The organism is Chryseobacterium sp. c4a (genome assembly GCF_009900745.1).
Classification (GTDB): domain Bacteria; phylum Bacteroidota; class Bacteroidia; order Flavobacteriales; family Weeksellaceae; genus Chryseobacterium.
On sequence record NZ_WXVU01000005.1, the window covers coordinates 115,344 to 173,014 of the forward strand.

Genomic DNA, 57,671 nt, shown 5'->3' on the forward strand with positions numbered 1-57,671 from the left:
CTCTGATGAGGTGAAGCTTTCAAAAATCAACTGGACAAAATAAAAAAATAAAAAAGTTATTCACGTTGATGTGTTTTATGTTTTTTTGGCATGGTTTTTATTAATACCTACCACAGTTATCATAATAATACAAAAAACATGAAAAAAACAATTTTATTGAGCGCAATGTTCCTTGGTACTTTAGTATTCGCACAAAAAACACCGGTATTAGGTGGCGATAAAGATGCTCATGGATGTATCGGTTCAGCAGGATATACATATTCACAAATCAAAAAAGATTGTGTAAGAACTTTTGAAGAAAAGATCAAATTAAAAGAAGTCGCTTCAAAAGGGGATTATATCGCTGCGGTTATTTTCAGCAAAGACAACAAGAAAGCTGAAGTTTTTGTTAAAGACGTTGAAGGTGGAAGTATAATTCTTACCAGAGCAGGGAAAGCAAAAGCTTGGAAAAAAGATGGTTATGTATTGACTCCTTTCAAAAAAAGCGGATATCAGCTTAAAAAGGATAATGTTGTAATTTATCAATAAAATCAGATTTTAAAAAAAAGAAGTCACTCGAAAGGGTGACTTTTTTTGTGGTATACACGCAATGGTTTTGAAACTAAGGATGAAATTAATATCTTTATTACCGAAAACACTTTTACCAAACTGAAAACATTAATAATTTAAATATGAAAAAACCAATTTTATTTAGCATGATGTTCCTAGGATCTTTATTTTTTGCTCAACAAAAAACTCCGGCTTTGGGGGGAGATAGGGATGTTCACGGGTGTATAGGCTCAGCAGGTTATACTTATTCTCAACTCAGAAATAACTGTGTAAGAGTTTTCGAACAGAAAATTAAATTAAAGGAAGTAAGTGCAGATAAAAGCTCTTCTACAATGACGGCAGTTATTTTTAGTAAAGACATGAAACGCGCCGAAATTTTCATTCCGGATGGAATGGCAAAAAGCATTATCCTTGAGAAAGAAGGAAAAGATAAAATTTGGAAGAGCGGTAGCCATATTAAAGAAAGTTATGTATTAGTTCCTTACAAGAAAACCGGTTATCAAATTAAAAAAGATGATGTAGTCATTTATCAATAAGATCAGATTTTTAAATAACATAAAGCCACTCGAAAAGGGTGGTTTTTTTATGAACTTACATTCCGGATTGTGACCATCTTCTTTTTTCGGGAGCTATATCCCGCTATCCACTCATACTCCTCGCGCCAAAACACTCTCCTGAGCGAAGCCAAAGAGCCAACCGCTTGCTGTGGGGTAACCGTTACTATCGGGGCTAGGAGATAAATGATAATATTGTTGTTAAGGTTCAATATTACTCATACTTGTGGGAGGATAGGGATGCTTTTTATATCTATTGAAGATCGTTTTTAGTATCAATTATCCATTGTCAATTGTCAATTATCAATTATCAATTATCAATTATCAATTATGTTGTTGCTAAGTTTCAACCTCTGCTTAGCCCTATCAATAGGGCTGGGCTTTAGCCCGGCCAAATCAAATAAAAATTCATCTGGCTTTAGCCAAAACCTATTTCTTAATTACATAAAAATAACACGACAGGTTCTGTCGCAACGCTATTGTAGATTTGTATAATCAATGAAGGATTACGAAAATGTAATGAAATATCCTCATTATTAGAAATATTTTATATTAAATCACATAAATATGACTTGTGTGACTTAAAAAAATAAAAAAAATCCTTCTGAAAAAAAATAAATGAAGGATAACACTTTAATCAAAGAAATATGAAAAATCAATTTTTAACTAAGAACACAATGGATGCTATGTATAACATGTGTTCTTGTGAACTAGATGATTTACAGGCTGGAGTTTATGCAGGTGTAAAGTTATTAGGCTATTATCAAAAAGGAGATACGCCAGCTCCAATTATTTATTATCCGTCTCCAATGGAAGTTAGACCTGATGATAGAGGAAGTGTAGTTGCTATTGGTACAATAAAGCTGGTGCACAATTTTATTAACATAGTAGATGTAAAATATTATGGTGTATTTCCTAATTTGGATGCTGATGATACAACCATTAGAATTAATAGAGTAATTAAAGGCTCTTGTCCTCAAATTTTTATTGGTGATGGGGAATATAAAATTGCTGGGGATGACCGTGAAACTAAAGTGACCGATTTTTTGCGTGATGCCGGAGGAATTGAAATGCTGGATAATAAAAGGCTGATAATGTCTGACAATTGCTATTTAATTCAAAGACCAACAAATAAGGAGCAGTATAATGTGATTCGTGTATACAATAAAAAGAATGTTTTTATAACAGGAGGTAATATCTTAGGCGACAGATATACTCATACAGGAACTGAAGGAGAATGGGGATATGGAATAGCAGTATCTGGAGGAAGTGATATCACTTTAAAGAATATTAAAATTAAGGATTGCTGGGGAGATGGATTAAATATTCAACATTATTATGATAAAAATAATATATTACATTTATTAAATGGGCTGACAGCTGATAAGATTATTTCATCCAATAACAGAAGGCAGGGAATGTCTATTGAAGGTGGAGAAAACCTTTATTTCACAAATTGTGCGTTTAATAATAGCAATGGAACCTCTCCTGAATGCGGTGTGGATATAGAACCTTGGGATACAGGTTCTATTGTAAGGAACGTTGTATTCGATAATTGTGAGTTTTTAAATAATAATCATGCTGGATTGCTGGCAGGGGGTCATGCAAAGGTCTCGCATATAACAATTCAGAATTCTAAAGCATCTGGTAATAAAATTCCTTCTACCAGTGGGGGACAGATTAGTTCGTATAGAAATAATAACAATATCACTATTAAGAACTCAGTACTGGAGGGCAATGCAAATAGTTTATATGGCGTATCTCTTTTTAATTCTGAGGATTCGCAAATAATAGGTAATACTTTCAAAAATTGTATGTTCAATAATCAAGGCTTAAAAGGAATGAAAAATTTAGTCATTCGTGATAATAATGTCAGGTTTTTTGATGATTTTGGAGGGGTTGCTGATATTTACTATTCTAATTCAGACAGGCTATCTGACGAGAATGTAAACCATGAAATAACCAATAATACCATACTTAATGATAATGTCGGAATCCGTTTATTCCTGTACTTTTACGTAACCAAGAGTATCATTCAAAATAATCTGATTTCTAATTATGCGCTTGTTGAATTGAAAGGAAAACATAATGTTTTTGAATCCAATCAATTGCATGATGCAAAATATTTATCTCTCAATATTAAAGAGAGTTCTGACTATTTGGTAATCCGTGGAAATATAGTGAGCGGATGTGCTGCAGGAGATCAGGGAAATTCTTTTATTAATGTTGAAAAATCTGATAATTTGTTGATTTTAGATAATATTATCTCCAAAAAATCTTATTACACAGGAGCTGTAAGCCCATATACTAACGCTTTCTATATCAATCCATCTATTCAGAATATGGTTTTTAAAGGAAATACTCCATTAGAGTTGTCAAATTTTAATACTACTGGCATGCCATCAGACAGTCAGAACACTATTGTGTTAAATAAAGCAACTAACGAATATAGTGGAGCACTCAAAAGCTCAGCAGCATCAGGAGACACTGCAGGAGATGCAGGTAGTAGTTATTCTCAAACTGAGGTACAGGCAATTTTAGCTGAACTCAGAGATCTGAAATCTAAACTTAGAGTAGCAAAAATATTAGCAACTTAAAAAATCTTATATAAATTTTATTATCGAGCTTCTGGCTTGTGTTTCTGAATATTAAAACCTTGCAATAGCAAGGTTTTTTTGTGTTTTGTATGCTCCAAGAACCAAGAAATGTTTTCATTAAATATATATCGGAGTTAGTTTTTTTAGCATCAATTGACAATTATATTGTTGCTAAGTTTCAACCTCTGCTTAGCCCTATCAATAGGGCTGGGCTTTAGCCCGGCCAAATCAAATAAAAATTCATCTGGCTTTAGCCAAAAACTATTTCTTATTACATACGGGTAACACGACAGCTTCTGTCGCCATGCTGTAGTAGATTTGTAGAATCAATGAAGGATCATGGGATCTTAATGAGATTTCCTACTATTTGGAAATATTTTATATTAAATCACATTAAAATGATTTGTGTGAATGAAAAAAAGTTAAATTTGCGCAAATTTGAAAAGCTAATCATTAAACTCAAACAAACACGAGAATGAAAAAGATTTATCTCAGTGCATTGACAATATGCACGGCTCTGGGGGTGTCTGCCCAGCATGTTCTCTGGCAAAAAGATATCCAATCCTCCACTCAGGATTTTCTAAGTCAGGTGACAACAACAATCGATCAGCAGTATCTTATTACAGGAAGCTCAATACAGTCAGAAAGCGGGAAGCTGGAGGCTGGCAGTAAGCAAAACAACGGTTACGATTTCCATTTGGTTAAATTAAACCAACAAGGAGAAGAAGCCTGGGAAAAACATTTCTCAGGAAATAATCATGATTACTTGTCAGCGACAGTCAGTACTCAGGATGGAGGGTTTCTTCTGGCTGGAACATCGTATTCCGGCAAAGGACTAGATAAGAAAGATGATTCTAAAGGCGGATCAGATATCTGGTTAATCCGAATCAATGAATTTGGCGATGAAATCTGGCAGAAAACATTAGGAAGCGCTTCGGATGAAGAAGCCAAAGCAGTAATTCAGAGCACAGATTTAGGTTTTTTCGTTGCCGGAAACATACAAAACTCTTCCAAAGGCTATGGTTCAAAAGATGTCTGGATCATCAGGCTGGACAAAGATGGAAAAGAACTGTCTCAGCTTGTATTAGGCGGAAAAGGCTTAGACGAAGTAGAGAAAATAATTCCGACGAAAGATGGCGGAGCATTATTGGGAATTTATTCAAGGAGTTCCGGGGTGCGAGATTCGGGTTCCGTATCAACCGTTCAAAACTTGAATCCTGAACCTCGTACCATAACCCCCGTATCCCGCATCTCGAAACAAAGCGAAAACTTCGGTGAAGGCGACTATTGGATCGTTAAATTGGATAAAAACGGAAAAGTAGAATGGGAAAAGAACTATGGTGGTAAAGCAGACGATCATATCAGAACGTTGGCCTTAACTTCAAATGGTTACATCATCGGCGGTGAATCCCGTTCCGAAAGATCAGGAAACAAAACTGTCGGGATTGAAGAAGGAACAGACCTTTGGCTCATTGCTCTTAATGAAAGAGGAGATGAACAGTGGCAAAAATCCTACAATTTCAAGAACCGTGATATCCTGATGGGAATGAGTGTGATTCATTCAGCGGATGACAAATCTTCAAAGGGAATTTTGTTGGGCGGCTATACCCAAGCAGAAGGAAGAATACAAGAAAATGACGAAACTTTCTGGATGCTTTATTTGGATGGAAATGGAAGCGAGCAATGGCGAAAGCATGTGAGCGGCGAATCCAGACAAAAAGAAGAAAGACTTTCGGACTTGAAACTCAATAGGGACGGTTCTATCGTTTTAGCCGGAACAAGTGCCAAGGAATTGGGTAAAGAAAATTGGAAAATTGTAAAGCTGGGTGATAAGCAAGTGAATGATCTAATTGAAAAATACGATATCAAAATCTATCCGAATCCGGTATCCGATTATGCGTATGTAGAAATCGGCTTTGACTTCAAGGATGCTGATATTATGTTATATGATATGAGCGGAAGACAACTTCAGAACTTTAAAACGAAAAACAGAGTGACCAAGATGAATACCCAGGCTTTGGTACAGGGAGCATATTTGGTGACAATAAAAACGGATAATAACAAAACAGCGAATGCAAAGCTGATCAAGAAATAAAAACATTAATCATGAAGAAAGCTATTATTTGTGTAGCCATTTTGTCTGCTCATTTTTATTCTGCTCAGGAAACCTCTAAGGGAGCTCCAAATTCTGGATCTGGAATAGAGCTTCCCAATATAGATCCTCCTTCACCCGAATCCTCCTTCAGAACACAATTTGGTAATTTGGAAGCCAATGAATTTAAAGGAAATCCTAATGTCAATATTCCGATTCATACAATCTCGGATCATGGATTAAAACATACCATATCTTTAAAATACGGTAAAGCTGGGGTAAAAGTAAATGATACTCCCAATACCTTAGGAATGAATTGGATATTGGAGGCAGGTGGAGTCATCAATAGAACTATTTATGATAAAGCAGATGAATTTGGATATGAAAGGCTTTTATTAAGTCTTAATGATCTCTCCCATTTGTACAGCCAACAGGGTGAAAGCGATCTTGTAAAACTCACCAAATATGGTTCTGAACAGTATGATCATCAACCTGATGTTTTCAGTTTCTCTTTCCCAGGCTATAGCGGAAGCTTTTATCTTGATGCTAATTTCGAGCCTGTTCTTCTAACTCAGGACTACAATCTCAAAATTGAAACAGTAGGGGCGTTCAAGGATAATCATACTTTTATCATTACCACTTATGATGGTACAAAATATACTTTCGGAGGAACTGGTGCTACCGAAAAGACTCATGTGAGGCTTAATGGGGGCTTAAGTGGTGAGACCAGCTTTTTTCTTACCAAAATAGAGAATGTGATCGGAAATAAAATTGAATTTTCATATTCTGAAATGAGATCTAATGCTACTATACTTGGTATAAGTGAACAACAGTCTTTGGATACGCGACTGATGGATGAAGGTCCTGCAGGTGATGGGAGTACATCATCTCCTTTATTGACTCCCTACAGCCAATCAATTAGAACGCTCAATATAACAGATCCTAAAATACTATCCCAGATTAGTACAGGAAGCGAAAAAATTACCATCAATTATTCAACGGATCCTTCAGAAATTTTTCAAAAAATAGGAAATATTGTGGTGTCAACGGTAGCTAGTTCCAATATTATCACCAACCGTACTATAAATACAACAAATGTCAAAAAAATTGTATTTGATTATATTAATAATACTGAAAGTGATCGCCAAAAGAAGCGTTTTTTTCTTGAGAAAGCAAAAGAGTATGCCATCAAAGGCAATCAGGAAACTTTTGTACAAGAACATAAATTTGAATATGATGATCCTCTTGGTCTGCCTTCAAGATTATCTAAGACAACTGATTATTTAGGGTATTATAATGGAACCAATAATGGAAATACTTCACTACCCAATTTGAATTTGTTTGGAAATACATATAACCTGTTTAATAATAGTGGTTCTTATTACGCAGACAAGTTACCCCGTTTTTCCTATGCTAAGCTAGGAACATTGACTTCTATCACTTATCCAACGAAAGGAAGAACCGTTTTTGAATATGAACCAGAACAAGCAAGAGAATCGGTAAATGTAAAAGCAGAACACTATGTAGCTATAGGGAATGCACAACCTATTTTTAATGATGAAACATTGATTGATTATGATCTGGTAGAAGCAAGACTTCCTTTGTCCTATGAAGCGATAAGTACATTTGATGCTTCACAAGTTACAGGAAATCAAATACAGATAGAACTAAAGCTGCATTCAAATGATTCTGTAAATTGGGGAACAAAAGGAAAGGCTCTGTTTACTCTTGTGGAAGCTTCTACAGGACAAACGGTATATACAAAACAAATATTTTTATCCAAGAATTATAAATACATAGGGCTTACTGACAATTTAGTTATAAGTGGTACCACATATATGATGAAATTCAAAATATTGGATGATTTATGTAAAGAATGCTCAGCCACGGCACTCATCAGGTATAATGCAAAGGATAAATGGAATATTATTGATAATGGAAATGTCAGATTGAAGAAACAATATGATATATCTGAAACTGGATCTACAAACATTAAAAGACTTTACTATAGCTCTTATAAAGATATCAATAATATAACTAAGATTCCATCTCAGTATAAACCGGAATTCAGATCCTACAGGTTTGATCAAAAAGTATATGCTCCTTGGACTGACCCCAATTCTGCTCCTCCTGCTGGTGATACTAGAGTGGGTAGTTTATTTGAAACTATTTTTCATTCGGAACCTCAAGTTTCAATGATGAATTTTGATTCTTTAGAGAATACTGGAGCTTTATATAGTATCTATGATCCAATATATCCTAATGTAACAATCAGCTATGGTGGGGATCAATTTGAAAAAGGTGGTGAAGAAAAAACATTTTCAATACAACCTTATGAATATAACAGCTATACTTTCAGAACTCCTACGGTGGATGGGATGTATACCAACTCTTTAAGTGATCTTAGTATGATCTCTTTATCTGCAGAGAATTCTCTATTTTGGAATGTCCCATTAGGTAATCTTAGCGGGAAACTCTTATCTCACAGAATATTTAATAATAAGAATGGGCAGCTTTATTTGAGGAATACCGTAAAAAACGAGTACGGGCAGGATCTGAGAGGGGTTATATCGAGTGTTACAGGAGTTACGCTTTTTCCACTTGTTTTCATACAACCAGGAACCAATGTAGGAACTTATCTTGGTAATATGTACATTACAGCATACAGACTTCCTTCGTATTCATTTACCCTTGACAAAAGCATCTCTAAAGAATATCTGGAAGATGTTCCTTTGAGTACTGCAGATGATACTCCTTATAAAAAAATAACGACAAGTACAGATTACCTGTATAATAATCCTGATCACCAACTGTCAAAGAGTATCACTTCATTCTCTGGTGCTGGAATCCAGGAAACATCTTATTTGTACGCCAGAGAAAAAGGCAATCAGAAGTTGATTAGTGCTAATATGTTGGGAATTCCTTTGGAGACAACCGTGTCCAATAAGCAGAATCTGACTGATTCTGGAAGTGTCATTTCTAGAAATGAAACCAAATATGATAATCTTGCTAATCTATTACCAAGTTCATTAGTGTCTTACGGAATGCAGAATCAGGTTCCATCCACAGAAATAACGTATGATAAATTTGATTCCAAAGGCAATCTTCTTCAGTATACAACAAAAGATGGTATTTCCACAGTAATTATCTGGGGATATAATCAAACTAAGCCTATTGCTAAAATAGAAAATATAACACTGGAAAATATCTCCCAATCATTGATCGACAGTATTGTGAATGCCTCAGATTTGGATGCAGCAGCCGGAGTGAATAATGATGAAACGAATATACTCAATGCTTTTAAAACTTTCAGAGCAAATTTACTAGGACATCAGGTGACTACCTACAGCTATGATCCATTAGTAGGAGTAAGAAGTATCACCCCGCCATCCGGGATAAGAGAAAACTATGTTTATGATACAGCCAACAGGCTTGAAAAAGTAGTTGATGCCAACGGAAAGCTTTTGAAAGAATTGAAATACAATTATAAAAACTAAAACCGATGAAAAAAATAATAATCCCCATAAGTGCCCTCCTTTTGATGGGTACTATAAAAGCCCAGGTTCAGCTGCCTAGCGGTTTAGCCGGATCTTCCACTGAAAATTATGTTTATACCAGAACCTATCTGGAAGAGAAAACCCAGAGTGATCCTGCTGCTAAACAAGCTCAGACTGTTCAGTATTTTGATGGTCTGGGAAGACCCAAGCAGGTAGTGAATGTAAAAGCATCTCCCCAAGGAAAAGACGTGGTTATTCCTATTGAATACGATCCGTTTGGCAGACAGGTCAAAGACTATTTACCCATACCTCAGTCAGGAACGCTGAATGGAGCAATCATTCCTGATCCGTTATCCAGTGCTACAAACTCTTATGGCTCCGAAAAGATCTATTCTGAGAAAGTATTGGAAAAATCTCCCTTGGACAGAATCTTACAACAGGTTCAGCCAGGTAACGACTGGGCTAATAAACCTGTAGGATTTGGATATGAAGCCAATCTGGCTAATGAAGTATACCAATATACCACCAAGGCGATATGGGAGAACGGAGCTACCAAGAGTGAGTTAAGCTTATCTCCTGCTACCTTCTATGCTCCCGGAACATTATATAAAAATACGGTCACAGATGAAGACGGAAATCCAACAGTGGAATTTAAGAATGGAAGAGGGCAGACCTTGTTAGTAAGAAAGGTGAATTCTACTGAAAATGCAGATACTTATTATGTGTATAATGAATATGATCAGTTAGCCTTTGTTATTCCTCCCAAAGCAGTCAACAAAGGGACAGCAGAATCATTACTTAATGATCTTTGTTATCAGTATCGCTATGATAGCAGAAACCGTTTGGCAGAAAAGAAACTTCCCGGTAAAGGCTGGGAATATATGGTGTATGATAAAGCTGATCGATTAGTTTTAACTCAGGACGCTAATCTGAGAGAGAAAGGGCAGTGGATGTTTACCAAATATGATCAGCTATCACGTCCAATTTATACAGGAATATTAGACAGCCCACCGGGAAGAGTTCAACAGGCTTCTGTAATCGAAGGGCATGGTTCCAATAGTGAAATCAGATCCGTAAATAGCTGGAATAATAGTGGGATAGATGTTTTCTATACCAGCAACAAGGCTTACCCTACCAGTAATTTTAAGCTTTTAAGTGTCAATTATTACGACACTTACCCCAGCTATAATTTTAATCCTCCATTTCCATCAACAATTCAGGGAGAGGCTACTTTAACGGAAACTATGTCTTCAGAAGGCAGAAGTACCAAAGGACTTCCTGTAATGAGCCTGGTAAAGAATATTGAAAATGACGGCTGGACAAAGAATTACACCTATTACGATACCAAAGGAAGAGCGATTGGAACACATTCTATCAATCATTTGGGCGGATATACCAAGACAGAATCTAAACTGGATTTTGCGGGAGTAGCTCAAACCGTTATTACCAAACATAAAAGACTGGAAACAGATTCTGAAAGAGTGATCACAGAGAATTTTGAATATGATCATCAGAATAGATTGTTGGTTCATAAGCATCAGGTAGATTCTAATCCTGTAGAAATCCTTACCCAGAATGCATATAATGAACTTTCCCAGTTGGAATCTAAAAAAGTAGGTGGAGTTTCTTTAGGTTCTTCGCTTCAACAGATTGATTACAAGTATAACATCCGTGGCTGGATGACCCAGATTAATGATCCTTCGAATCTTAATGGAGATTTATTTGGATATAAAATGAAGTATAACAATCCAGCATCAATAATAGGCAGGTTTAATGGTAATATTACAGAGGTCGACTGGAAAACCTCTACAGATGGTATTTATAGAAGGTACAATTACAGTTATGACAGCTTAAACAGAATGTTTCATGCTTTTTATAGTAAACCAGGTTCAACAGTAGAAATTACAAGTGCTTATAACGAATGGCTGCAATATGACCTTAATGGTAATATTATCCGGTTAGATCGATATGGGCAATCAGATGGTAATAATCCTATACAGATAGATCAATTATATTATACCTACCAAGGTAATAGATTAGCTTCTGTATCAGACGCATCCGGGAATTTTTCGGGATATCCTATCGGTGGAAATCCTATAGCTTATGATGCCAATGGTAATATGATTGATCATTTAGATAAAGGAATTAAAGAAATCAAGTATAATTTTCTGAATCTTCCAATATTTGTGGGTGATACGTCAAATATAATGGGAAATAATACATCTTATTTATATAGAGTAGACGGGACTAAAGTGAGGAAAATATATTCTTACTATAAACATGGGAGCTTTGGAGATGTAACTTATACACAGAATATTACAGATTATTTAGATGGGTTCCATTATGTTTTAGAAGGAGTAGGATTAGGGTGCTTGGATTGCCCACCACCTTCACCAAATCTACAATTTGTACCTACATCAGAGGGGTATTATGATTTTTTAAAAAATACCTATATTTACAATTACCTGGATCATTTAGGAAATGTAAGAATGAGTTACCAGAAAGGAACTACAGGAACAGAGGTTATTGAAGAAAGTAATTACTATCCGTTTGGGTTAAAGCATGAGGGATATAATGCTTCACTTGGAAATCCTGCATATAATTATAAGTACAATGGTAAGGAGCTGCAAGAGAATGGTATGTATGATTATGGAGCGAGGATGTATATGCCAGATTTAGGAAGATGGGGAGTTGTGGATCCATTGGCAGAGAAGATGACAAGGCATAGTCCATATAATTATGTATTCAATAACCCTGTAATGCATATTGATCCAGATGGCAGAGAACCAGATATTCCTGGAGGACCTAAGCCTAGAGTTTTAGCCGTATTCTATCATGGAGGACCTACCGGTGATGGTAAAATGAGAAGTAATACCAAAGATGCTGGGGGAGCTGGTACTAGATATAATGCTACAGCTTCTTATGCTAGATCATTGGGGATGGATTTTAAAGGAGCTATGATATCACCAGCATTAACACAAGGTGCAGGGGTTGAAACAGGAAAAGAATTTTTAGAAAAAAACTACCAAAAGGGAGATGTAGTTCTAGTATATGGTTATAGCTATGGTGGAGATAATGCTGTAAGTTTGGCTGAGGAAACACCTAATGTTCCTATTGATACTATGATAATTGTTGATAGCTCAGATGGACCATTGAGAGGCTTAACTGTAAATACTTCTATTTCAGATAATGTGAATTCAGCATATGTTTTTTATCAAGAAAACAATTCTGGTGCATCCAGTTCATCAAGGGCTTCAGGCTCTTCTTCGGGTTCATCTAGCAATAGTAGTAATAGGAGTGATGGTGGGAGTAGTAATTCTCCAGGTTCGAGAGGTTATAGACATACTTCTGAAGGAAAAGCAAAAGTTACAAATATAAAACTTAGTGGGAAAAATTTAACACATGGGAATATTCAAACAAAAGCAGGTACTCATATTCAAACAGCAATAAATAAAAGATTAGATGAAGCAAACAATAGGTAAATTATTAATAATAGTCCTTGTTATAATAAGTTTAGCAAGTGTATATTTTTTCATTTATTACTATAGTAACCAAGATGTAAATGATGTAAAGGTTGAAGGCTACGTTTTAGATTCTAGTAATTCTCGACCATTGAAAGATGTTAAAGTGACAGTTGTAAATGATAGATATGAAAGTGATAATGGATATAAAAACTATGATGAATATTTAGGCCAAGATAAAATACAATTAAGGACTGATTATAGGGGATATTATTCTACTATTTTGAAAAAGAGTGCTTATGTATATATATATATAGAAAAAGATGGTTATAAATCTATTGAAGAAAAAGGACAACAGGCACAAAAATTAATTGTTTTTAAAACTAATATGGATAAAGTAAAGTAGATTTGATGTTGAGAATTTGGACATATAATAATTGTTTAATGTTCTTTGCTCTCCCCTGGTGATGTGAGCTTCCAGCTCGTGTCTTTAAATAATAAAAAACCTTACATATTGTGAGGTTTTTGTGTTTTTATTCTTGTGAGAGACTCCAATCCTGTAGAAATCCTTGCCCATAATACTTTCCCAGCTGACAAATAAAAAAGTAGGAAACAACCTTCAAAGTATTGATTATGCTTATAATATTCGGGGTTGGATGACTACCATTAATCAAAATGAAATGTCACTTCCGGATCTCGGAGGGAAATTATTTTCTTATAAAATAAAATACAACCAAGTAGAAGGACTTACCAATCCGGATCCGGCACAGTTTTCAGGGAAGAATGTGAAAGCCAGGTACAATGGAAATATTGCAGAAGTAGATTGGAGAGCCGTGGAATCTCTTGGAGCCAATCCCTTATCTACCCCTAAAAGATACGGTTATGCCTATGATGGTTTAAACAGATTGACTGCAGGATATTACCAGAACCCCACCAATGCCTGGAGTAAGGAAAATACGGAATCTATAGACTATGACCTGAATGGGAATATCTCGAAAATGTACAGAACCAGTATTGTTGAAAATAATAATATTGCCACTGTTATTGATGAACTTAACTATATTTATTCCGGGAATAAACTTACCAATGTTCATGATACGAAAAATAATCCCTCCGGGTATGAAGGCGGGGGCAATACCATTACCTATGATCTGAATGGGAATATGGAGAATATGAAGGATAAAGGAATTAGTTCCATCGCCTACAACCATCTCAATCTTCCCAATAAAATGAGTATACTTCAGTCCGGAGTGGGTCTTACTTATTTATATGGAGCCAATGGTATAAAGCTTCAAAAAGTGAACTCCACTATTGAATGTGGTATTATAGATTGTTATACCGTGAATGCTATATCAGATTATTTGGATGGTTTCCAGTATTTGAGTACTTCAACCAGCAGAGGTAATGGCGGAGAGACCGAATTATTGTCCAAAAGCCGGGAAATGTCTAAAGCCATGGAAATACAGGCTTATGCTCTTAATGATACAATTCAACCTATTGATCCTGGGATTCATCCACCCATTGGAGGAGGTGGAATTGTAATGAGATTAAAGGATAATGATTTATCTTTTTTCCCCACCGCAGAAGGGTATTATGATTACAAAAAAGATCAGTATATTTACCAGTATAAGGATCATCTTGGCAACGTGAGAATAAGTTTCGGAAGAAACAGCAAAGGCGCTCTTGAGATTACAGATGCTAATGATTACTACCCTTTTGGAATGAACCATTTGAAGTCAGGATATGCATTTTTTGGACAGAGTACTTATAAAAACTACAAGTACCAAGGACAAGAGTTACAAGAGACAGGTTTTTACTCATTTAAGTGGAGGAATTATATGCCAGATGTGGGAAGGTTCTTTAATGTTGACCCTTTATCTGAAAAATATGCCTATCAATCGCATTATAACTTTTCTGAAAATAGAGTTATTGATGCGAGAGAGTTGGAAGGGCTTGAGGCAGTAATGATCAATAAAAATACTATGGAATGGAGGGTGAAAGTAGATAATAAATTAGGGAAAGATTATAGTAAAACACTTTTAAATGATGCAGCATCTATTCTAAGCCAAAATGGGTTAAAAGTGAATATTATCGGAGATCCTAATGCAAAATTTACTTTAGAATTAGGAAAAAGAGTAGCAAAGAATACTGAAGACGGAGTTTCTTTTGTTAATGGTGAAACTGATCCGGACGGCAATATATATGATGGAACAGTTAGGTCTCTTGATAATCCAAGAACTTTAGCTCATGAGCTAGGGCACAAGGCCAATCTTCCTCATATTTTTGATGAAGAAAGTAAAGTTGAAAATACTTCTGAAAATAAAAAAAATCTGATGAATTCTGGGGCTAATACTATTGAGCCTTTACAAGATACGACTGGAACGAATCTAACTTCTTCTCAAACAACAGATATGATAAACCATATTAATATAACCAATGAAAATAGAGAAAAGAAGGAAAAAGAACAACTAAAAACAAATCAAAATGCAAATCCATAACAAATTATTTTTTTTATCAATTTTATTAACTCTAAGCTTTGTCTCATGCCAAAGCAAAAGAGTTGTCAATTCAACTTTATATGAAAATTTAAATGCAGAAAAGAAAATGGAAGTGGACGAGTATCTTTCAGATGCAAAAGATATGATACCCAAAAAAGAATCAGAGATAGTTTTAATGTTTCAATACAATTGCTTTTTTGAGGAAAAGATGATAATTAATAATTTCTATACAAAAGAATTTCCAAGAACGAATAAAATTCACTACGGGCAAAGTATTGTGAATTTTTCAAAGAACTTAGGTAAAATTAATATTAGTTTATCTTCGGGAAAATCTTTTTCTATATTACAGAAAAAAGGATATGATTATATAACAGTTTGTTATAATAAACAAAATGAAACTATTTATATCCATTATTACAACTTTCCCAAAATGTTAATGGAAGAATAACTCCATTTGGAATGAATCATTTGAAGTCAGGAAATGCATTTTTTGGACAGAGTACTTATAAAAATTATAAGTATAACGGGAAGGAGTTGCAGGAGACAGGAATGTATGATTATGGAGCGAGGATGTATATGTCGGATTTGGGACGATGGGGTGTATTAGACAATTATAGTGAGAATTATTTTCCTATTTCTCCTTATAGCTATGTGGCAAATAACCCTGCTAAATTTATTGATATAAATGGAGAATGGATATATATTAATGATCCAAGCGGGGTTCAATATAGATATCATAATGGGGCAACCCAACATCAAGTAGATGGAAAATGGACAAACGTAGATAGGAATACACAATTATCAGATTATGTTGTTCAGACTGTTGCAGGGTTAAGCCATTTAGATAAAAATACTTCTATAGGAAATACAATGATTGGGTATTTTGACCAAGAAAAAGGTAAGGATGGAAAAGTAAGAGATATTTATTTTAGCCATACTAGTGGTGATACACAAATAAGATATGGCATAAGTAATATAGTTGAATTAAAGACATCCTCAACTAAAGGGGTTTGGACTACTTTGGGCAAAGATTCCAAATACTCTCCATTATATACGACAATAGCACACGAAATGGGACATGTTTACGAAAATTATGCTTTAGGAGTAACCTCTCAAGCCGATACGAGATTTGGCCCTGATAGCACAACAGCAGAAATATTTGGTACACATGTAGAAAATATTGTACGAGCCGAGTCTGGCTTACCATTGCGAACAAACTATGGCAGTATTTGTATAGGCTCTGCTTGTATTCCTAACACTGATGGAAGGTTAATAGATAATGCAGGAAGTAGTATTTATTATAATTCAAATGGAGGTCAAATATCCCCTACTCCAAGTGTTCATAGTGTTCTTAGTGTAAATAGCACAATATTGCAAAATAGATATAATTATCTTATCAATGCAGCCCTATATAATTTACCAAAAATTAAAAATCGCCCTAGATAACCTATAGACTATCAAAAATGAAAAAGATTGTTTTATTATTCAGTATAATGTTGTTTTCTTCTTGCAATTCTCAAGAAAAGATTTCTTTAAGACAAATGAATGAGAATTTATTAAAAGATAAAAATTATTTCACCTATCGTGATTCAGCAACAATAAAAATAATCACAGAAGGATATAAGATTTTTAGATTATTGGGTGCAAAGTCTTGCGATGTAAATCCTGATAAAAAATATTCGCAGATTTATATAGAAGACGGTTTCCACGATGAAGACGGTTTTTATAATGGGCTTATTATTGTGGACAATAAAAATATTTGTGAGGTTACCATGAGCCCTTATAAATTATGTAAAGACAGTCTCTCTTATACCAAAGTCAAAGAAAAAGATATTACATATGGTGAAATTGTTTTCTACACTAAAAAATTTTCTATAAAAGACTTAAAAAATAAATATCCTGATGAATATTTTAGATATGAATTGGTTACTCAAAGTAAAGTTAATGCTTTTGAAAAATGTTTAGCAATAGATGAACATACACCTAAATCAGTTGTTTACGCCAGAAGCTATTCCTTTAAGGGGAAAAAGATTACAAATTATAAAATTCCATTAAAGTATAGTGATATTAAAAATGGTATAGAAGGATTGCCTTATTTTAAAGAAGATAAAAAGAAAGAGTTTATAGAGTGTATAAATCAATTAAATATATTAAAAATACATAATTCATCTAACATTGAAACTTCGTCTGTTAGTGATTAAAAATGTTCTCCTGCAAGTATGCCCCCTGCTGCGCATTCTATGACACGAAGCAAATAAAAATTGTTAAAATTTAAGATGCAAATTTATAAGTATTAATATAAGGAGTTTGTCTTTCTATTACGGCGAATACCCTGCTTATAAGTTTGCATCTAATATTATTTAAATAAGCATAGGATTTTTACCTTCTTGTTTCTTTTTGTAATAGTATTCTTTTATTTGAATGTCATATTTAATAGCTGTCAATGCACACATTTGTAGTAAAGATTTCATTTTTTTATCTGCAAGATGATTCACTTTTGTTCTTCCTTTTATACTTGAACCCGAGGAGTATTGAAAAGGAACTACCCCAGAATAGCAAGCGAATTTTCTCCAGTTTTTAAATGCTGTAAAACCCTTTGTAGCAATGATAAAATAGAGGCATGTCTGTTCCCCAATTCCAGGAACTGATTTTATAAGTTCAGCTTGTTTGTGGAGTTCATTATTAACGCGAATAATTTCTTTTATTCTGTTTTCAATTTTTTTAATGGCTTTTTTTATGCCATTAATTAAAACTTTATTAATGGTAAGAACTTCACTTAATATATCTTTGCTTATAAAGTTTTTATTTTCATTTGTAGCTTCTATGAGTAATAATGCTTTTAAGGTTTTCTCTCTTTCAGCATGGAGAAGTTTTAATTTTTGTAAATCATTTCCTGCTATAGTAAATAGCTTTAACTTATCAAGATTTCTAAAACTATATAAGGAGATATCCTTAGCATCATTTTGATCATTTTTTCCTCTTGATATTCCTTTTGATCGTTTAATTTCAATGGCAGGAACAACCCATAGATCATATTCTAATTGTAAAAGAGTGTTGATTAAATGATTAGTATATACTCCTGTAAGGTCTATACATTGTGATAGTCTAAAGCAAAGCTCAGCTAAAAAGAAACTTGTTTTATCCAAAGAAAACAATCATAAACCATCTAAAATGTTTTCTAATCTAAAACCTACCGATACTACTCAGAATATAGATGCAAGAGTATAGGATGGGTTTATAAGGAAACCCAAGCACTCAATTTTTGTATGGGAATCGGAGTAATTGAGATTAATAACAAAATGTATATTGTAAATGATGAGCTGGGAGATTACATGATAAAATTAACAACCAAAAAATAATACATTCATCATAAAAGGATTCATTTATTGCGTTAATTTCTGTCACGTTCTGTTTCTAAAAACTTATTTTTTTAAGCCAATGAAATCCTTCCTGCTAGTACGAGCATCATGTCTGTATTTTCAATAACAAAAATACACCACAAAAATCATAAAACCAGGATTTTTATCTCTCACTGAAAAACCGTATTTTTGTACATCTAAAAAGTAAAAGAACGAATGAATTCCTACAAAAATCCATTGGAAGAGCGCTATTCCAGTGAAGAAATGTTGTTTAATTTCTCACATAATAACAAATTCCGTACCTGGAGAAAGCTTTGGATCGCTTTAGCAGAGATCGAAAAAGACTTAGGGCTTGAAATTACAGACGAGCAGATCGCTGAATTAAAAGCTAATGCTGAAAATATCGATTTCGATAAGGCAGCAGAATACGAAAAGAAATTCCGTCATGATGTAATGGCTCACGTTCATACCTATGGGGATGTAGCGCCTTCAGCAAAAGGAATTATTCACTTGGGAGCTACTTCAGCTTTTGTAGGAGATAACACAGACTTAATTCAAATCCGTGACGGACTTTTAATCCTGAAGAAAAAGTTGGTCAACGTAATGAAGAACTTAGCAGACTTTGCAATTCAATACAAAGACCTTCCAACATTAGGATTTACACACTTCCAGCCGGCACAGTTAACAACAGTAGGAAAAAGAGCAACCCTTTGGTTACAGAGTTTAGTTCTTGATATCGAAGAATTAGACTTCTTCCTAGAAACTCTACGTTTCAGAGGAGTGAAAGGAACTACAGGAACGGCTGCAAGTTTCCTTGAATTGTTCAACGGAGATTATTCTAAAGTAAAACACTTAGATAAAGAACTTTCAAAAAGATTCGGATTCGAAAAAGTTTTCGGAGTTTCTGGACAGACTTACGATAGAAAAATTGATGCTAAAGTAGTAGCATTATTAGGAAATATTGCTCAATCTGCTCATAAATTTACCAACGATTTACGTTTACTTCAAAACCTTAAAGAAATCGAAGAACCATTCGAGAAAAACCAGATCGGTTCATCTGCAATGGCGTACAAGCGTAACCCAATGAGAAGTGAAAGAATCGGGGCATTGGCAAAATATGTGATGTCTCTTACAACAAGCTCTGCGATGGTAGCCTCTACACAATGGTTCGAAAGAACATTAGATGACTCTGCTAACAAGAGATTAACTATTCCTCAGGCATTCTTAGCAGTTGATGCAATCCTATTGATCTGGAACAACATCATGAACGGAATCGTGGTATATCCAAACAGAATCAACAAGCATATTGAAGAAGAACTTCCTTTCATGGCAACAGAATACATTATCATGGAAGAAGTGAAAGCTGGTGGTGACCGTCAGGAAATTCACGAAGTAATCAGAGTTCATTCTATGGAAGCTTCCAAGAAAGTGAAAGAAGAAGGAAAAGAAAACGACCTGATCGAAAGAATCTTAAACGATGATTCTTTAAAGTTAGATAAATCAAAATTAAAAGAAGTTTTAGATCCGAAGAACTTTATCGGGTTCGCACCAATTCAGACAGAAGAATTTGTCAAGAACGAAGTGCAGCCGATTATAGACCAGAATAAAGACTTAATAGGATTAGAAGCTGATCTTAAAGTATAAAACACTATGCAGCCTTTTGGGCTGCATTTTTTATTTTAAATCCAACCATGAAAAAGGCCCTTTTATTCATTGCAATGATTCCCATACTTGCTTTTTCTCAGGAGAAAGAGGTTTTGAAATATTTTACATCCAAAGACAACCTGGTGGGTGTAAAAAACCAAAAAGGAGACATCATTATTCCTGCACAATTTAAAATTTTCTCAGATCTTAAAGATGGTGATCTGGTAGAAGGTGAAACTGTTCTTTTTGATGGCGAGAAAAAAGGGGAAAAACCTCAGAAACATACCTGGGGATATGTCTATGACAGAAAAGGGAACTTTCTTTATACTCCATTCCGATATGATAATGGCCCTGACTATTTTGTAGAAGGACTAAGACGTTTCGTTAAAAACGGAAAGATCGGTTTTGTGGATAGAAACGGAAAAGTGATCATTGAACCTAAACATGATTTTGTATATTATTTCAATTATGGATATGCTTCATTTTGTGACGGGTGTAAAAGGAATGATGATGATGGGTATATAAAAGTACCCGGTGAAAAATGGGGAATGATGAATACTAAAGGAGAAACCGTTCATCCACTTACCAAATATTCAGAGAAAGATGTGAAAATTGTCGGGAAATATTATCCATATCCTTTCCAATACAATGAAAAAGAAAAAAATATTCTTCAGTTTTTTGATCAACAAAATAAACTGCTTTCAGATCTTTATTATGTAAACCAATACAATAAAATCCCTGAAAAAGAAAAGAGATTGTATTTTGAAATTGTAGAAAGACCAAAAGAAAATTTCCCTTATTATCAGGTAAATACTTATGATTATACAAAGCATGATTTGGGAATGCTCTATCGTTTTAAATTCCTGGTTTCAGAAGATGGAAAGAATTTTTATGCCATAACAGCCTATAATGAGAAAGGTATTCCTTTTGAAGAATGGATGAGAAAAGAAATAGAAGAAGCAATAAAGTTTCAAAAAGAACATTCTGATAACCCAAACAAGTTCATTAAATAAGATCATTTTACGATGAATAAACTTCTTTCAATCATTCTATTGATTCCTACACTTGCTTTTTCTCAGGAGAAAGAAGTGTTGAGGTATTTTATTTCCAAAGATTCTTTAATTGGAGTTAAAAATCAGGCTGGAAAAATTATCATACCAGCAGAATTTAGAGATTATACCGGAATTAAAGATGGAGAACTGGTAAAAGAAGGAATGGGGAATGAAACAATTCTTTTCTTTGGTGGCAAAAGAAATGAAGAATCTGAAAAGAATAGTTTTGGATCTGTTTATGATAAAAAAGGGAAATTTTTATACAGCCCATTTTTTTTTGATAATGGAGCAGATTACTTTTCAGAAGGAGTGAGAAGACTGGTAAAAAATGGAAAAGTAGGCTTTGCAGATAGGAACGGAACAATAGTTATTCAACCCAAACATGATTTTGTTTCCTCTTTTAATTATGGGCATGCTGTATTCTGTGACGGTTGTGACTGGGAAAAAACAGAAGATGAGCATAAAAGTATCGTAGGCGGAATCTGGGGAGTGATGAATAGAAAAGGAGAAACTGTTCAACCCCTTACAAAATATTCCGACAAAGATCTTGATCTTGATGGAAAATACTATTCCTATCCGTTTCAATACAGTGAAAAAGAAAAGAATATTCTTCAATTCTTTGAAAAATACAATAAAATAATCTCAGCAGTTCATTATGTGAATGTCTATAATGAAATGTCCGCGGATGAAAAAAAACTTCTTTTTGAAATTGTAGAAAGACCACAGGAAAACTTTCCATATTATCAGGTCAATACCTATGATAATAAAAAAACAAACTTAGCAGCATTTGATGACCTGAAGTTTTTTGTCTCAGAAGATGGGAAAAGGGTTTTTACCATAAATTATGAAGATAAAATGATTCCTTTCGAAAAATGGCTGAAAGAGGAAATCAAGCAGGCAGAAGAATATCAAAAAAAACATTCTAATAACCCGAATAAATTCAAGAATAACCAGAATTAAACTTAATGAGAAAAAATATATTCATACTTATTTTTGCTTTGGCATTTGCAAAGAACCATGCACAAAGTGATAAAAAAGTGTATTCAATCATAGATGCTGCAGCTCAGAAAGTTGCCGCAGAATCTAAAGCATACTCAGTTTCTGTTGGAGTTATAAAAGATGGAAAAATCTACACCAAACATTTTGGTGAAATAGATAAAGGAAAAGGCAATAAAGCAAACGATAATACTTATTTCGCCATAGCTTCTATTACTAAGCTTTTTACAGGACAGTTATTAGCTCAGGCCGTTCTGGAGGGGAAAGTAAATCTTGATGATGATGTAAGAAAATATCTGAAAGGTTCATATCCAAACTTAGAATATGACGGAACTCCTATCAAAGTGCGAAACTTGATTTCTTATGAAACGGCTTTGCCTAGAAACCTTCCTATTGATGATGAGCTCAGAAAAAACATGAATGATGAGACCCCTTTTCTTTATGAGAAGCTCAACAATGGATATACAAAGGAAGACTTTAAAAAAGATCTGGCTACTGTAAAACTAGATATGAAACCAGGGACAAAATATAAGTACAGCAATTTAAGCCTTGAAATGACAGGTCTTATGCTGGAAAATATTTACGGAAAAAGTTATGAAACTCTTTTGAAAGAGAACATCTTTTTAAAAAACGGGATGAATCATACCAAATTGGAACTTGATAAAAATGAAGCTCAGGCCAATGGATATTTTGAAAACGGTCGTCTGATGCCAGTTTCAACAAGCCTTTTATGGGGTTCAGGTGGCTCGAAAACCGAATCTACCATGGCAGATATGATGAAATTCTTAAAAGAAGAACTCGATCCGAAAAATAAAATAGTACAGGAGTCCCAAAGAAACATTAACAATAGTAAAGAAGGTTGGTATGGATATTTCTGGGACAAATATTTGATTACCGAACAAGGTAAAAGAGGATTTAAACATGGTGGGTCTTACGGGATAAATAGCTTGTTTACTGTATTTCCTGAGTTGAATCTGGGAGTCTGCATCATTGTAAATGTTACAGGAGCTGATACATTTGGTACACTTTATAACGGAACCAGCAGTTTAGTAGAAGATCTTATTTCTACTTCGGATAAAAAAGAGGTATATGGATATACGGTGAAAGGGGACAACGTGGTTTTCTCCTATACACATCCTGCAAATTTAGATGCCAGTCTTCTTCATACAGTATCTGTAGCAGGAAGTTTCAATGACTGGGATTCTGAGAATAAAGAGTATCAAATGATACAAAAGGATAAAAACCACTATGAATTAGAAGTTCCTGTATCTAAATTTGAAAAAGGAAAAACCTATTCCTTTAGATTGGTATTGAATAAAGATGAATGGATGGGAGCCCCTAAAAAAGCATCCAATAATGATGGATCCAAAGATAATAATCTGGCATTGGTATTATAAGAAAAAGATTGAGGAAAAAGAAAGGAAAAAGAGTAAATTTGTACTCCAGAATAAGCCAATGTGGATGGAACAGATGATCATAATCTGACACTGGTACTCTGAACTCAAATAAAAGTAAAAGAAAAATAAATCTAATATTAAAATCAGATATCTAATTTTTTAATAATGTTACAGAATCAGGATTACCAACGATTAATTATCGATCTAAAAGAGCTGGTTGACAAGACGAGAAGTCAGGTCGCAGTTCAGGTAAACTCTGCGATGGTGATTTTGTACTGGAAACTCGGACAAAGAATAAATGAAGATGTTTTAGGAAATAAAAGAGCTGAGTATGGTAAAGAAATAATTTTACATATCTCTCAACAACTTACTGTAGAATTTGGAAGTTCTTTCTCTGAAAAGAATATCAGGAAAATGATGCAGTTTGCTTCTGTTTTTGATGATTTCGAGATTGTCGCATCAGCGATGCGACAATTATCATGGACTCATTTTTTACTTCTGATTCCTATTACTCAGGATACGAAGAGAAATTTTTATCTTGAAGTTTGTAAAATTGAGAACTGGAGCGTCAGAACCTTGAAAGAAAAAATTAATTCTTTGCTTTTTGAACGGACTGCAATAAGTAAAAAGCCCGAACAAATTATTAACAAAGAACTTAAAAATTGGTCTGAAAATAATATTTTAAACCCTGATTTGGTTTTTAAAGACCCTTATTTCCTTGATTTTTTAGAATTGAAAGACACATTTTCCGAAAAAGATTTAGAAGAGTCTATTATTGTGGAACTTCAAAAATTTATTTCTGAATTAGGAAGCGATTTTGCATTTCTTTCAAGACAAAAGAGAATCACGATTGATAACAGAGATTATTACATAGATTTGCTTTTCTATCATAGAAAACTGAAATCTCTGGTTGTTATCGAACTGAAATTAGGAGAATTTGAAGCCAGCCATAAAGGGCAGATGGAGCTTTATCTCTCATACCTTAATAAATATGAAAAAGTTGAGGGTGAAAACCCTCCGATTGGTTTAATTCTTTGCTCCGGAAAAAACTCCGAACATATAGAACTGATGAATCTCGAAGGAGATAATATAAAAATTGCAGAATATTTACTTATCTTACCTTCAGAAAGAATTTTGCTTGAAAAATTGAATCGTTCAATAGAGATAGCAAGAAATAAATTTGAAAATAAATCTAATATTAAATAAAATCTGACATCTAATGTCTAATAACAAAAGAATTTTCGTAGAAAAAAGAGGAATTTTCGATGTTGAAAGTCCAAAAATTTTTGATGAAGTAAAAGCTGTAGTTCCGGCAATTCAAAGTGTGAAAGTCTACAATGTGTATGACATCTTCAATTTGAATAACGGGGAATTCGAGAAAGTAGTAAATAACACTTTCGTAGATCCGGTAACTGATATTTTACATACAGAAAACCCTGCAAAAAGCATCCACTTCGGAATGGAGTTCCTGCCTGGTCAGTACGATCAGAGAGCAGATTCTGCACAACAGTGTATCGCTTTATTAACAGAAAATGAAAAATCAAAAGTAAGAAGTGGAAAACTCATCGAGTTTGTAGGAGTATCAGAAGCTGATTTGGTGAAAATCAAAGACCTTTTGATTAATAAAGTAGAATCTCAGGAAAAAGACTTATCTGTACTGGATATTCCTGCTGATGAAACCCCTTCAAAAGTAATTATCCACGAAAATTTCATCAATTTCAACGATGCTGAGCTGGAAAGTTTTTACAACAATCATGGTTTCGCATTAGGACTAGATGACTTGAAATTTATTCAGGAATACTTTAAAACTGAAGAAAGAAACCCTACAGAAACGGAACTGAAGGTATTAGACACTTACTGGAGTGATCACTGTCGTCACACGACTTTTGAAACAGAATTGTCAGATATTCAGTTTGAAGGAAAATTCAAACAGACATTGGATACTATTTTCAATGACTATATCGAAAAAAGAAAATTCTTAGGCCGCGAATTGAAGCCGATTTCCTTAATGGATTTAGCAACAGTATGCGGTAAATATTTCCATAAAACCGGAAACCTGGACAACCTTGTGATTTCTGATGAGATCAATGCATGTACCATCCAGATTGAAGCAGAATATGATGGGAAAAAAGAACCTTGGTATTTATTATTCAAAAACGAAACGCACAATCACCCAACAGAAATTGAACCTTTCGGAGGAGCTTCTACTTGTTTAGGAGGAGCGATCAGAGACCCTTTATCCGGAAGATCATTCGTATTCCAGGCAATGAGATTAACAGGGGCTGCAGACGTTTTAGAATCAGTAGACAAAACATTACCAGGGAAATTACCTCAAAAAACAATCACTAAACAGGCTGCAAACGGATATTCATCTTACGGTAACCAGATTGGTCTTGCTACCACAATGGTTTCTGAAATCTATGATGAAGGATACAAAGCCAAAAGAATGGAAGTTGGTTTCGTTACCGGAGCTGTTCCTGTAGATTGGGTAAGACGTGAAAAACCTGCAAATGGTGATTCTATTATTATTTTAGGAGGCGCAACAGGCCGTGATGGAGTAGGAGGAGCAAGCGGAAGTTCAAAAGAACAGGACGAAACTTCCATCCACACCATGAGTTCTGAAGTTCAGAAAGGAAATGCTGTAGAAGAACGTAAAATCCAAAGACTTTTCAGAAACCCTGAACTGACAAGGTTAATCAAAAAATCTAACGACTTTGGAGCAGGTGGAGTTTCAGTAGCGATTGGTGAAATTGCAGACTCTTTAGAAGTAAATCTTGATGTATTACCATTAAAATACGAAGGTCTAAACGGAACAGAACTGGCTATTTCAGAATCTCAGGAAAGAATGGCGGTTGTAGTTGATCCGAAAGACAAAGAAAAGTTCATCAAATTCTGTGAAGCTGAAAACATTGTTGCGGTAGAAGTGGCAAAAGTAACAGACTCAGGAAGAATGCAGATGTTCTGGAAAGGAGACAAAATTGTTGACCTTTCAAGAGCATTCCTTGATACGAATGGATGTTCAAAATCTCAGGAGGTAAAAATCAACCACCTTGAAGAAGTAAAAACAGAAACCAAGACATTCAACGAAGAAAACTTCCTGAATACCTTAAAAGATAAAAACGTAGCTTCCCAAAAAGGACTATTGGAAATGTTTGACTCTTCCGTAGGAGGAACAACTGTTGCCATGCCTTTAGGTGGAAAATACCAACAAACCTTAATGGAAGGAAGTGTGCAGACGCTGCCGATCTTAGGAGCAAAAGATATCAAAACCGTTTCCTTGGCGAGCTGGGGATTTGATGCTGAAATCTCAAAACAAAACTCTTTATTGGGAGCATCTTACGCTGTAGTAGAAAGTGTAGCGAAGATTGTTGCCATGGGAGGTGACTATAAAAACATCAGATTAAGCTTCCAGGAATATTTTGAAAAGCTTGGTCAGGCTCCTGAAAAATGGGGTAAACCGTTAGCTTCTCTTTTAGGGGCTTATGACGCACAGATCAACCTTGGTTTAGCTGCAATTGGAGGTAAAGATTCCATGAGTGGAACGTACCAGGATCTGAATGTACCACCAACATTGATTTCTTTTGCATGTGCCAACGGAGACAAGCAGAATATCATTTCTCCGGAATTTAAAGCTGTTGGAAACAAAGTTTACTTCTTCAATCACATTGCTCAGGAAAGTGGCCTTCCAAACTATGATGCTTTAAAAGACATTTATGAATTCATCTTCGAAAACATCAAATCAGGAAAAATTGTTTCTGTAAAAACAGTAAAAGACGGTGGAGTAGCGGTAGCATTGGCAAAAATGAGTTTCGGAAACAGATTGGGAGCTGAAATCAATGCTGACGAAAATACTTTATTAGCTAAAAATATCGGTAGCTTAATCATCGAAGCTAAAGAAGAGCTAAGCAATGCATCTCTACAGTTAATCGGAGAAGTAAAAGATTCAGGAATCTTAAAAATCAACAATCTCGAAACCCGCATCACGAATCTCGAAGCTGCTTACACTGGTACATTCGAAAACCTTTTCCCAACAGTAGAAAAAGAAAAGATGACGGTTGAAATTGATGAAAAATCAAACTCAGTCAACCCAAGAAATATCATCATCAAAAAACATGGAATTGCACAGCCTAAAGTATTTGCTCCGGTATTCCCAGGAACCAACTGTGAGTATGATACCTTAAATGCATTCCAGAAAGAAGGTGCTGTAGTAAGCAGTCTGCCTTTAATCAATATCAGCCACCAATTACTGGATGAAAGTATTGATGCATGGGTAGAAGAGATCAGAACATCTCAGATCTTAGCTTTCTCAGGAGGTTTCTCAGCAGGGGATGAGCCGGATGGTTCTGCAAAATTCATTGTCAACGTTTTAAAGAACGAAAAAATGAGAAATGCAGTTCACGAATTATTAGACAGAGACGGGATGATCATTGGAATCTGTAACGGTTTCCAGGCTCTAGTTAAATCTGGGCTATTACCTTACGGAAGAATCAAAGATTTGGATGAAAACTCTCCGACATTGGCTCACAATGCGATCAGAAGACACATTTCTCAGATGGTTACTGTAAAAGTAGTGAACGATGAAAGTCCATGGTTAAAAGGAATGAAAGGTCAAACCTTCACCATTCCGATTTCTCACGGAGAAGGACGTTTTATGGCTTCAGAAGAAGAAATCAAGAAGTTATATGAAAACGGACAGATCGCAACACAGTACATCGATTTCGATGGAAACATTGCCCACGGAATGCCGTTTAACCCAAACAATTCATTATTCGGAATTGAAGGAGTTACCAGCCCATGTGGAAAGATCTACGGAAGAATGGGACACCCGGAAAGATTTACGGAAGGTCTCATGAGAAACATACCAACCGCGAATTATCACAACATATTCAAAAACGGTGTTGAATACTTCAAATAACAATACAAGAAAAATGATCGTCATCCATGGCGGTCATTTTTCGTCTTTAGACGGTTTCTACGAAGAAGTTTCTAAAGTTTTAATGAAAGATACAGATTGGAAAGTAGGAACGTTAGATGGTTTTGATGATATTCTGTACGGTGGTTTCGGAGTCTTTGAAAGCAAAGAGGAGATTGAAATCGTTTGGAAAGAATCACAAAAATCAAAAGATGATTTAGGATTTAAAGCCACCCAAAAATTCTACGAAAACAAAATCAGACAAGGAAAACCTTTCAACATAGAACTCATCCGGCAAAAACTAAATGATTTAACAGAAGGAAAAGGACAAACGTTATTTGAAATTCTGATAGAAATTATCGAATCACACAAGAATATTACCCTAAAGTTAGATTGATGAGTAATGAGTAGGCATTTTAAAATAGGAATATTCATCTGTTTTCAAAGTTTACCAGCCAGCTTCATCCAATCAACTTGTTGATTCCTTCTTAGCTCCCTAAAATAAAGCACTCAGAAAATAAAAACTTTGCGTCAAATAAAATTAAACCATTAAGAAAAATGAAGACTTTAAGGTAAATTAAGCTTCACCAAAGATGAATTTAGTAATGCTGCTTATACAAAATAGCTTAGTTGTTTTCTTAACTCTTCTTAATCATTTAAAAAATCTTAGTGGTTCAAAATAATACTTTCAATATAATTTTATATTAAAAATCCCTTGCAGATTAGCCAGATTCAGCAGATTTTATCTTACTTTGAAGAATATTTGAAAAGCTTTAAATCAGGAGCAAAAATCAAAAAAGCAAAAGAATTAATTGAATGAAGAAAATAGTGTATGGACTGTTCTTTGGAGACAGTATAACGTATGGAGAATATGACGGAGTTTTTGGAGGTTGGGTAGATATTTTGAAGAGATATGCCTTGCAAAAATTTCATGAAGGAAATGGTGATGAACTGATTCTATTCAACCTGGGAATAGGTGGAGAAACTACAGAAGGCTTATTGAAGCGAATGTCTGTAGAGTTAAATGCAAGAAATTCTGTAGATGGAAATCTTGTTTTCATCAGCTATGGAGCTAATGATCTTGCCATTAAAGAAGGAGTACAGATTGTGAATCCTGAACAATTTAAACATAATATCATCACAGCAGTTCAGCAGGCTCAAAAATTCTCCAATGATATTTACCTGGTAAGCATCCTTCCTATTGCTAAAAATATAGATGGAGTAGTTGTTGGCTCAGGGAAACTCAGATCAAACGAGGGAGTGCTTGTCTATAACGAAATCCTGAAGAATATTGCAAAAGAGTATTCTTTAAGCTATATTGATTTTCATTCAGCTCTGTTAGAAGATAAAGACATCCTGCTTTCTGCGGACGGAGTTCATCCTAATGAAAAAGGCTACGGAATGATGGCCGAAATTGCAATTCCAATCATTGAAAAATATTTATAATGCCTTATTTATTTTCTTATGGAACCTTACAGAAAGAGCAGGTTCAACTCGAAACATTCGGACGAATTTTACAAGGTGAAAAAGACACCTTATCTCAATATAAACTAGGAATGCTTGAAATTACAGATCCTGAAGTACTACGAAAAAGCGGTCAAAAATACCATCCAGTCCTGGAATTCTCAGGAAATAGTGATGATGAGGTTGAAGGGATGTTGTTTGAGGTGACCGAAGCGGAAATCATTCAGGCGGACGAATATGAAGTAGATGATTACAAAAGAATCGAAACTATGTTTAAATCTGGAAACCAAGGGTTTATTTATGTAGGTGCCTCTTCTGATACAGAAAAGTAGAGATTCTGTTATACATTAAAATAAGTAGTGTATTATCAATACATTAATATCAATAGAAACGGGCTTTAGCCCGTTTTATATTTTAATCCCCAATCCAATGGCTTTAGCCAAAACATAAAGACCAGCCTGTAAAATATCAATTATCAATCATCATTAATATTAAAAATCTCTCCTGACAAACAGTTGTCACAACTCCTTCCTATCTTTGGCCTACAACAAAAAATCAAGAAATGAACAACGTGAAAATTGAACCTTTTAAAGTAATCGGAATTGCCGTAAGAACAACCAATGAAAATGAACAGGCAGCAAAGGATATTCCGGTACTATGGGAGAAATTGATGAAGGAGGATGTATTGAACAAGATTCCTGGCAAAATAGACAATACGGTTTATTCAATTTATACAGATTATGAAAAGGATCATACAAAACCTTATACTACATTATTAGGATGCAAGGTAGAAAGTCTTGATCATATTCCGGAAGGAATGATCGGGAAGTCTTTTGATGGGGGAGATTATGTAAAATTTACAACAAAAGGAAATCTTGCAGAAGATCTGGTGATCAATGAATGGTTTAAAATCTGGAACATGGATCTGGATAGAATCTTTACTGCTGATTTTGAAATGTATGGTGAAAAAGCACAAAATCCTTCCGATGCAGAAGTAGATATTTTGATTGCTGTGAAATAAAACTTAAAAAACTAAGATGCCGGCCTTTATAAACATTTGAATTGAAGATGTGACATTCCCCTCCTCCGGAGGGGTGTCAAATCAAAGATTTGACGGGGTAGTTAAAAAACATACTTCCAATATACAAGAACCCCAATAATCGCAGAAGCGATGGCTATGAGTACAACGGCACCGGCTGAAATGTCCTTGATAAAACCGATTCTTTGATCAAAATCAGGTTGAATGACATCACATATCTTTTCGATGGCTGTGTTGAAAATTTCAGCACTCAAAACGGCTACAGAAGCCAAAAGAATAAGAGCTGCATCTGTAGAAGTAAGCTTTAAATAAAAAATAAGGAACAGATTAATGAAGAAAGCGAGAAGCTCAATCTGAAAGTTTCTTTCCGTTTTTATCATGACAAAAACACCCCGGAAAGCATTCAGAAAACTTTTATGAAGTGGAGGTTTTTGCATGTTTTTTTACTTTATTTCAACAAAGATAGCTTTTGTATTTTGATTGTTGCCGCTAATCTGTTATATTTGGATTATTAAGATTAAAATATATTCAGCGGCCAATATTTTGATACAAAAATATACCGCTATGGAAACCAGAACGTAATATCGGGTCTGAAACCCCATTGACGATCTTTGTTAAAAACTCGTCGGGAATATTCTTTTCTTTGTTGTATGTATTTATTATATTTGTAGAAACTTATTTTATAAATCTATGAAATTTATTATTTCAAGTGGTGAACTGCAGAAGGCGTTGCAAACTGTAAGTGGCGTAATATCAAGCTCTCAATCGAGACCGATTTTAGAAAACTATCTTTTTGAATTAGACGGAAATAATGTTACCATTACAGCATCTGACGGCGAGACAACTCTTGTAACTTCTTTGGAAGTAAAGTCTGATGATTCAGGTAAATTTGCTGTTCCTGCTAAAATTTTTCAAGATTTTATCAAGACATATGGAGAACAGCCTTTAACATTTGTTGTAAAGGACAATGCGGAAGGAACTGGAAGCCAGCTTGAGATTTTAGATGAAAAAGATAATTTCGCAGTAGCATTAGATAATGCTGATGACTATCCTGAATTGCCAGAATTCGATGCTTCTCAAAGCGTTGTAATGCCGGCTGGAGTTTTGTCTGAAGCTTTAACCAATACATTATTTGCCACCAGTAACGACTCTCTTCGTCCGGTAATGACAGGAGTATTATTTCAGTTTGGAGAAAATGAAACCAATTTCGTTTCTACAGACTCTCACAGACTTGTTGTTTACAAAAGAGCAGATCTGATGAATGCTGAACCAATGGAGTTTATCATGCCTAAAAAGCCTTTGAATATCTTCAAAAATATTCTGGCAAGTTCTAATGAAGACGTGAAAATCGACTTCAATGAGAATATGGCTAAATTTACTTTTGGTAAACATGTCTGGATCTGTAGACTGATCGACGGTAAATATCCAAACTATACAGCGGTAATTCCTAAAGAAAACCCGAATGTATTAACAATCAACAGAAACCTTCTGTTAGGAGCTATCAAGAGAGCATCTATCATGTCTAATAAATCAACCAACCAGGTAAGATTTAAGCTTTCAGGAAATATTCTTCACCTTCATGCAGAAGATACTGAATATGCAAACAAAGCAGATATGCAGATCCCTTGTGACTATAACGGAGAAGATATCAATATCGGATTCAGTTCTAAATTCTTAACAGAAATGTTAACAATCCTGGGATCTGATGATATTACCATGAAAATGTCTCAACCTAACAGACCGGGAATCATCGAGCCACTGGATGGTCTTGAAGAAAACGAAAACATCTTAATGTTATCAATGCCGGTAATCGGATTGTAATATTAAAATAAAAATATAAGAGGTTTTGTCTTTCAAAACCTCTTTTTTATATCATAAAAACGTACCATGAAAAAAATACTTCTACTGGCAGTAGTATTGCAATCTGCTATTTTATTTTCCCAAAAAAACATCAAAGTATATCATGAGAAAAAAGGAGATACACTAAGCCTTTATATCGATAATAAGGAAGTTTATCCTATGTCTTTAGTATTTTCAGGACTTCCAGAAGTGGAAAATATGAGAACTCCAGAAACCTTTAAAGCAACACAGGTAATACCCGCCCAATCATCAAAGAATAAAATTGCCTATTTCGTTATTGATGATAGAACAAAAGGATGGCGAGTAAAAAAGTTACCTGACTATATGATGTATGTAGGAGATGTTTCCTTAATAAACTATGATAAAGAATATAAATATGATCTTCCTTTTAAAAAAGGGAAGTCTTTTAGTATTTATCAGGGCTACAATGGCAGTTTTTCGCATCAGAATGAAAATTCTTTGGACTTTAACATGCCGGAAGGCACTGAGGTCGTTGCTGCAAGAGAAGGAGTTGTGACAGATTTTATCAATACAAATAATAAAGGGTGTGCAACCAGAAACTGTATAGAACAAGCAAATTATATCACTATTTTGCATCCGGACGGAACATTTGCTCAATATTATCATTTAAAACAAAATGGAGTTAAAGTGAATATTGGAGATCAGGTAAGAAAAGGAGACGTTATTGGATTTAGTGGAAATACAGGATGGAGTAAAGGCCCCCATTTACATTTTGTATGCTATCTTCCTAGAGTAGAAAATGATAAGTACAGGGAGACTGTAAAAACCTTTTTCAGAACAGGTAATGGATCTAAAACCGAGTATCTGACAGAGAAAAAGACATATTCAAAAGAGTACTAAATAAACATAGAGTAAAGGTTTTCAGAAAAATAATAAGGTTCTTTGTATGGTGCTACAACTCTCATTATGGAAGTAAAAATACAATCTTACCCGTCTTCAGATTTTCTTTCAGAATTTACTACGGAAAACTATACTGTAATGATATGGAAAGGAGCAGGAGTGTTTTCCGTGGATGGGATCAATTATCCTTATCATGGTTATAGTATTCTGTTTCTTTCACCTTATCAGAAACTGAAATTATCTTCTGATTCAGAAGAACCTGTTAATGTCCTTCTTTTTCATGGAGATTATTATTGTATTGAATATCATAAGGATGAAGTAGCTTGCAATGGCCTTCTTTTCAATAATATCTATCTGGATCCCGGTATAGAACTTTCAAAAGAGAACTATGAATACATTCTGGAACTTTTTAATCATATAAAAAAAGAAGCAGCAGAAAATCACCAGTTTTCACAATCTATCATTAAAACATACATTCAGTTGATTTTAGCCATCTGCAGCAAACAGAAAAGTGGGATTGAAAATAACCCGGCACTCAACGAAAAATTGCCTAACAAAAATGCTGTAGAATTTCAAAAACTACTGGAAGAGAATTTTAAAAAAGAAAAAGAACTTTCATTTTATAGTGATAAACTTAGTATTACCAATAACACTTTGAGTAAGCTTATCAAAAAAGAGTTTGCTAAAACACCTACCCAGCTGATTAATGAGAGAATCATTCTGGAGTCTAAAAAACTACTTCATTTAACCTATCGTTCTATTAAAGAAATTGCTTCAGAACTGGGATTTGAGGATGAATTTTATTTCAGCAGGTATTTCAAAAAATCAGTTGGCAGTTCTCCGAAACAATATCGGGAAAAAGTAGGGATTTCTGTAGTGGCAAAAATGTCCATGTAATGTCCTGAAATATCTATGTTCAGGCTGTAGGCTTGTGAATACCTTTGTTAAAAAAGTAAATCATATGCAAAACAGTAATGTATACAATCGTTTAGTAAGACTAGATGTTTATTCCTTGAATTTTCTGAGAATATCAATATTTGTGGTTATGGCCTGGATTGGCGGGTTGAAGGCCTTTCAATATGAAGCTGACGGAATTGTTCCTTTTGTTGCCAATAGTCCTCTTATGAGCTTTTTCTATAAAAATGCTGGAAATAAAGTATTGAATGAAGATCAAAAGCTGGTTTCAGAATATACACTCTATAAAAACCCTGAAGGAAAAGTTGTTAAGAAGAATATTGATTGGCAGACAGAAAACGGAACGTATATCTTTTCTTACGGGCTTGGAACGATGATTATTGTGATAGGAATTTCGGTATTATTGGGAATTTGGTTTCCTAAAATCGGAGCAGTAGGTGGGGCTTTAACTTTTCTTATGTCATTGGTTACCTTGTCTTTTCTGGTGACCACTCCCGAAGTGTACGTACCTAATCTTGGTGGCGATTATCCGACACCTCAATACGGATTTCCTTATCTTTCAGGAGCAGGACGTCTTGTTTTAAAAGACATTATTATGATGGCTGGCGGACTGGTTTTATTTTCCGATAGTTTAAAGAAAGTTTTGAAACCATCAGCTTAGCTATTTTAAATAGGCTCTTAAAATTTTACGGAGAAACAGAGTGTGTATTGATTAATTCAGCCTTCTGAAGAAAAATAAATGAAAATTAATTCTCTTAAAATCGTTCTGAAATTTCTGTATTTCTCAAAAAAACACGACATTTGTACCGCGAAAAACCGACTCAATCATTGAACGGAATTTCAAATGAAAGTTTCAAAAATAGTGCAGATGAAACCTCACGTTTCGTTTGACGAATTAAACAAGTAGATAGATAAGCAAATGAAAATATCAAACAACTGGCTGAAAGACTTTGTAAAAACGGAATTGAAAACTGAAAGAATCGGTGAATTCCTTACAGATATAGGTCTTGAGGTTGAAGGGATAGATAAATTCGAAAGTGTAAAAGGCAGTCTGGAAGGAATTGTTGTAGGTAAAGTGTTAACCTGCGAAAAGCATCCGAATGCTGATAAACTGAAGAAGACAACTGTAGACGTTGGAAACGGGAAGGTACTGAATATCGTTTGTGGTGCTCCCAATGTAGATGCAGGACAAACTGTTCCTGTAGCCGTTGTCGGAACAAAAATCTATGATAAGACCGGAAACTTTTTTGAAATTAAAGAAGCAAAAATCAGAGGAGAGGTTTCTCAGGGAATGATCTGTGCAGAAGATGAACTTGGCCTTAGCGAAGATCACGGCGGAATTATGGTTTTAGACGAAGCCAAATATGAAGTAGGAAAGATTTTTGCAGACTATTTTGAGTTGACAAATGATGAGGTTCTTGAAATTGGGTTAACACCAAACAGAACAGACGCAATGTCGCACTATGGAGTGGCAAGAGATCTTCATGCATTTCTTTCTACGAACCAGCAGAAGTCTCAATTTAATAAAGTAGCTTCTGAAGCTTTAAATAATGAAGGTTCTCACGATTTCAAACTAGAAATTGAAGATGCAGAACTTTGTCCAAGATATATCGGGGCGGTGATTGAAGATGTAAAAGTAGCAGAATCTCCAAGCTGGTTAAAAGACAGATTAAAAGCAATCGGACTAAGTCCTATCAATAATATTGTAGATATTACCAACTATATTCTTCATGGATATGGACAGCCTCTTCACGCATTTGATGCAGATAAAATCGCAGACAAAAAAGTGAAAGTAGGAGTGGTAAAACCTGGAACAAAATTTAAAACTCTGGATGGAGTAGAAAGAACACTGAACGGTACTGAAATCATGATCAAAGATGGTAAAGATACACCAATGTGTATTGCCGGAGTGTTTGGTGGTGAAAATTCAGGAGTTTCTGAAACTACAAAAACTGTATTCCTTGAAAGTGCATACTTCAATCCTATAGCCGTAAGAAAAGGAGCTAAGCTTCATAATTTAAATACTGATGCTTCTTTCAGATTCGAAAGAGGAGTAGATCCGAACCTTACAAGAACAGCGATTACTCATGCTATTAAATTAATTCAGGAAATTGCTGAAGGAAAATTAACAGGAGAGCTTTTAGAAGAATATCCTAAGAAAATTGAAGATAACTATGTGATTTTAAGATTCTCTAAAATTGAACAGATTTTAGGAACTAAAATTCACAGAGAAAAAGTAAAAGAAATCCTGAAAGCATTAGAAATTCAGGTTTTAAATGAAATCCCTAACGGTTTTGAAATCTCTGTTCCTGCTTACAGAGCAGATGTAACAAGAGAAATCGACGTTATTGAAGAGATTTTAAGAATCTACGGATATAATAAGATTGATGCTCCACAAAAAATTTCATTTACACCGGTTAAGCTAAGTGCTAATGATCAGGACGAATTGGAAAACAGTTGGGCAAGAACTTTACAAAGCCTTGGTTTCAATGAAGTAATGAACAACTCATTAACTTCTGTAAAAGATGAAACGGATGCTGTAAAACTCTTAAATCCTTTAAGTGGTGATCTTGCATTCATGAGAAAATCTCTATTGGAAGGACTTCTTCAGAATACTGTTTATAATATCAACAGAAAGAATGAAGATATTAAGTTTTTTGAATTAGGAAAGATCTACCACAAAAGAGAGAAGTACGAAGAAAGAAAGCAATTAGCAATGATTGTTTCCGGTAGAGATGTTGCAGAAAACTGGTTACAGCCTAAGTCTACAGTAAGTTTCTATAACCTTAAAGCTTATGTAAAGGTTTTATTAGAAAGATTAGGAGCAAACTATAAAGAAGTAGCTTTATCCGATGAAAGATTCTCTGATGCTTTGGCTTATGAAGCAGAAGGTAAAGTTTTAGTAAGAATCGGGAAAGTAGCTCCGGCATTATTGAAAGACTTTGATATCGATCAGGATTGTTTCTATGCTGAAATCGAACTTGAATTAGCACAGGAATTACGCTCTAAAAATGAATTGAAGTTTAAGGATATCCCGAAATTCAATAAAATCAGAAGAGACTTAGCTTTATTAATTGATAAAACGATTAACTATCAGGATTTATATCAGACGGCGAAGAAAAATAAATCTCCTTTCATTAAGAGCATCAACCTATTCGATGTGTATGAAGGGAAAAATCTTCCGGAAGGTAAGAAGTCTTATGCCATGAGCTTCGAGCTGTTAAACGAAGAAAAAACACTGGAAGAAAAGGAGATCACAGAAGTAATGGATTCCTTAATTAAATCTTTCCAGAAAGAATTCAACGCAGAGTTAAGATCTTAATTTAAAAGATTACAGAAATATATAAAAACGGGCTTTTTAAAGCCCGTTTTTTTTAATAGGGGATTTAATGGATTGGAGGTGAAGAATAAATATGACCACAAGTTTGTCACTCCGTAGGAGTCTCAACACACTTGATAGATACAATTGAAATCTAGATTCCTACGGAATGACAAAGGTATTGTTAGAGCTTATCGTGCTTTAAGAAATCTGCGCCATCAGTAAAAATTGAGAGTACATATTTAGGTTGGAAAGCGCAAAGGCGCAAGCAGTTATCATACTAGTTGTTTTTAAGACGCAAGAGAATCCAGGATTCTCAGCAAAGAATATGCTTTCAAATGATATCTCTGTTACAATATTCTATATACCTATGTGGTAGAATTAATCTTTTTTATTTAACCACATAGATACATAGATTTTCTACATTAATATATTATTTGTGCATTTGTGACCATTATAAAAGCACATTTCAATAGCATAAAATTTTATCAGAGATAAAATCTTTGCGCCTTAAAAACAGCAGAATTATAGATTGCCTTGTGCCTTTGCGATTTCCAACTTTTAACCTATCGCGTGGCATTTCAAAGGTGAGATTGCTTCATTTCGCTCTTAATGACAGTAGTTGTATTTGTGAATTTATTTGTGATCCTCATGTTTAAAACAAACCAAAATATCAACTGTTAAGTATAGGTTTTATAGTTAAATATAATAATTCGTGCATTCGTGGCAATTATAAAAGCATATTTTAGCTACATACAATTTTATCGTAGATAAAATCTTTGCGCCTTAAAAACAGCAGAATTATAGATTGCCTTGCGCCTCTGCGATTTCCAACTTTTAACCTATCAAGTGGTATTTCAAAGGTGAGATTGCTTCATTTCGCTCTCAATGACAGTAGCTGTATTTGTGAAATTATTTGTGATCCTCGTGTTTAAAATAAACCAAAATATCAATTGTTAAAGAATAATAAAATTGGCTGCAGTCCGTTTAAATAATATAAAATCCGTAAATTTGGGTTAATTCAAATAGTAAAAAATGAAAAATCTTTTTTTAAGTATATGTACAGCAGCAGTATTGGTATCATGTGGAACCATGACAAGCCCGTCTGCTTCTAAAGTAGGAAAAGCCCAGCCAGCGCTTGCCAATACAAAATGGACATTAGCAGATAATGTAAAAGGTAAAATCCCAACATTAAATATTGAAGGAGAAAAAATCAGTGGAAATGCGGGATGTAACAACTATTTTGGAGCTGCTACTATAGATCCTTCTACAGGAGGTTTTTCTGCCGGTCAAATGGGATCTACAAAGATGATGTGTAATAACATCGGAGTAGAGCAGAACTTTATGGATATGATGGGAAAAGCTAATAAATATGTTATTTCCGGAAATACGTTGGAGCTTTATAAAGACAATCTTTTATTATTGAAATTCAATAAATCAGAATAAAAAAGAAAAAGGAACTCAATTTGAGTTCCTTTTTTATGATTTAGATAGTAATTAATCTTCCTCTTCTTCGTCGTACTTAGCCAACTCCTCGTCGCACCATTTGAATGCTGCTTCTACCACTTTTGTAGCTTCGTCCGCCATCGTCTCCTCATCGTCTCCTTCAAGATCATCTAACCACTCAACTTCCTCTTCTTCAACGTTTAGGATAAATCTTGGATATTCTGTGTGGACTACGAATAGATCTTCTGGAAATTCCGAATTATCTGCTAATAAAAACTTAGGTAATTTCATTTTTTTAATGTTTTAACTTTACTCAAAGATAAATAAAATTATTGACTTAAATTGAGTTCAAAAACATTTTTGAAACTTTTTCAGCTTTTTTACTTTCAGAATAATCATAGAAGCCTTCTCCTGATTTTACGCCCAGTTTTCCAGCCATTACCATGTTTACAAGTAAAGGATTTGGAGCGTATTTAGGATTCTTGAATCCGTCATACATCACGTTCAAAATAGCAAGGCATACATCAAGACCAATGAAGTCTGCCAATTGAAGTGGCCCCATCGGGTGAGCCATACCTAATTTCATTACCGTATCAATTTCTTCTACACCTGCAACACCATTATAAAGTGTTTCAATAGATTCGTTGATCATTGGCATTAAGATTCTATTGGCTACAAATCCAGGATAATCGTTCACTTCTACAGGAACTTTCCCTAATGTTTTACTCATTTCATAAACAGCATCAAAAGTCCCTTTAGAAGTAGAATATCCTTTAATGATCTCTACCAGTTTCATGATAGGAACCGGGTTCATAAAGTGCATTCCGATTACTTTTTCAGCTCTTTTTGTAGCCGCTGCAATTTTTGTAATAGAAATAGATGAAGTATTGGTAGCAAGGATACAATCGGCAGGAGCAAGCTCATCCATCTGACCGAAGATCTTTAATTTTAGGTCAAGATTCTCAGTAGCAGCTTCTACAATAAGATCAGCCGTTCCTACAGCATCATTAAGGGCTGTAAAAGTAGTAATGTTTCCTAACGTTTCAGCTTTTTGTTCTTCTGTAAGGTTTCCTTTTGCAATGATTCTGTCAAGGTTCGTAGTAATGGTTTTCAATCCTCTGTCTAAAGCTTCCTGAGATACATCTACAAGATTTACTTTAAAACCGCTTTGTGCGAACGTATGTGCAATACCATTTCCCATGGTTCCAGCTCCGATAACTACAATGTTTTTGATCATTTTTCCTTTATTTTTTATAGATAGTTAAATTGTTTGCATTCATAAGATCCTTCTGATGAATAACTTCAGTAGGCTCAAAGTTTACATTTCCTTCGTCAGGTCGTTTTTTGTTGTTGTTTTGATTGGAAACTACAGCGGTGAGCCCACGTACAAGACGTTTTCTTTGATTGATGGTAAGAAAATCGGTGCCTACATAATAAGCATATTCACCTTCTCTTCCCAATCCGCTTTGTAGAAGGATTTCCAGACTTCTTATCTGATTCTTCCTTTTAAACTCTTTCAGGTAGCTTGTAACCGGCTTATCGGAAGCCGTACCACAGCATACACTCGCATAGCCAATCTTTAAATAGTTTTGATTCTTCTGCGAAAAGAAAAATGTAGAACAAAATAAAGCTGCCGCTAATAGTACTTTTCTCATAATCATGAATACCGAGAATTCATCCGATTCTCTGCGCTAAAATTAAGCTTAATATTTTATTTATTAAAATTATCCCAGACGATCTTTGAAATATCAGAAACCATACGGATATTTACCTTTTCAGTTTCTGTAGAATTACTTACAAATACGGCAATTGCATAATGTTTTCCGTTGGGAAGAGTGATGATTCCCATATCATTTTCTGCAACGGTAAGTTTATTATCCGGTTTTCCAGAAGAACCTGTTTTATGGGCAACAGGTGTACCTTTGGGTAATTGTTCAACAATTTTATTGGTTCCGGTAGTTGTTCCGAGCATAATCTGCATCAGAAGATCCGTAGATTTTTTAGAAAGGAGCTTGCCATCATAGAATTTTTTTAAAACCTCTACAGTAGAATTGGTGCTGCTTTCATTCCCATACTGGGTTTTCCAGTCCTTATGCATATCATCTTCAGTGTATTTTATCTGAAGATCTTTTACCCCTTTAGAATCCATGTATCGCTGAACAGTTTGCGGGCCTCCTATCATTCTTAAAAGGAAGTCACAAGTGTTATTGTCACTCTGTGCAACAGTGTAAGTGATTATTTCACCCAAAGAAAGCTCAACATCTCCATTCGGATATTTCTCGCGGAGTGGAGACCATGTATTTTCTAATAGATCAGATTTTTTGAGTAAAATCTTCTGGTCTATTGAAAGTTTTCCTTTGTCTGCCTGATCCAATACGGCACATGCCAGATGAAATTTGAAAACACTAAGCAAAGGAAGTTTTTTATCTCCGTTTTTACTGTATTTGAAAGGAGTTTCAAAATCTAAAACAGAAACGCCTACGGTAGCTTTCTTACCTTTTATAACAGCGTTTATTTTTTGATCCAGTACTGACTTCTGTGCTGTAGCCAATGCAGAAACCATAAGTAATAAAAAAGTTATTTTTTTCATAGAGGTGAGGTTAAAAAAACTCCCTTTTAAGATCATAAAGGGAGTTGCAATTTAGGTATTTATTACTATTTTAATTCAAAATAGTTGAGATTAACCCCATTATTTTCAAAGTATATTCTGATTTTATTTTCACCTTTCTGAAGGGAAATGTTCTTCACTGTAGTGGCTGCCCAGTTTTCATTTTTGCCTGTAGCGGGAAGGGCGATACTTGCTAGTACTTTTCCCGAAGCATTTTCCAATTTTATTTTTGAAGGATTTATACTGGAATATCTGATTTCCAGTGTGTAATTTTTAGCAGTTTTGGAGGTGACAGTATATTGCAGCCATTCGCCGGCTTCAGTTTTTCCTACATAATACTGATTAGTTATTTTATCATCACATATATAGATATCTACACCATCATTTCTCATTTGCTGCCCGGAGTTCCATTCTGATCTTTTTGCCGGATCACTTACCCAGAGATTGATAAAATCTTTGTCCATATATGCAGAACCTATTCGTCCCAAATCATACTCTGAGGCAAATACTCTTCCGGGAACCTGATGATTCTTAAAAGGTTTTGTAGAAGCATCTGTCACTTGTCTGAACATCGCATCAATTACATCATTTTTAACTTCCACATTATTGAATTTATAATGATCTGCTATTTGCATCAAGGTTTTTTTAGCAAACTCTTTTGTAGGCTTTTCGCTGCCATTTTTCCAGTAGTTCAACAGTTTTTCATATTCAGGAGTTGTTTTTACATTGGTGATTCCTGCAATATTATCAATCTTTTTCATGGGCCAGAAAGCATAGCCGATATTATGTTGATCCAATAGCTGAATTAGTTCTGTGAACCAAACATTAGAATTCTCACCTGTTTCTCCAAGCCAGATGGGCATATTATGTTTTTCTCTTAAATCCAGTGCAAAATGTATGGTTTTATCATCATTGTTATTCCAATATTTATGAAAGCTAAAAGCCATATTTTTGTCCCAGATTGGTATGAGTCCATTATAATTATTTCCCCAGCCATTTCCTTCAATAAAGATAATATGCTTTTGATCAACCTCACGAATCGCAGTGGTAATGTCTTTTTGTAATTTCCAAAGTGGAGCATTCGACATTTCATCTATACCGTTCGGATTTTTTCCTGTAAAATTAATATTAGGCTCATTGATGATGTCATACCCTCCAATCCATGGTTCGTCTTTGTATCGGTCTGCCAGTTTTTTCCAAAGAGCAATCGTTTTTCTTTGGTTTTCTTCACTTTCCCAAAGCGATGGCTTTGATTTATCATTGTCTGAAATATTCGCATCATTTCCTTGTCCGCCAGGGGCAGCGTGAAGATCAAGGATCAGGTATATCTTATTGTCTTTACACCATTGAAGCAAATCATCAGTCATCTTAAAACCTTCTTCAAGCCAGGTATCTTTGCCTTTTGAGGGTTCTTTTTCTATAGGAAGGGTATAAAGGTTATAATGCATTGGAAGCCTGATAGAATTGAATCCGGCTTTTGCCAAAAAATCAATATCCTGTTTGGTCACTCCATTCTTTAAATAAGCTTTATAAAACTCCTGCATTCCATCTTCACCAATCAGTTCAGCTATTTTTTCTTTAATTTTATACTGTGGCCCTGCAAAATCTGCTGTTTTCAACATGTATCCTTCCTGAAGCATCCAGCCACCTAAGCCAAGGCCTCTTAGTTGAATATTTTCACCTTTATCATTAACTATTTTTTGACCTGAAGTCTTTAATAATTGCGATGTCCCAAATTGAGACAATAATAGAGCGGATAATAGAATGGTTCTTTTCATAGTTGTTTTGATTTTAAATATTGGGTGAGGATTTAATTAAAAAAAATGATGGTTTCAAAATAAAAGTCTACATTTAGTCTGCTTATTTTACCAGGAATCCATTGGGTATGTAAAACAAAATCTTTCAATTGTTTGTTGAATTGTTGCTCAAATATATTGCTTTTTTGTCTTAAAATTGATTTTCTATTAATAAATCAGTGATTTTTAAAGAAAAATAATGAAAAATCCCACCTATCAACAACAAAAAATGCTATCTGATAACCATTTCTGATTATTAAGATAGCATTGTCATTATACCTGTTCATGAAAACAGTGTATTTTTATTTTAGCTGATAAGCCTCATAATTTCTAAAGCAACTTTCAATGCTTCAGTTCCATCTTCAAGGGAAACTTCTACATTTTTATTGCCGGTGATAGCATCAGCAAAAGAGTTTAACTCATCAAGAATAGCATTGTTAGGCTGAATATTTGGATATTCAAACAAAATTTGATTTTTCTCTCCTTCTGCATTTTCAATAATCATGTCAAATGGAGTAGGGTTTTCAGGAGCATCTTTCATTCTGATTACTTCCGCTTTTTTCTCAAGGAAATCTACCGAGATATAAGCATCTTTCTGGAAGAATCTGCTCTTTCTCATAGCTTTCATAGAAATTCTGGAAGTGGTAAGGTTGGCAACACATCCGTTTTCAAATTCTATTCTGGCATTGGCAATATCCGGAGTTTTACTTACCACACAAACGCCGCTTGCATGGATGTTTTTTACTTTAGATTTGGCCATGCTTAATAAAATATCAAGATCGTGAATCATAAGATCCAATACCACTGAAACATCCGTGCCACGAGGATTAAATTCTGCTAATCGGTGGATTTCGATGAACATTGGATTGCTGATGTATTCTTTAGTGGCAATAAAGGCCGGGTTGTATCTCTCAACGTGGCCTACCTGCGCTTTGATTCCTTTTTCCTGGCATAAACGAAGGATTTCTTCTGCCTGTTCAAGTGTTTGGGTAACCGGTTTTTCAATAAAGAAATGAAGACCTTTTTCAATTGCTTTTAAAGCATAATCATAATGATAGATTGTCGGAGTAACAATGTCCAGCATATCGATCTGCTCAAGCAATTCATCAAAATTTTCAAAATATTTGTATCCGAATTCGGCTTCTAATTTTTTTCCGTTTTCAACATCTTTATCGTGGAAACCTACAAACTCATATCTATCTGACTGATTAAGAAGTTTTAAGTGTATCTTTCCCAAGTGTCCGGCACCTACCAAACCTGCTTTTAACATAGCTGTATTAAATTTCTGTAAATATAGTGAATGTACATCATAAAAATACATGACTTTTTACTTGGATATTCTTCTGATCTCGTATTAAGAATATATCCAATCAATTAAAAGAATTATAGTAAATTCGCGATCTAAAAAAATTATAACCATGAAAAAAATCGGCTTTATATTATCTATAGCAGGATTATTGGCTGCCGGATGTTCAGGATCAGGTGATAATATTGCTACTGAAGTACACAACACTCCACCTCCACAACCCAAATGTGAGACTCCGACAAATTTAAGTTTCAAACCGCTTTATAATCTTTTTTCCTGGAGCAGTAATAATGGCCAGGGAACAGGTTTTTTCGAGGTTCAATATGGAGAACAGGGCTTTTCCTTAGGAAATGGAACTACCGTTGAGGTGAATAATACCTCTTACACGCTTCCCATATTCAAAGGAAAAAAATACGATATGTATGTGAGAAAGAACTGTGGCACAGCTGATGGAAAAAGTAACTGGGCAGGGCCTATAACCATTCTTTCTGAAAATACTACTGCTTGCGTAAAACCAGGCTTTGTTAATTATACAACATCCACTGCTTCCGTTTATGATCCTACCTTTTCAGCAACTGTTTCCTGGGAAAGTGATGGACTTTCCGTATATGAAGTATATCTAGGCACGAGTGGTACACCGCCGGCACCAGGGAATGGTGATCCAATTAATCAAGGTCAAATGGCTGTATTTCCAAACTTAAATAAGACCATTTCTTACATGTTCTATGTCAGAAAAAGATGTGCGGGTAATACCTATACCGATGTTACCTCACAGGTTGTAAAATGGAATTAATAGAAAAAATAAAGCTGTTAAAAAATTGACAGCTTTATTTTTTGTGGATAATTCTTTCATTCGATTTCTGAAATCTAAAATCTAATTTCTTACTTTTGTCAGATGCAGGATTCGTTTGTACATAAAGGAAAAAGAAAGAATTTAGTAGAATATCTCAGATACAGAATCGGGATTTCAGATGAAAATGTACTTTCGGCAATGAATGAAATTCCGAGACACCTTTTCATTGAAAGTATTTTTGAAGATTTTGCTTATGAAGACAGGGCTTTCCCTATCTTGGCTCATCAAACCATTTCCCACCCTTCTACAGTAGCGGAGCAATCAGAGCTATTACAGGTGAAAGCAGGTGAAAAAGTATTGGAAATCGGGACAGGATGTGGCTATCAGACTGCTGTTTTACTGGCAATGAAAGCCCATGTTTACACTGTAGAAAGACAAAAAGACTTATTTGATTTTTCTAAAAATAAATTGAGAGAACTTCATTTGTACCCTAAATTTCAGAGTTTTGGCGATGGATTTGCCGGACTGCCAACTTTTGCTCCTTTCGATAAGATTATTGTAACCTGTGGAGCAGGAACTTTACCTACAGAATTATTAAAACAATTAAAGGTAGGTGGAATAATGGTTATTCCTTTAGGGCCAACGGATGAACAGGTCTTATACCGATTTACGAAAGTAGGAGCTACAGAATTTGAAAAAGAAGAATTTGGAGCTTATAAATTTGTGCCAATGCTAGGGAATACGAATCAATAAGAATTAAATTTCCTATTATAAAAAAATATCCGGATTACGGAATAAGTAGAAGAACTGGTCTCAAACACCAGTTTTTCGCTTTTTAACCACTCATACATCAATGGAATCTATTGTGTATAAACCTATGGTCTTAATTTTTTAAGCCACATAGCCCCATGGATGACCATGGTAAAATATCTTTTTATTAGAATCCTTAATACAAACGTTGACGTTAATTTAAATTAAATTTTTTTGTGTTTTTTTTATAAATTTTTAAATCGGTTCGGAATGAAAATTGGACTCTCTGAAAAACAAAACCACTTAAAATCTTATGATTATGGATACAAACAGATTCAAAGCGTCACATGATTTTAGCAATGTTCAAAAGAACCTGCATAATAATCCCGGATATAGTGTAGAAAGTTATTCTCAGCAGGTTAAAGATTATATTCATGATATGAAAAGTAAAAATCAGGAGGCCACAAAACAAGGATTCATGAGCCATACTCAGAAATCAGTGAAAGAAGTTTGGGAAGAAATTCAGGAAATAGCTTCTGAAGCTTGGGAAAAGAATAAACACTATTCAGATGAAAAGAAATAATTTTTAATATTAAAGTTCAATAACCTTACTTTTTGCGAGTGAGGTTTTTTATTTAAATCAAAAAAGTAATAATGAAAGTCTTTATTAATAAAAGAATTCCTGAGATTGGAATCAAAATGTTGGAAGAAGCAGGATTAGAGGTAACACTGCCTGAAAGTGAAAATCTTATCTATGAAGAATGGCTAAAGTATTGTAAAAATACAGATACCATTCTGAGCATTGGTGGTGATTTTAAATATGATAAAGCATTTTTCGATGCCTGCCCCAATATTCAAGCCATTGCTTTATATTCCGTAGGTTTTGATCATGTAGATATAAAAGAGGCCAATCGGAGAAATATTCCGATAGGAAATACACCGGATGTACTGAGTAGGGCGACTTCTGACGTAGCATTTTTATTGATGCAATCAGTAGCAAGACGAGCAAGCTATAATTTTCAAAAGGTAAAAGATGGGAATTGGGGTGATTTTGATCCTCTTCATGCACTGGGACAGGAACTTTACGGTAAAACCCTAGGGGTTTTCGGATTGGGAAGAATAGGTTTTCAAATGGCTGAAAAATGTAGAAAAGCTTTTGATATGGAGATCATTTATCATAATCGTCATCGTCACGAAGATGCTGAAAGAGAATTAGGAGCAACGTATGTTTCCTTTGATGAGTTGGTTAGGAATTCAGATGTGCTAAGTGTTCATGCTAATTTTACTCCTGAACACAAGGATCTCTTTAATAAATCTGTATTTGAAAAGATGAGCCCGAATGCTATTTTTATCAATACAGCAAGAGGTGGTTTTCATCAGGAACAGGATCTATATCATGCATTAGCTGAAGAGAAGATCTGGGGAGCAGGGCTTGATGTAACCAACCCGGAACCCATGTCTGCTGAGAATCCTCTTTTGGAATTATCAAATGTATGTGTATTGCCTCATATTGGCTCTGCAACGATTGAAGCGAGAAACGGAATGGCCAGACTTGCAGCTGAAAATATCATAGCATTTTCAAACGGAGAGATGATGCCTAATTGTGCAAATCCTGAAGTTTATTCACCCCATTTATAATAACTTGGAATTATTTTTGTTTTTAATGTATAAACCTTAAAACCTAAATATTATGGCACCAGAAAACAATATTAATGAGCAGAATAAAAGGTTGGAACGTATGGATTATGATCCCAACGAAGATATATTCAATAGAGAAAAACATATTTCGCTTGATGGAGATGGCAATCCTATTTTTGAGGAAGTGGATGAAGATAAAATAGATAAAGGACTAGACATTCCGGGAGCAGATGCTGATGATGAAATGGAAGAAATTGGAGAAGAAGATGAAGAAAACAACTATTGGAGTCTCAGCGATAATGAGGACGACCATGAAGAGGAAAATGATGATGTATTAACTTAGATTTTATTCAAATGAAATAATTGCCTTGCTGATTTTCAGTGAGGTTTTTTATTTTCCGGATGATAATCTTACTCTGTAAGAAGGGAATGTGAGTGCATCTTTTTCAACTATAGTATTTAAAATATAGTACAGATTATATTTTCACAGAGCTGATAATCAGTTTTTTCATCTAGTCATTCTTTTACACTTTCCTTTTCTCTTCTTTTGTTGCCTATATTTCATAATTTGAATATCTTTAAAACTTCAAACATTGTTTAAACATAGAACTTTAAATAGCAATATGACATTTCAAGAACAGATACAGCAGGGGATCCCTAATCAGCTGCCACAACCAAAACCATACGAAACGAATATCAACCATGCTCCAAAGCGTAAAGAAATCTTAGGCGAGGAAGAGAAAAAACTGGCATTAAAGAATGCTTTACGTTATTTTGATCCTCAATTTCATGCAGAATTAATTCCTGAATTTAAGCAGGAATTAGAAGATTATGGAAGAATTTATATGTATCGTTTTCGTCCGGATTATGAGATGAAAGCGAGATCTATTGAGGAATATCCGGGGAAATCTGAGCAGGCAAAAGCCATTATGCTGATGATTCAGAATAATTTGGATTATGCAGTAGCTCAACACCCTCATGAATTGATTACTTATGGTGGAAACGGAGCTGTTTTCTCAAACTGGGCGCAGTATCTGTTGACGATGAAGTATCTGTCTGAAATGACCAATGAGCAGACTTTGGTAATGTATTCTGGACATCCGATGGGATTATTCCCGTCTCATAAAGATGCACCAAGAGTAGTTGTAACAAACGGAATGATGATCCCGAATTATTCTAAACCGGATGATTGGGAGAAGTTCAATGCTCTTGGAGTAACACAGTACGGACAAATGACTGCGGGTAGTTATATGTATATCGGGCCACAAGGTATCGTTCACGGAACTACCATTACTGCATTAAATGCTTTCAGAAAGATCAATAAAGATCCTAAAGGAGGACTTTTCGTGACTTCAGGACTGGGAGGAATGAGTGGAGCTCAGCCAAAAGCTGGAAATATTGCAGGTTGTGTTACAGTATGTGCCGAAGTGAATCCTAAGATTACCAAAATTCGTCACGATCAAAAATGGGTGAATGAAATCTATGAAGATCTTGATGCATTGGTAAAAAGAGTAAGAGATGCTCAGGAAAATAAAGAAACTGTTTCTTTAGCTTACCTTGGAAATATTGTGGACGTTTGGGAAAAATTTGACCAGGAAGATTTAAGAATTGATATCGGTTCAGACCAGACCTCTCTTCACAATCCGTGGGCTGGTGGATATTATCCGGTAGGACAAAGCTTTGAAGAATCTAATGCAATGATGGCTGAAGACCCTGAATTATTCAAAGAAAAAGTTCAGGAAACTTTAAGAAGACATGCTGCTGCCATCAATAAACATACAGAAAAAGGAACCTATTTCTTCGATTACGGAAATGCATTCTTATTGGAAGCTTCCAGAGCAGGAGCTGACGTAATGGCGGACAATCCTACATTAGGAAGGGAATTCAAATATCCAAGTTATGTTCAGGATATTATGGGGCCAATGTGCTTCGATTATGGTTTCGGGCCATTCCGTTGGGTATGTACAAGTGGAAAACCGGAAGATTTGCAGAAAACCGATGATATTGCTTGTGCTGTTTTAGAAGAAATGGCTAAAAACTCTCCTGAAGAGATTCAACAGCAGATGAAGGATAATATTCAATGGATCAAAGGTGCTCAGGAAAATAAACTGGTTGTAGGTTCACAGGCAAGAATCCTTTATGCGGATGCAGAAGGAAGAATGAAGATTGCTGAAGCATTTAATAAAGCAATTAAAAATGGCGAGATTGGGCCTGTAGTATTGGGTAGAGATCACCACGATGTTTCAGGAACAGATTCTCCTTACAGAGAAACTTCCAATATTTATGACGGTTCAAGATTTACAGCAGATATGGCGATTCACAACGTGATTGGTGACAGTTTCCGTGGGGCAACCTGGGTTTCTATTCACAATGGTGGTGGAGTAGGCTGGGGAGAAGTAATTAATGGAGGTTTCGGAATGCTTTTGGATGGAAGTGATGACGCAGACAGAAGATTAAAGTCTATGTTGTTCTGGGACGTGAACAACGGAATTTCAAGAAGAAGCTGGGCTAGAAATGAAGGTGCTATTTTCGCCATTAAAAGAGCCATGGAAGTTGAGCCTAATCTAAAGGTAACTCTTCCAAATCTTGTAGACGAAAACTTATTATAAATTTAAAAAAAATCAACATTGGCAAGTATCAATAAAAAACTGTTTTCACATCTCAATGTAGAGGATAGTGATCCTGTTTGGGAGAAATTTGCTGAGGTTGAATTCTCAAAGAAAAACATATTCTCGGACAATAAAGCCTATCTTGTTGAAGATGGGCTTGTCCGTAAATATTATATCAATAACACCTCAGACATCGATACTGAAGTCTGTGCAGAATTTTACTTTCCAGGTGATATTTTTACTGTAGGTACTCATGGTTCGGAAGGAATTTTTGAATCTATCAGCAGTGGCCTTGCCTGGGAAATTACTTTGGATGAAGTAAAGGAAATGTTTGTTGTAAACCCCGAATGCCGCTTTGTACAAAACTACTATCTAAGTAGAAAACTGAATGCCGCAATGAAGCGAGAAATGCTCTTGCTTAAAAATACTCCACAAGATCTTTACGAGTATCTACTATCCCATAAACCTCATTACATACAGAATATTCCTTTAAAATATCTGGCTTCTTATATTGGAGTAACTCCAATCTCTTTGAGTAGAATCAGAAAAAGGATTAGTTAAAGGCTGGAAGTTTGAAGATGTAAGCGGGAAGTTATCGAGGTTATCATAACTGTCTCACCCGTTTAAATAGAATATTCTTTTGTTTTATAAACGCAAAGTTTCACTTCTAAATACCTGTTTTTAAATGAGCAAAGCGTGAATCGATTTTTAATCGATTTGATGAAGTATGCCTCAACCATCAATTTCAGCAATGGCTTGTCCGGCATCTTTACTTCCTTGGATTTTGTCTTTTAATGAATAAAAATGTTCCTCGATTCAAAAAAATTATCAGAAATGATAGGACGATAATGAACTTCCATCTTCAAGCTTCCATTTTCCATCCCAATTAATTAACTTTTGTTTATTGTTTCGCCCTCCGCAAGTATCTTCCTTTGTAAAAAGAATTTATGGAAATACAAAAGTTAAACTGGGCCGGAATAAAGCTCATATCTAATGGTAAAACGATTTTAATAGATGCAGTAGAAGATTTTTCCTATTACAAGCCTGTTTTGGGAGATGCTGTAGAGCAAGTGATAGCATTTTCAGACTATTTACAGGCAGATTACATTCTATTTACTCATTTACATTTAGATCATTTTGACCAAAGAGTTATTAAAAAGTGCCTGAAAAAGGATGGGAAACTTATTGTTTATTCAGAATTAGAACCATTTGTCAGGAATTTGGTAGAAGACGTTGAAATAATTGTTCTGAACCTGGATGAAACCTTCTCTGAAAATGAAATCACCTTTAAACCTGTATATGCCATGGATGGGATAGGAGAAATTCAGTCTTCATGGATTGTAGAGGATGGAACAACTAAGATCTTTCATGGTGGAGATACCATTTGGCATAACCAATTCTGGAAGCTTGGAAAGGAGAATAAAGACATAGATTATGCCTTTTTACCGGTCAATGGGGTAACTGTCAATTTTGAAATTATTGGGTTGGAATACAGTCCGGTTCCGGCTTCTCTTAATTTGAAGGAAGCTTTTGCCGCTGCTCATCTTTTACATGCTAAAAAACTGGTTCCAATCCATTACGGGTTGTTTGCTCATGAGAAGTGCTATATCCCGCAGCTGTTTGATGAGAATGATCTTAAAAAAGTTTCTGAGGAAGTGGGGCAGGAGTATATGGCTTTGAAGGATGGAGCTATGTTGGCAGAATCTTAAATATGAATAAAAACATTTGGAATGTTCAATAGAAACGGGCTTTAGCCCGTTTTCTTCAATCAGGATTACAATGGGCTTTAGCCAAAACTTATTATAAATTTTGGCTAAGGCCTTATGTATTTGTCTTTTTTACATGATGCTATTGATAATCAAATGGCAGATATCTAATATTTGTATTCGGTTATATTGAAAATTATTCCTGATAGTCGATGATTTCACAGGCGATTTGTTCTTTCTCTATATAGTTTTTAAGTTCATCAAGATCTTTCCACATATAAGAAGAACCATACTGACAAATATAAATACCATCTTCTTCAAAAATGATACTGATATTAGGCATTTTTCCCGTGTTTTCCACATGTCTGAAATCCCAGAACAGCTGATGGGCATATTCATATTTTTTCTCAAAGAGTACAGCGTTTTCCAACAAATCCTGAATTTCAGTGGTTTGTTGGTGGGTAAGCTTTGTTTTTAATTTGTATTCAAATCCCATTGTAGCTTTTCAATACTTTCAGATTAAAATTTTCCCTGAAAAATAAGATAATAATCGTTAAAATTCCAAAATGCTTTAAGTTTATTTTACAGTTGTGATAAAACAAAAATCTGCTGTGGGATGGGGTTATTATTTCCATTTTATAGACAAAGAAAAGTGAGGAGTTGTTTTTTTGTTCGCCTGGATAATGTAACAGCTTTATCTGAACAACCTTTTTTACCTGTTAAAATAAAGTTTAGTATTTTTGAAGCTCATACCAATTGCAAAGACATATTATTTATGATGAATAAACTTTTTTTCATTTTCACTATTCTATCTATAATGCAGGTTCGTTATATCTGTGGAGTTAAAGACTCTCCTCCTCCAAGTACCAAAGATGTAGTCTATGTGGATAATACAGGAGAAGTTCCGTATGGGCATCAATTCTTAAACGAGAAGCAATTGGAAGGGTATGCCACTGAGCAGAGGTATGGGTATTATGAAACAAAAGACCTGGACTTCCTGACGAATAGAGGGTATATCCTGATCGTTTTAGGAAGATACAACGAAGCGATAGAACAGTTTAGAGCAATAGATTCTATACAACCCGGCAGATATTCTACCTATTCCAATATGGGAACAGCCTTTGAAATGGCAGGCAATACTACGGAAGCTCTTCAATGGATTGAGAAAGCTTTAAAGACAGACCCTAAAGGACATTTATCTTCTGAATGGATTCATATTAATATTCTGAAAGCTCATATAAAAGGAGACCGTTATATCTCCTCTATGAATCTTATTGGAAAAGATTTTGGAAATGAAGAATCTCCAAAGTCCAATCTTACGCCGGACGAGCTAAAGATTCTCAGAACACAGCTTTATTATCAACTGAATGAAAGAATGTCTTTGATAAAACCCAAAGACAAGGTAATAGCACAACTCTTGTTTGATCTTGGAAATATTACTTTTTTAGAAGGAAAGAAAAAAGATGCAATGGAAGAGTATCAATTGGCAAAAGACTATGGCTTTGATGATCCTATATTGATCAAAAGACTCCATCTATATCCCTCTGATCTGTCTAAAGTGGATGAGAAAACAGCCATTCTTGCACCAGATACCAAAGAATTCCGTGGAATGATAATTGGTCTTTCTTTAGCCTCCCTTTTAATGTCTGGGTTAATTCTTTTTATTTTTAGAAAGAAAGTCGCTTTAGTGTTGAAATAAAGTTTTTCGGTTATCCATAAAACCGATCGTTTTAAAGCTACCTTTTAAGATCAATATTGATAGCTTTCTGATAGCTTAATAATAAAAAGTTAATAGCCTAAATATGTACAAATATCTTTTCAGTATCATTCTCATTATTTTATTTTCAATTCCGGTTTCGGCCTGTCTTAATGGTGAGCAAATGGTTTTGGCCAACAATAAGCTTCTGTATTCAGATTATGAAGGAGAAATACCTTATGGACATGAATTTGGAAGTAAGGAACGGTTAGAAGCCTTCTTGGTGACCTTAGAAAAAGGGTATAACAAAACCAAGGATCTGGACTATCTTTCTGACCAGGGGTTTGTCTTAATTATTTTAGGAAGATATAAGGAAGCTATTGAACTTTATAAAAAGATTGAAGCCCTACAGTCTGGAAGATATTCTACAGCATCTAATATAGGAACCGCATACGAACTCATAGGCAATAATACTGAAGCTTTAAAATGGATTGAAAAGGCAGTACAGATCAACCCTCAATCTCATTTTTCTTCAGAATGGATTCATGTGAATATTTTAAAAGCTAAAATTAAAGGAGATCAATATATTTCATCAAAGAATTTAATTGGAAATGATTTCGGGAATGAAAAACAACCTCAATCCAGTGTAAGCAAAGATGATCTCCAGTTGCTTAAAATGCAGTTGTATTATCAGCTGAACGAAAGAATATCTTTTGTAAAACCCAAGGATAAAATAGTTGCACAACTTTTATTTGATCTGGGAAATATTGCTTTTTTGATGAATCAAAAAGCTGATGCTAAAGAAGATTATCAATTGGCTGCAGAATATGGATTTGATAATTCTGTTTTAAAAGAAAGAATAAAACTTGTATCTAAGGAAAAGAATGAAACAACAAGAAATATAGTGAATGGAGTAAAATATCATACGAAAGAGCCGCAAGTATTTCACTTGATGGAAACCATTATTTCAATTGCTGCATTTTTATTGGCAGGCCTGATCATTTTTATTTTTAGAAAGAAAATAGCCTTAGTCCTAAAGTAAAATGTCAAAATCCTTTCCAACCTTTTTCCTCACTACAGCATCTTTATAGGTAAAAGGCATACTATGAAAATTACCATTCCTAAACCCTGTCACGAAAACTGGAACAACATGACTCCTGATGAAAAAGGAAAATTCTGCACGGTCTGTTCTAAAACGGTTCACGATTTTACCCGTTTTTCAGATGAAGAACTCATCAATAGTTTTGATTCAAGTGAAAATATTTGCGGAAGATTTCGGGAAGATCAGTTAGGAGTAAATTTAAACTTTTTATTAGCAGGTAAATTAGCTTTGGGATTATTGGTTGCAGGTAGTTTTACGACTACTATAAATGCACAGGAAACAAAACCAGAAAAAGAAAAGCTTACCGAGAGAGTATCAGAAGTGAATAGGAGTTTAATATCTACCGATCCCTTCAACAGAAACCCATCTCTAAGAATTGGAGCACCTGCTGTTGTAAAACAGGAAGATAGGCCTTTTATACTACTGAATGGTAAAAAGGCTTCCTTAGAGGAAATACGTGCGATAAAACCGGATATTGTAGACACTATCTATACGCTTTCAGGAAAAGAAGCGATAGAGCAATATGGTGAAAAGGCTAAAAATGGAGCGATCGTAATTACCACAAAAAAGAAAAGAAAAAGAGCATCATAAGAAAAGCTCTGGTAACAGAATATTACCAGAGCTTTTTATTTATTGTTTCACAGCCTGAATAGCCGCTTCATAATTAGGTTCTTGAGAAATATCCGGAACTTGCTCTTCATAAATAATATTCCCAGAAGGGTCTATTACAACAACAGCTCTGCTAAGAAGCCCTTTCATGGAAGATTCTATCATTTCTACCCCATAGTTCCAGCCGAAATCAGAACGGAAATCAGAAAGCATCACCACATTATTGATTCCCTCCGCACCACAAAATCTTTTTTGAGCAAAAGGTAAATCTTTGGAAATACAAAGCACTACCGTATTAGGAAGGTTTCCTGCCTCCTCATTGAAATGATGAACAGATGCTGAGCAAACTCCCGTATCAACACTTGGAAAAATGTTCAGGATGACATATCGCCCCTTGTAAGCATCTAAGCTCTGATCATTCATATTAACATCTGTAAGCGTAAACTTAGGAGCGGGCTTATTTATATCCGGTAATTTGGAATAAGTACGTACTGGTGTTCCTTTTAACATCACCGTATTAATAGGCTTAGATTTTTGAGCAAATCCTAATACTGAGCAAAAGAATAACGTACCGAAAACTATTTTTGAAAACATTGACAATTTATTTTTAACAAAAATATTGTTTTTTTTAGTTGGCTGGATTAATTTTCATTCAAATAGCTCTTAAATAGAGCAAATCTATTGAATCATTATTCTTAAAATCAATTTTTACATCTACCTTTATTATTCAAAAGTTCAAATTCAAACGATTAAATATTAAAAATATGAGTTCAGCAAACAGCACATCATTTCAAAATATTTTTAAAAGCGAAAACGAAATCCCTGAAGAATATAAAGTTCCGGAAATCCATCAGAAAGTTTATCTTCTCAATGGGGAACTGGTAGAATGGAAAGGTGAAACTCAGAATATCTATTCTCCGGTTTGTATCCCTACTGAAAACGGATTGGAGAGAAAGCTTCTGGGAAGTATCCCCAATATTGGCCCTAAAGAAGCGATGGAAGTCCTTGATGCCTGTGTAAAAGCCTATGATAATGGTCTTGGGGAATGGCCTACCATGTCTGTGGAAGGAAGAATAAAATGTATGCAGAAGTTTGTATATCTGATGATTCAGCAGCGTGACCTGATTATAAAACTATTAATGTGGGAAATAGGGAAAACACTGGCAGATTCTACTAAGGAATTCGACCGTACTGTAGATTATATCAATCAGACTATTGATGCTTTAAAAGACCTGGATAGAGAATCTTCCCGTTTTCAGGAGGCAGAAGGAACCATAGCGCAGATCAGAAGAGCTCCATTAGGGGTAGTTCTAAGTATGGGGCCTTTTAATTATCCTTTAAATGAGATCTTTACAACACTGATTCCTGCTTTGATCATGGGAAATACGATTTTATTTAAACTTCCCAAACATGGAGTGCTTGCTCACTATCCATTATTAAATGCCTTTAAAGAAGCTTTTCCTAAGGGAACAGTAAATACTTTATATGGAAAAGGTTCTGAAATTATCACTCCAATTATGGAGAGTGGAAAAGTAAATGTATTGGC

At 34.8% G+C, this 57,671-nt stretch carries 50 protein-coding genes (2 of these 50 cut by a window edge); 40 read left to right on the top strand and 10 right to left on the bottom strand.

Annotation, left to right across the window (positions count from 1 at the left end; genetic code table 11):
* The 12 genes from bglX to GTR01_RS09325 form a co-directional block, all read left to right on the top strand.
* On the top strand, positions 1 to 43 hold the 3' end of the coding sequence (gene bglX / locus GTR01_RS09270; protein WP_160137562.1) for a beta-glucosidase BglX. Its footprint begins 2,285 nt before the window's first position; only the last 43 of its 2,328 coding nucleotides appear in the window; its start codon lies beyond the left edge, outside the window; its stop codon occupies positions 41 to 43.
* A 95-nt stretch (positions 44 to 138) separates the two neighbouring features.
* The gene (locus tag GTR01_RS09275) at positions 139 to 528 is read left to right on the top strand and encodes a hypothetical protein (RefSeq protein WP_160137563.1); all 390 of its coding nucleotides are present in this window, start codon (positions 139 to 141) and stop codon (positions 526 to 528) included.
* Between the two features lie 143 nt (positions 529 to 671).
* Positions 672 to 1,085 carry a hypothetical protein gene (locus GTR01_RS09280; protein WP_160137564.1) on the top strand — a complete coding sequence of 138 codons (414 nt, stop codon included), beginning with the start codon at positions 672 to 674 and terminating at the stop codon, positions 1,083 to 1,085.
* 665 nt (positions 1,086 to 1,750) lie between these two features.
* Positions 1,751 to 3,700 (top strand): right-handed parallel beta-helix repeat-containing protein, encoded by a 1,950-nt coding sequence (locus GTR01_RS09285; RefSeq protein WP_160137565.1) that lies wholly within the window; start codon positions 1,751 to 1,753, stop codon positions 3,698 to 3,700.
* Positions 3,701 to 4,175: 475 nt separating this feature from the next.
* On the top strand, positions 4,176 to 5,795 hold the full coding sequence (locus GTR01_RS09290; RefSeq protein WP_160137566.1) for a T9SS type A sorting domain-containing protein: 1,620 nt from the start codon (positions 4,176 to 4,178) through the stop codon (positions 5,793 to 5,795).
* A gap of 11 nt (positions 5,796 to 5,806) precedes the next feature.
* The gene (locus GTR01_RS09295) at positions 5,807 to 9,289 is read left to right on the top strand and encodes a hypothetical protein (RefSeq protein WP_160137567.1); all 3,483 of its coding nucleotides are present in this window, start codon (positions 5,807 to 5,809) and stop codon (positions 9,287 to 9,289) included.
* Between the two features lie 5 nt (positions 9,290 to 9,294).
* Positions 9,295 to 12,771 (top strand): DUF6443 domain-containing protein, encoded by a 3,477-nt coding sequence (locus GTR01_RS09300; RefSeq protein WP_160137568.1) that lies wholly within the window; start codon positions 9,295 to 9,297, stop codon positions 12,769 to 12,771.
* On the top strand, positions 12,752 to 13,156 hold the full coding sequence (locus GTR01_RS09305) for a hypothetical protein (RefSeq protein WP_160137569.1): 405 nt from the start codon (positions 12,752 to 12,754) through the stop codon (positions 13,154 to 13,156). The genes GTR01_RS09300 and GTR01_RS09305 overlap by 20 nt, the downstream gene beginning before the upstream one ends.
* A 163-nt stretch (positions 13,157 to 13,319) precedes the next feature.
* Positions 13,320 to 15,248, top strand: a complete 1,929-nt coding sequence (locus GTR01_RS09310; protein ID WP_228452198.1) for an RHS repeat domain-containing protein — start codon at positions 13,320 to 13,322, stop codon at positions 15,246 to 15,248.
* On the top strand, positions 15,235 to 15,696 hold the full coding sequence (locus GTR01_RS09315; protein ID WP_160137570.1) for a hypothetical protein: 462 nt from the start codon (positions 15,235 to 15,237) through the stop codon (positions 15,694 to 15,696). Before GTR01_RS09310 ends, GTR01_RS09315 begins: the two co-directional genes overlap by 14 nt.
* A gap of 11 nt (positions 15,697 to 15,707) precedes the next feature.
* Positions 15,708 to 16,694, top strand: a complete 987-nt coding sequence (locus GTR01_RS09320) for an RHS repeat-associated core domain-containing protein (protein ID WP_160137571.1) — start codon at positions 15,708 to 15,710, stop codon at positions 16,692 to 16,694.
* Between the two features lie 17 nt (positions 16,695 to 16,711).
* Entirely contained in the window at positions 16,712 to 17,449 is a 738-nt protein-coding gene (locus GTR01_RS09325) for a hypothetical protein (protein ID WP_160137572.1), read from the top strand.
* A gap of 159 nt (positions 17,450 to 17,608) precedes the next feature.
* Here GTR01_RS09325 and GTR01_RS09330 read toward each other — a convergent pair whose 3' ends face one another.
* On the bottom strand, positions 17,609 to 18,394 hold the full coding sequence (locus GTR01_RS09330; RefSeq protein WP_160137573.1) for a transposase: 786 nt from the start codon (positions 18,392 to 18,394) through the stop codon (positions 17,609 to 17,611).
* Positions 18,395 to 18,823: 429 nt separating this feature from the next.
* Here GTR01_RS09330 and purB point away from each other — a divergent pair, with 429 nt between their 5' ends.
* From purB to GTR01_RS09380, 10 genes are all read left to right on the top strand, one after another.
* Complete coding sequence (purB, locus tag GTR01_RS09335; RefSeq protein WP_047096071.1) at positions 18,824 to 20,251, top strand: adenylosuccinate lyase; 1,428 nt, start codon at positions 18,824 to 18,826, stop codon at positions 20,249 to 20,251.
* Positions 20,252 to 20,298: 47 nt separating this feature from the next.
* Entirely contained in the window at positions 20,299 to 21,264 is a 966-nt protein-coding gene (locus GTR01_RS09340; protein ID WP_160137574.1) for a WG repeat-containing protein, read from the top strand.
* Between the two features lie 12 nt (positions 21,265 to 21,276).
* On the top strand, positions 21,277 to 22,263 hold the full coding sequence (locus GTR01_RS09345) for a WG repeat-containing protein (RefSeq protein ID WP_160137575.1): 987 nt from the start codon (positions 21,277 to 21,279) through the stop codon (positions 22,261 to 22,263).
* A 5-nt stretch (positions 22,264 to 22,268) separates the two neighbouring features.
* Positions 22,269 to 23,696, top strand: coding sequence for a serine hydrolase (locus GTR01_RS09350; RefSeq protein WP_160137576.1), 1,428 nt, complete (start codon positions 22,269 to 22,271; stop codon positions 23,694 to 23,696).
* A 165-nt stretch (positions 23,697 to 23,861) separates the two neighbouring features.
* Positions 23,862 to 24,902 (top strand): YhcG family protein, encoded by a 1,041-nt coding sequence (locus GTR01_RS09355; RefSeq protein WP_160137577.1) that lies wholly within the window; start codon positions 23,862 to 23,864, stop codon positions 24,900 to 24,902.
* 13 nt (positions 24,903 to 24,915) lie between these two features.
* Positions 24,916 to 28,611, top strand: a complete 3,696-nt coding sequence (locus GTR01_RS09360; RefSeq protein WP_160137578.1) for a phosphoribosylformylglycinamidine synthase — start codon at positions 24,916 to 24,918, stop codon at positions 28,609 to 28,611.
* A complete protein-coding gene (locus tag GTR01_RS09365) occupies positions 28,592 to 29,005 on the top strand; it encodes a ribonuclease inhibitor (RefSeq protein WP_160137579.1) in 414 nt (137 codons plus the stop codon). Before GTR01_RS09360 ends, GTR01_RS09365 begins: the two co-directional genes overlap by 20 nt.
* Before the next feature lie 419 nt (positions 29,006 to 29,424).
* Positions 29,425 to 30,054, top strand: coding sequence for an SGNH/GDSL hydrolase family protein (locus tag GTR01_RS09370; RefSeq protein ID WP_160137580.1), 630 nt, complete (start codon positions 29,425 to 29,427; stop codon positions 30,052 to 30,054).
* Positions 30,054 to 30,404: a gamma-glutamylcyclotransferase family protein gene (locus GTR01_RS09375; RefSeq protein WP_160137581.1), complete on the top strand. Its 351-nt coding sequence runs from the start codon at positions 30,054 to 30,056 to the stop codon at positions 30,402 to 30,404. Before GTR01_RS09370 ends, GTR01_RS09375 begins: the two co-directional genes overlap by 1 nt.
* Positions 30,405 to 30,634: 230 nt before the next feature.
* Positions 30,635 to 31,093 (top strand): GyrI-like domain-containing protein, encoded by a 459-nt coding sequence (locus GTR01_RS09380; protein WP_160137582.1) that lies wholly within the window; start codon positions 30,635 to 30,637, stop codon positions 31,091 to 31,093.
* A 101-nt stretch (positions 31,094 to 31,194) separates the two neighbouring features.
* Here GTR01_RS09380 and GTR01_RS09385 read toward each other — a convergent pair whose 3' ends face one another.
* A complete protein-coding gene (locus GTR01_RS09385; RefSeq protein ID WP_160137583.1) occupies positions 31,195 to 31,548 on the bottom strand; it encodes a diacylglycerol kinase family protein in 354 nt (117 codons plus the stop codon).
* Positions 31,549 to 31,801: 253 nt separating this feature from the next.
* On the opposite strand from GTR01_RS09385, the gene dnaN reads away from it, so the two are divergent.
* The 6 genes from dnaN to GTR01_RS09415 all read left to right on the top strand — a co-directional run bounded on the left by dnaN (position 31,802) and on the right by GTR01_RS09415 (position 39,512).
* Positions 31,802 to 32,932, top strand: coding sequence for a DNA polymerase III subunit beta (gene dnaN, locus GTR01_RS09390; protein ID WP_089735791.1), 1,131 nt, complete (start codon positions 31,802 to 31,804; stop codon positions 32,930 to 32,932).
* A 66-nt stretch (positions 32,933 to 32,998) separates the two neighbouring features.
* On the top strand, positions 32,999 to 33,832 hold the full coding sequence (locus GTR01_RS09395) for a M23 family metallopeptidase (RefSeq protein ID WP_160137584.1): 834 nt from the start codon (positions 32,999 to 33,001) through the stop codon (positions 33,830 to 33,832).
* A 66-nt stretch (positions 33,833 to 33,898) separates the two neighbouring features.
* The gene (locus GTR01_RS09400; protein ID WP_160137585.1) at positions 33,899 to 34,729 is read left to right on the top strand and encodes an AraC family transcriptional regulator; all 831 of its coding nucleotides are present in this window, start codon (positions 33,899 to 33,901) and stop codon (positions 34,727 to 34,729) included.
* 64 nt (positions 34,730 to 34,793) lie between these two features.
* Complete coding sequence (locus GTR01_RS09405; protein WP_160137586.1) at positions 34,794 to 35,408, top strand: DUF417 family protein; 615 nt, start codon at positions 34,794 to 34,796, stop codon at positions 35,406 to 35,408.
* A gap of 258 nt (positions 35,409 to 35,666) precedes the next feature.
* A complete protein-coding gene (pheT, locus tag GTR01_RS09410; RefSeq protein WP_160137587.1) occupies positions 35,667 to 38,069 on the top strand; it encodes a phenylalanine--tRNA ligase subunit beta in 2,403 nt (800 codons plus the stop codon).
* 1,032 nt (positions 38,070 to 39,101) lie between these two features.
* Positions 39,102 to 39,512: an META domain-containing protein gene (locus GTR01_RS09415; protein WP_160137588.1), complete on the top strand. Its 411-nt coding sequence runs from the start codon at positions 39,102 to 39,104 to the stop codon at positions 39,510 to 39,512.
* A gap of 51 nt (positions 39,513 to 39,563) precedes the next feature.
* On the opposite strand, the gene GTR01_RS09420 is transcribed toward GTR01_RS09415, so the two are convergent.
* The 6 genes from GTR01_RS09420 to GTR01_RS09445 form a co-directional block, all read right to left on the bottom strand.
* Entirely contained in the window at positions 39,564 to 39,803 is a 240-nt protein-coding gene (locus GTR01_RS09420; RefSeq protein ID WP_002977986.1) for a hypothetical protein, read from the bottom strand.
* A 46-nt stretch (positions 39,804 to 39,849) separates the two neighbouring features.
* On the bottom strand, positions 39,850 to 40,746 hold the full coding sequence (locus GTR01_RS09425) for a 3-hydroxybutyryl-CoA dehydrogenase (RefSeq protein ID WP_185155113.1): 897 nt from the start codon (positions 40,744 to 40,746) through the stop codon (positions 39,850 to 39,852).
* Positions 40,747 to 40,756: 10 nt separating this feature from the next.
* Positions 40,757 to 41,167 carry a hypothetical protein gene (locus GTR01_RS09430; protein WP_160137590.1) on the bottom strand — a complete coding sequence of 137 codons (411 nt, stop codon included), beginning with the start codon at positions 41,165 to 41,167 and terminating at the stop codon, positions 40,757 to 40,759.
* Positions 41,168 to 41,223: 56 nt separating this feature from the next.
* On the bottom strand, positions 41,224 to 42,102 hold the full coding sequence (bla-A, locus tag GTR01_RS09435) for a CGA/CIA family class A beta-lactamase (RefSeq protein WP_160137591.1): 879 nt from the start codon (positions 42,100 to 42,102) through the stop codon (positions 41,224 to 41,226).
* A gap of 65 nt (positions 42,103 to 42,167) precedes the next feature.
* Positions 42,168 to 43,898: a cellulase family glycosylhydrolase gene (locus GTR01_RS09440; RefSeq protein ID WP_160137592.1), complete on the bottom strand. Its 1,731-nt coding sequence runs from the start codon at positions 43,896 to 43,898 to the stop codon at positions 42,168 to 42,170.
* A gap of 325 nt (positions 43,899 to 44,223) precedes the next feature.
* Entirely contained in the window at positions 44,224 to 45,186 is a 963-nt protein-coding gene (locus tag GTR01_RS09445) for a Gfo/Idh/MocA family protein (RefSeq protein ID WP_160137674.1), read from the bottom strand.
* Between the two features lie 148 nt (positions 45,187 to 45,334).
* Between GTR01_RS09445 and GTR01_RS09450 the strand changes: the two genes are divergently transcribed.
* From GTR01_RS09450 to GTR01_RS09485, 8 genes are all read left to right on the top strand, one after another.
* The gene (locus GTR01_RS09450) at positions 45,335 to 46,015 is read left to right on the top strand and encodes a hypothetical protein (protein WP_160137593.1); all 681 of its coding nucleotides are present in this window, start codon (positions 45,335 to 45,337) and stop codon (positions 46,013 to 46,015) included.
* A gap of 102 nt (positions 46,016 to 46,117) precedes the next feature.
* A complete protein-coding gene (locus GTR01_RS09455) occupies positions 46,118 to 46,768 on the top strand; it encodes a protein-L-isoaspartate(D-aspartate) O-methyltransferase (RefSeq protein ID WP_160137594.1) in 651 nt (216 codons plus the stop codon).
* Between the two features lie 316 nt (positions 46,769 to 47,084).
* Positions 47,085 to 47,348 carry a prevent-host-death protein gene (locus tag GTR01_RS09460; RefSeq protein WP_160137595.1) on the top strand — a complete coding sequence of 88 codons (264 nt, stop codon included), beginning with the start codon at positions 47,085 to 47,087 and terminating at the stop codon, positions 47,346 to 47,348.
* Positions 47,349 to 47,419: 71 nt separating this feature from the next.
* A complete protein-coding gene (locus tag GTR01_RS09465; RefSeq protein WP_160137596.1) occupies positions 47,420 to 48,403 on the top strand; it encodes a 2-hydroxyacid dehydrogenase in 984 nt (327 codons plus the stop codon).
* Positions 48,404 to 48,455: 52 nt separating this feature from the next.
* On the top strand, positions 48,456 to 48,746 hold the full coding sequence (locus GTR01_RS09470) for a hypothetical protein (RefSeq protein WP_160137597.1): 291 nt from the start codon (positions 48,456 to 48,458) through the stop codon (positions 48,744 to 48,746).
* 280 nt (positions 48,747 to 49,026) lie between these two features.
* The gene (locus GTR01_RS09475; protein ID WP_160137598.1) at positions 49,027 to 51,012 is read left to right on the top strand and encodes a urocanate hydratase; all 1,986 of its coding nucleotides are present in this window, start codon (positions 49,027 to 49,029) and stop codon (positions 51,010 to 51,012) included.
* Between the two features lie 18 nt (positions 51,013 to 51,030).
* Positions 51,031 to 51,573: a Crp/Fnr family transcriptional regulator gene (locus tag GTR01_RS09480; protein WP_160137599.1), complete on the top strand. Its 543-nt coding sequence runs from the start codon at positions 51,031 to 51,033 to the stop codon at positions 51,571 to 51,573.
* Between the two features lie 386 nt (positions 51,574 to 51,959).
* The gene (locus GTR01_RS09485) at positions 51,960 to 52,721 is read left to right on the top strand and encodes an MBL fold metallo-hydrolase (protein ID WP_160137600.1); all 762 of its coding nucleotides are present in this window, start codon (positions 51,960 to 51,962) and stop codon (positions 52,719 to 52,721) included.
* Positions 52,722 to 52,914: 193 nt separating this feature from the next.
* Here GTR01_RS09485 and GTR01_RS09490 read toward each other — a convergent pair whose 3' ends face one another.
* Positions 52,915 to 53,214: a hypothetical protein gene (locus GTR01_RS09490; RefSeq protein WP_160137601.1), complete on the bottom strand. Its 300-nt coding sequence runs from the start codon at positions 53,212 to 53,214 to the stop codon at positions 52,915 to 52,917.
* Positions 53,215 to 53,493: 279 nt separating this feature from the next.
* Between GTR01_RS09490 and GTR01_RS09495 the strand changes: the two genes are divergently transcribed.
* The 3 genes from GTR01_RS09495 to GTR01_RS09505 all read left to right on the top strand — a co-directional run bounded on the left by GTR01_RS09495 (position 53,494) and on the right by GTR01_RS09505 (position 56,107).
* Positions 53,494 to 54,417, top strand: coding sequence for a tetratricopeptide repeat protein (locus tag GTR01_RS09495; protein WP_160137602.1), 924 nt, complete (start codon positions 53,494 to 53,496; stop codon positions 54,415 to 54,417).
* Positions 54,418 to 54,520: 103 nt separating this feature from the next.
* Positions 54,521 to 55,456, top strand: a complete 936-nt coding sequence (locus tag GTR01_RS09500; protein WP_160137603.1) for a tetratricopeptide repeat protein — start codon at positions 54,521 to 54,523, stop codon at positions 55,454 to 55,456.
* Positions 55,457 to 55,519: 63 nt separating this feature from the next.
* Positions 55,520 to 56,107, top strand: a complete 588-nt coding sequence (locus GTR01_RS09505; protein ID WP_160137604.1) for a hypothetical protein — start codon at positions 55,520 to 55,522, stop codon at positions 56,105 to 56,107.
* A gap of 39 nt (positions 56,108 to 56,146) precedes the next feature.
* Here the strand turns inward: GTR01_RS09505 and tpx are convergent, their stop codons facing one another.
* Positions 56,147 to 56,647, bottom strand: a complete 501-nt coding sequence (tpx, locus tag GTR01_RS09510; protein WP_410492575.1) for a thiol peroxidase — start codon at positions 56,645 to 56,647, stop codon at positions 56,147 to 56,149.
* 242 nt (positions 56,648 to 56,889) lie between these two features.
* Here tpx and GTR01_RS09515 point away from each other — a divergent pair, with 242 nt between their 5' ends.
* Positions 56,890 to 57,671 carry the 5' end (the start) of an NADP-dependent glyceraldehyde-3-phosphate dehydrogenase gene (locus GTR01_RS09515; protein ID WP_160137606.1) on the top strand. The gene runs 847 nt beyond the window's last position, so the window shows 782 of its 1,629 coding nt (coding positions 1-782); the start codon lies at positions 56,890 to 56,892; its stop codon lies beyond the right edge, outside the window.

What these genes read in the sequence shown, in the direction of transcription:
- GTR01_RS09315 (WP_160137570.1), top strand. Translation starts at nt 15,235, where the DNA reads ATGCAAATCCATAACAAATTATTTTTTTTATCAATTTTATTAACTCTA.
- GTR01_RS09360 (WP_160137578.1), top strand. Translation starts at nt 24,916, where the DNA reads ATGTCTAATAACAAAAGAATTTTCGTAGAAAAAAGAGGAATTTTCGAT.
- GTR01_RS09385 (WP_160137583.1), bottom strand. Translation starts at nt 31,548, where the DNA reads ATGCAAAAACCTCCACTTCATAAAAGTTTTCTGAATGCTTTCCGGGGT.
- bla-A (WP_160137591.1), bottom strand. Translation starts at nt 42,102, where the DNA reads ATGAAAAAAATAACTTTTTTATTACTTATGGTTTCTGCATTGGCTACA.
- dnaN (WP_089735791.1), top strand. Translation starts at nt 31,802, where the DNA reads ATGAAATTTATTATTTCAAGTGGTGAACTGCAGAAGGCGTTGCAAACT.
- GTR01_RS09375 (WP_160137581.1), top strand. Translation starts at nt 30,054, where the DNA reads ATGCCTTATTTATTTTCTTATGGAACCTTACAGAAAGAGCAGGTTCAA.
- GTR01_RS09460 (WP_160137595.1), top strand. Translation starts at nt 47,085, where the DNA reads ATGGATACAAACAGATTCAAAGCGTCACATGATTTTAGCAATGTTCAA.
- GTR01_RS09355 (WP_160137577.1), top strand. Translation starts at nt 23,862, where the DNA reads ATGTTACAGAATCAGGATTACCAACGATTAATTATCGATCTAAAAGAG.
- GTR01_RS09490 (WP_160137601.1), bottom strand. Translation starts at nt 53,214, where the DNA reads ATGGGATTTGAATACAAATTAAAAACAAAGCTTACCCACCAACAAACC.
- GTR01_RS09500 (WP_160137603.1), top strand. Translation starts at nt 54,521, where the DNA reads ATGTACAAATATCTTTTCAGTATCATTCTCATTATTTTATTTTCAATT.
- GTR01_RS09275 (WP_160137563.1), top strand. Translation starts at nt 139, where the DNA reads ATGAAAAAAACAATTTTATTGAGCGCAATGTTCCTTGGTACTTTAGTA.
- pheT (WP_160137587.1), top strand. Translation starts at nt 35,667, where the DNA reads ATGAAAATATCAAACAACTGGCTGAAAGACTTTGTAAAAACGGAATTG.
- GTR01_RS09450 (WP_160137593.1), top strand. Translation starts at nt 45,335, where the DNA reads ATGAAAAAAATCGGCTTTATATTATCTATAGCAGGATTATTGGCTGCC.
- GTR01_RS09495 (WP_160137602.1), top strand. Translation starts at nt 53,494, where the DNA reads ATGATGAATAAACTTTTTTTCATTTTCACTATTCTATCTATAATGCAG.
- GTR01_RS09465 (WP_160137596.1), top strand. Translation starts at nt 47,420, where the DNA reads ATGAAAGTCTTTATTAATAAAAGAATTCCTGAGATTGGAATCAAAATG.
- GTR01_RS09290 (WP_160137566.1), top strand. Translation starts at nt 4,176, where the DNA reads ATGAAAAAGATTTATCTCAGTGCATTGACAATATGCACGGCTCTGGGG.
- GTR01_RS09455 (WP_160137594.1), top strand. Translation starts at nt 46,118, where the DNA reads ATGCAGGATTCGTTTGTACATAAAGGAAAAAGAAAGAATTTAGTAGAA.
- GTR01_RS09350 (WP_160137576.1), top strand. Translation starts at nt 22,269, where the DNA reads ATGAGAAAAAATATATTCATACTTATTTTTGCTTTGGCATTTGCAAAG.
- GTR01_RS09440 (WP_160137592.1), bottom strand. Translation starts at nt 43,898, where the DNA reads ATGAAAAGAACCATTCTATTATCCGCTCTATTATTGTCTCAATTTGGG.
- GTR01_RS09485 (WP_160137600.1), top strand. Translation starts at nt 51,960, where the DNA reads ATGGAAATACAAAAGTTAAACTGGGCCGGAATAAAGCTCATATCTAAT.
- purB (WP_047096071.1), top strand. Translation starts at nt 18,824, where the DNA reads ATGAATTCCTACAAAAATCCATTGGAAGAGCGCTATTCCAGTGAAGAA.
- GTR01_RS09300 (WP_160137568.1), top strand. Translation starts at nt 9,295, where the DNA reads ATGAAAAAAATAATAATCCCCATAAGTGCCCTCCTTTTGATGGGTACT.
- GTR01_RS09470 (WP_160137597.1), top strand. Translation starts at nt 48,456, where the DNA reads ATGGCACCAGAAAACAATATTAATGAGCAGAATAAAAGGTTGGAACGT.
- GTR01_RS09430 (WP_160137590.1), bottom strand. Translation starts at nt 41,167, where the DNA reads ATGAGAAAAGTACTATTAGCGGCAGCTTTATTTTGTTCTACATTTTTC.
- GTR01_RS09345 (WP_160137575.1), top strand. Translation starts at nt 21,277, where the DNA reads ATGAATAAACTTCTTTCAATCATTCTATTGATTCCTACACTTGCTTTT.
- GTR01_RS09305 (WP_160137569.1), top strand. Translation starts at nt 12,752, where the DNA reads ATGAAGCAAACAATAGGTAAATTATTAATAATAGTCCTTGTTATAATA.
- GTR01_RS09505 (WP_160137604.1), top strand. Translation starts at nt 55,520, where the DNA reads ATGAAAATTACCATTCCTAAACCCTGTCACGAAAACTGGAACAACATG.
- GTR01_RS09320 (WP_160137571.1), top strand. Translation starts at nt 15,708, where the DNA reads ATGAATCATTTGAAGTCAGGAAATGCATTTTTTGGACAGAGTACTTAT.
- GTR01_RS09420 (WP_002977986.1), bottom strand. Translation starts at nt 39,803, where the DNA reads ATGAAATTACCTAAGTTTTTATTAGCAGATAATTCGGAATTTCCAGAA.
- GTR01_RS09415 (WP_160137588.1), top strand. Translation starts at nt 39,102, where the DNA reads ATGAAAAATCTTTTTTTAAGTATATGTACAGCAGCAGTATTGGTATCA.
- GTR01_RS09400 (WP_160137585.1), top strand. Translation starts at nt 33,899, where the DNA reads ATGGAAGTAAAAATACAATCTTACCCGTCTTCAGATTTTCTTTCAGAA.
- GTR01_RS09285 (WP_160137565.1), top strand. Translation starts at nt 1,751, where the DNA reads ATGAAAAATCAATTTTTAACTAAGAACACAATGGATGCTATGTATAAC.
- GTR01_RS09370 (WP_160137580.1), top strand. Translation starts at nt 29,425, where the DNA reads ATGAAGAAAATAGTGTATGGACTGTTCTTTGGAGACAGTATAACGTAT.
- GTR01_RS09325 (WP_160137572.1), top strand. Translation starts at nt 16,712, where the DNA reads ATGAAAAAGATTGTTTTATTATTCAGTATAATGTTGTTTTCTTCTTGC.
- GTR01_RS09280 (WP_160137564.1), top strand. Translation starts at nt 672, where the DNA reads ATGAAAAAACCAATTTTATTTAGCATGATGTTCCTAGGATCTTTATTT.
- GTR01_RS09295 (WP_160137567.1), top strand. Translation starts at nt 5,807, where the DNA reads ATGAAGAAAGCTATTATTTGTGTAGCCATTTTGTCTGCTCATTTTTAT.
- GTR01_RS09405 (WP_160137586.1), top strand. Translation starts at nt 34,794, where the DNA reads ATGCAAAACAGTAATGTATACAATCGTTTAGTAAGACTAGATGTTTAT.
- GTR01_RS09445 (WP_160137674.1), bottom strand. Translation starts at nt 45,186, where the DNA reads ATGTTAAAAGCAGGTTTGGTAGGTGCCGGACACTTGGGAAAGATACAC.
- GTR01_RS09380 (WP_160137582.1), top strand. Translation starts at nt 30,635, where the DNA reads ATGAACAACGTGAAAATTGAACCTTTTAAAGTAATCGGAATTGCCGTA.
- GTR01_RS09340 (WP_160137574.1), top strand. Translation starts at nt 20,299, where the DNA reads ATGAAAAAGGCCCTTTTATTCATTGCAATGATTCCCATACTTGCTTTT.
- GTR01_RS09475 (WP_160137598.1), top strand. Translation starts at nt 49,027, where the DNA reads ATGACATTTCAAGAACAGATACAGCAGGGGATCCCTAATCAGCTGCCA.
- GTR01_RS09395 (WP_160137584.1), top strand. Translation starts at nt 32,999, where the DNA reads ATGAAAAAAATACTTCTACTGGCAGTAGTATTGCAATCTGCTATTTTA.